The organism is Nonomuraea guangzhouensis (genome assembly GCF_019396345.1).
Classification (GTDB): Bacteria; Actinomycetota; Actinomycetes; order Streptosporangiales; family Streptosporangiaceae; genus Nonomuraea; species Nonomuraea guangzhouensis.
Genome location: NZ_JAHKRM010000018.1, coordinates 169,635 through 227,305 on the forward strand (window position 1 = coordinate 169,635; position 57,671 = coordinate 227,305).

The following is a 57,671-nucleotide window of genomic DNA, read 5'->3' on the forward strand; positions in this document are numbered from 1 at the left end:
CACCGACACGTTGACCCACAGCCCGTGCTCGTTCCCGGGCGCGGCCCCCGGCCGATCGATCTCGATCGCGGCATAGCGGAAGCCGTTCGCCAGGTCACACGGCCCGCACCCGGCCGGGCCTCGGCTCAGCCGACCGCCGCACTCGGGGCAGGTCAGCCGGTCGTAGGCCGCGTCGACCACCCGCCACGGGTGCCTGTCGGGCTCGTCGACCACCATCTCCGCGATGGCCCGCTCGTCGGCCTGCCCGGCCGTACCGAAGTCCCGCTCCAGGAACGCCCGCCAGCCGTCCTCGACGATCGTGTCCACCAGCCGGGCACACCGAACACACTCCGGAGCACCGGCCGGTTCCCAGTGGGAGCATTCCTCGCATCGTCGCACTCCAGCACCATACGGGCGACGGCGAACGGCTTCACCCGATTATCCAGCCATGGCCCGGGAGCCCATCAGAGCGCGAGTAAGCAGACCTCCGACCTGGCGCACAGGTGACTGTGATCACACACGCCTCCGATTTCGACTTAGTAATCGGTACCGTATCGTTTACTAAGTGACTGACACCGTACTCATCGTGGGCGCCGGCCCCACCGGGCTGGCCCTGGCCATCCACCTGGCCCTGCACAAGATCCCCGTCCGCATCATCGACGCCGCCCCCGGCCCCGCCACGACCTCCCGCGCTCTCGGCCTGCAACCACGCGGCGTCGAGGTCCTGGAACGCATCGGCGCGCTCGGCAACCTGCCCCAGCGCTCCCAGTCCTCGCTCAACATGTCCTACAACGAGGGATCGCGCACCGTACTGCGCCTCCACGTCGGGCGAGCCGTCGCCGACCAGCCGAAACAGGCGCTGCTGATCTCACAGGCCGAGGTCGAGGGCACGATGCGGCAGCGCCTGGCCGAATTAGGCGGCCACGTGGAGTGGGGCACGGGGCTGGTCGCGGCTCGACAGGACGACACCAGCGTCATCGCTACCGTCCAGACGGCCGACGGCGCCGAGCACCGCATCGAGACGCACTGGCTGATCGGCTGCGACGGCGCGCACAGCACCGTACGCAAACTCGCCGGCATCGGCTTCCCCGGTCGCAAACTCCTCGAACGTCTGCTCATGGTCGACGTGCGAGCCCAGTGGCCGCTGGACAAGAACGGCAGTACGACCTGGATGGACGCCGGTCACATGCTGTCGGTCACCGCGCTGCCCGACGACACCTGGCGCGTGTTCACCGAACCACCAGCGGATCTGCCGGACCAGTTGTCCGAAAATGAGATCAGCGAGCGGGTGCTGAGCGAGTTCTCCCGCCGCAGCGGTGTCGGCCTCGACACGGTCACCGACATCCGCTGGGCCTCGGAGTTCCGCATCCACCGCCGACTCGCCGACACCTACCGGCGCGGCCGGATCCTGCTGGCCGGCGACGCGGCACACATCCAGAGCCCCACCGGCGGCCAGGGACAGAACACCGGGCTGGGCGACGCCGAAAACCTGGCCTGGAAGCTGGTGCTGGTCGCCCGCGGCCGCGCCCACCAGAAACTCCTCAACACCTACGAGGGCGAACGACGGCCGCTGGCTCGAAACGTCCTGCGAGCCACCAGCACCGCCGTGGACATCATGCTTCCCCATGACCCGTGGAAACGCCTGCTGCGCGACAAGGTCGTCCTGCCGCTCGTCCGCCTGCCCGCAGTGCAACGCCGGCTATGGCTGGCCGCCTCTCAACTCGGCATCAGCTACCGGGGCGGCCCACTGGCCCCCAACTCGCACCGGTGGATGCGCGGTCCGTGTCCCGGCGACAGGATGCCCGACCTCACCTGCCGACGTCTCGACGGTGGCCAGACCACGCTGCACGCCGCGATCTCCGGACGCTGGGTGGTGCTCGCCGGCGATCAGCACGTCGCCGCCCGCCACGCCGAGGCAGCCGCGGCACAACTGAGCGCCGACCTGATCCTCGCGCTCACACCAGTGGAGCCCGGCTCGCCCGACGTGGTGCTGATCCGCCCTGACGGCCACATCGGTTGGCGTGACCATCCGGCACCCGACAAACTGACGGCATGGCTGAACCAGGTGCTGTGTCCGGCGTAGAACGCCACGGCCGCCCACGCGACCCGGAAAACGACGCCGCCATCCTGGACGCGGCGTTGGACCTGCTGATCGAACGCGGCGCGGCGGGCACCAGCATCGAAGCGGTCGCCCAACGCGCCGGCGTGGCGAAACTGACCGTCTACCGGCGCTGGCGAGCCAAAGACGACCTGCTGATGGCCGCGTTGGAGCACGCCCGCACCCCCGACATGGACGCCGCCCCGGCCCGGCAGTCGATCGACGAACTCGTCTCGACCACCGCCGAACTACTCAGCCGACCCCGCTTCCGCGCGCTGATGGCGCGCGTCATCGGCGCCTCGGTCGACTACCCGAAACTGGTGACCGCCTACACGGAGCGCTACCTGCAGCCACGACTGAACGCGCTGGCGCAGATCGCGCAGCAGGCCATCGACGCCGGTCGCCTCCCAGCGGACACTGACCCCAGCGTCATCCACGACATTCTGGCCAGCTCGATCGGGTCCGTCCTGCTCCAGCATGGGGAAGACGTGACCGCGGCACAAGTCGAACGCCGGCTGCGGACTCTGTTGCGCCACATCGGATACCGGGCTTGATTCCTTAGGCAACAACGGCAGGCGATCGGAAGGCCGAAAATTCAGTTGCCGAGGCCAGACCCCGCTCGGCATACTCAGCCAGGTTGAGCGCAACGCGTTACGCAACCGCGTAACCAGTGCAGCCCGTACGTGAAGGGCGAAGGGAGGTTGAGACCGTGATGAAGACGACTGTTCGCGTGCCGTTTTCCGCGTCCTCTGACCTCCCCACCGGGTTCTCGCCAATCTGATCGCTGAGCCGGTGGGCCTCATTCCTGGAGAAATCCCACCGTGCCCAAGCACTCCTCGCCCCGCCGCCGGGGCAAGTACGCCCTCGACGCCGATGATCTCGAATGGCTCGACAGCGCCCCCGTGGACGACGGACCACCTGTGGGTGACCGCTGGTCCACCTGGGACCAGAGCACACCCACTGAGCGCGGCCCGAAACCGCACCCGGACTGGCTCGTCACCGAGCTCGCCGCCGTGGACACCGAACTCGGCATCCTCAAAACCGGCAAGGAAGCCGACGTCCACCTGCTCTCCCGCGGCGTACCGGACACGGAGCGGGTCTGCCTGCTGGCCGCCAAACGCTACCGCTCAGCGGAACACCGCTTGTTCCACCGGGACGCCGGCTACCTGGAAGGCCGCAGCACCCGCGAAAGCCGGATGAACCGCGCCATGGCCAACCGCACCGCCTTCGGCAAGCAACTCATCGCCGGCCAGTGGGCCGCGGCCGAATTCGGCGCCCTGTGTCGCTTGACCGAGCTCGGCCTGCCAGTCCCCTATCCGGTGCAGATCGTCGGCACCGAGATCCTCCAGGAATTCATCGGCACCCCGGACGGCTACGCGGCGCCCCGCCTCGCCAACGTCTCGGATGACCTGGACGACCTCTGGGCGCAACTGGTGGCGGCGCTGGTCGTCCTGGCCAGGGAGGGACTGGCTCATGGCGACCTGTCGGCGTACAACCTGCTGGTCCACGAGGGCAGGCTGGTCATCATCGACCTTCCCCAGATCGTCGATGTGATCTCCCACCCCACGGGGCCGCAGTTCCTCGACCGGGACGCTCGCAACGTGGCCACCTGGTTCGCCGCGAAGGGCGTCGCGTCGGCAGACCCCGACGCCCTTTCCGTCCTGCTCCAGTCAGAAGCCGGGATGCTCTGACACCCACGCGCCGGACCCTCGCCGCACATATGCATCACCGGCCGTACGCGCGAACAGCGTCCGGCCGATGATGCGCGGGCACAGCCAGCGGAGGGCGTTGACGTGAGGGTCGTGGACCACGACCGCCACGACGACGGCCGGCGACGGCGACGGCGATGCCCAGCGGGATCAGGGCGCGCAGTTCCGCCCCGTGCTGGGGCGCATCAAGATCCGCCTGCCCATCGGCCGCCCGCGCGCCCGCCCAGGCGCGGGGGCCGCCGACAAGGCCTACTCCTGCGGCTCCCAAGGCGGCCGGCTTGTTACCGGGGAATTTCATTGGGCTGAGCCCTTGACCTGGGCCCCGGGAGGGGGGAGTTTGGTCGGCATCGGATTTACGAGTCACTTCCGAACCTAGTTCGCAAAGGGGTGTCGTGGCGATTGTGATCGGAGTGGTGACCCACTCGACGCACAGGGAGTTGTTCCGGCAAGCCGCGAACACGCTCGGTGGTGGGGTCGACCTGGAGTGGGTCAGCTACGACCACGAGGACGAGATCCGCGCCAAGGTCGCCGAGTTCCTCAGCACGACGCGACTCGACGGCTTCCTGGCCGGCCCGGTCCCGTACACGGCCAGCCGCGAACTCCTCCCACCCGGCCTCCCGGTCGGTGTGATCCGCTCGTCGGCGCTCGACCTGACCCTCGCGCTCTATCGCGCCCAGGAGCGTGGCTGGGGTCGCACCCCGGTCAGCATCGACACCTTCCCCGCCGAGGCGGTCGAGGCGGTCGCCACCGCGCTCGAACTCGACACCGACGCCATCGACTGCCTGCCGTACGCCCCCACGCAATCCGTGGAGGACATCGTCGAGTTCCACCGTTCCGCGTACCACCGGTTCGGCGACCGCAGCTACGTGATCAGCGTCCGCGCCGACGTCCGCGAGCGACTGTCCGGCGAGATCCGGATCATGAGCGGCATGCCGGTGCCGGCGACGATCCGGACCGAGCTGCACGAGCTCGCGCTCCGGATCGAGTCCGAACGAGCCAGCGCGCAACGCTTCGCCGCCGGAGTCTTCCTGATCTCGCATTCGCAGGACGAGGAACGGGCCCGGATCGGCCTGATGAATCTGTTGCTCAACACCCCCGAGTTCGCCGGCGCGTGGATCGAGGACCGCGGCCGGCGCGGTGTCGTCGTCTTCGCCCACAAGGCCTTGTTCGAGCGCATCACCCGCAACTGGGTCGCCGTACCCGCGCTCGCCGAGGCGGCCACGGCGCTCGGTGCGCAGGTCTCGGCGGGGTTCGGCGTCGGCGCGTCCGCCCGCAACTGTGTGGCCCTGGCCGAACAAGCGGCCGACCGGGCCGAGCAGGAGAGCGAGCCGTGCGCCTACCTGATCGAGGACAGCGGCGTGATCATCGGCCCGATGGGTCCGGTCCGGGCGGCGCTCAGCTACTCCTACCGCGAGCACGGCGACGACGTCGAACGGCTCGCCAAGTCCGTCGGCCTCAGTGCCGCGACCGTCTCCCGGCTGGCGGCGCTGGACCACGAACTGGAAGGTCGCGCGATCTCGCCCGGTGAGCTCGCCGACCATCTCGGCATCACGGATCAGAGCGGGCGCCGACTGATCCGGACACTCGACGCTGGGGGCCTGGTGAGCGTCGAAGGCACTGCTCAGCACCATCCGAAAGGACGCCCGACGCGTCTGTACCGGCTACGCATCGCCCAAGCGCTACTGCGCGCATCCCGTTGAAGGGACCCCCCATGGAGTTCAACCGCCGCCAGATCCTCAAGTACGCAGGCCTCGGCCTGGCCCTGCCCGCCGCATCCCCCCTGCTGTCCGCCTGCTCCAACGACAAGTCCGGAGGCTCCGGCGACGGCAGCGTGAAGTTCGAGGGCTGGGACTACGAGGCCGCACTCGTCCAGCAGAACCTCGACAACTTCACCAAGACCAGCAAGATCAAGGTCAACTACACCCCGATCACGAGCGCGCAGTACGTGCAGAAGGTCGTCGCCGAGTTCACCGGTGGCGGCGGCCCGGACGCCCTCTATGTGTACGACGATTCCCTCGCCTCCTGGGTGGAGGGGGACTACCTGCAGCCACTCGACGGCATGGCCGGCGTCGACGAGGTGTACAACGCGATCTACCCGGGCAACGCGACCGCGATGACGTACCAGGGCAAGCGCTACGGCCTGCCGTACTACACGGACTCCAACTGCCTGACCTACAACGCCGACATCCTGGCCAAGGCCGGAATCACGAAACCCCCTGCCAGCCTGGAGGAGCTGGAAGCGCAGGCGATCAAGATCAAGAAAGCCGGCCTCCTGCAGTATCCCATCGGCGTACCGGCGCAACTGTCCGACACCTGGTGGTCCTGGGTGTGGGCGCTGGTCTTCGGCAGCGGCGGCAACATGTTCGACGACCAGCAGGCGCCGATCATGAACACCACCGACACCGTGGTGAAGGACGTCTTCGCCTGGCTGCAGCAGGCGGCGACCAAGTCGAAGGTGATCGACCCGGCCTGCCTGCAACTGCTGGCGGTCCCGATCGACAACGCGATGAAGGCGAACCGGTACGCGTACACGATCGGCGCGCGGTACGCGAGCCGCGACTACAACGACCCGACCAAGTCCAAGGCCGCGGGCAAGATCCGGATGGCGCTGGTACCGAGCCTCGACGGTCAGGTACACGGAACCGTCAGCAACACCCGGCTCTACGCGCTGGCCAAGGACACCGAGGTCAAGGACAACGCGTTCAAGCTGCTCACCTACCTGGGCGGACTCGACGCGAACAAGCAGCCTTACACCGCGAAGTTCTGGTTCCTGCAGCGTGGTCTCGGGTTCGCCTACAAGTCGATGGCGACCGACCCGGAGATCACCGCATCGCTGAAGAAGTTCGCCGACCCGGAGATCTACGCCCACCTGGGCGAGATCGCCAAGCCGCGCAACGTGCTCGGCGTGCCGTGGTACACCGAGTTCGAAATCGAGATGCACAAGGTCGTGCAGGGCGTGCTGAGCAACCAGACGCAGCCGGCCGCGGCGGTGGCGAGCTTGGCGCAATCCGTTGACACGCTGAAGAAGAAATACAACTGAGGATGGCTGTCCTCACCGAACGCCGGCCGCTGGGCGACAACGCCAAGGCCTGGGCGCTGAACGCGCCGGCCATGATCGTGATCGCCCTGCTGGTCGCCTACCCGATCGCGTACTCGTTCTGGGTCAGCCTGCAACGGAACAACCTGAAGCGCCCGCGAGCGAACAAGTTCATCGGCTTCGACAACTACCAGGCCCTGCTCAGCGATCAGGCCTTCCTGTCCGCGCTGAAGGTGTCGGCCCTGTTCGTCCTCGTGGTGCTTGGGCTGACCGTCGTACTCGCGCTGATCCTGGCGCTGGTGCTGAACGAGCAGTTCCGCGGCCGCGGTCTGCTGCTCAGCCTGGCTCTGTTGCCCTGGGCGATGCCGGGGGTGGTGAACGGCCTGATGTGGCGGACCATCTTCGACGCGAAGACCGGAGCCCTGAACGGTCTGCTGACGCAGCTCGGACTGATCGACGAGTATCACGCCTGGCTGACGTCCGGGACCGGCGCGTTCCTGTTCACCGCGCTGGCCCAGGTGTGGAACACGCTCCCGTTCTCGGTCATCATTCTGCTCGCCGGACTGTCAACCATCCCCTCGGAGTTGTACGACGCCGCCACCGTCGACCGAGCGGGTGCGGTGCAGCGGTTCGTCCAGGTGACGTTGCCGTGGTTGCTGCACCCCCTGCTGATCGTGCTGATTCTCGAGACGATGAACGCCTTCCGCGCCTTCGACACCATCTACGTACTGACCGGTGGCGGACCGGGTGACGCGACCACCACCATCGCCCTGCTCGACGTGCAGACCGTCCTGACCTTCACCGACTTCGGCCTGGGCAGCGCCTACGCCTGGGTGATCACCGCGATCACCCTCCTGATCTCGGTCGGCTACATCGGCCTGCTCTACCGGAAGGGGAACTTCGAGGTATGAGCACCGTGGTCAAGGTCCCCCTGCGCTACCGGATCCCCTGGAAGAAGATCTTCCTGTACGTGCTGGCGGTCGCGTTCGCGCTGTATCTGGTGTTGCCGTTCTACTGGATCGTCGCGATGAGCTTCATGCACGAGGTGGACGCGATCGCCGTTCCGCCGCACTGGATTCCGGTCCACCCGACAGTGGAGAACTATCTCGGTTTCGTTCATCCGAGTGAGGCCCAGCAACTCGTCGGCGGCCGGGCGATCGACGAGACGCCGTACTCCTTGCGCAACAGTCTGATCGTCGCCACCTCGACGGCGATCCTGAATCTCGTGCTGGCCACGTTCGCGGCGTACTCGTTCTCCCGGCTGAAGTTCCGCGGCAGTCAGGTGCTGCTGGTGCTCTACCTGCTCACCCGGATGGTGCCGGGGATCGCGATCATCATCCCGTTCTACCTGCTGATGCGGACGTTCGGGCTGCTGGACAGCTACCTGGCGCTGATCCTTTCGTACACGACGTTCGCGCTGCCGATCACGATCTGGATCCTGAAGGACTTCTTCCGCTCGGTCCCGCGCGAGCTCGAGGAGGCGGCCCGGGTGGATCGGTGCGGCTGGTTCCGGACCATGTGGTCGGTGTTCCTGCCGGTCGCGGCGCCGGGGCTGGTCGCGGCCGCGGTGTTCGCGTTCATGACCGCGTGGAACGAGTTCATGTTCGCCTTGTTCCTGACCAGTACGAAGGCGGCGAAGACGATCCCGGTGGTGGCGGCGAACTTCGCCACCGACTTCAACACCCAATTCACCGTGATGGCCGCGGCCGGCGTGCTCGCGGTCGTCCCACCCCTGGCACTGGCCCTGCTCTTCCAGCGCAAGCTGGTCCAGGGCATGGCCGCCGGATCCGTGAAGGGCTGACAGATGGCAGAGGTTCGACTCGAAGGCATCACCAAGAGGTTCGGCGGCAAGACCGCGGTGAACGACCTGAATCTGACCATCGAGGATCAGGAGTTCCTCACCCTGGTCGGCCCGTCCGGTTGCGGAAAATCGACGACCCTGCGCATGATCTGCGGCCTGGAACGGGCCTCCGAGGGCAACATCTTCTTCGACGGCAAGCCGGTCAGCTGGCTGCCGGCCAACAAGCGCGACGTCGCGATGGTGTTCCAGAGCTACGCGCTCTACCCGCACAAGACGGTCCGGCAGAACATAGGGTTCGCGCTGAAGATGATGCGGGTGCCCAAGGCGACGATCGCCGAGCAGGTGCTGCAGGCGGCCCGGACGCTGGACATCGAGGACCTGCTGGATCGCAAGCCGCGCGAGCTGTCCGGTGGCCAGCGGCAACGAGTCGCGCTCGGTCGCGCGATCGTGCGGGACGCCGGCGCGTACCTGCTCGACGAGCCGCTGTCCAACCTGGACGCGCAGCTCCGGGTGCTGATGCGCGCGGAGATCAAGCGGCTGCACGTGGATGTCGCCCGGACGTTCATCTACGTCACCCACGACCAGGTCGAGGCGATGACGATGTCGGACCGGATCGCGGTGATGCGCGACGGCGTGGTCCAGCAGTGCGCGACGCCGGAGGAGATCTACGAACGCCCGGCGAACCGTTTCGTCGCGTCGTTCATGGGCTCGCCGCCGATGAACTTCCTCACAGGTGAGCTGGCCGACGTCGACGGCGTCCGGACCTTCCGCAGCGGCGCGCTGAGCCAGGAGCTGGGCCGGTACGACGTCTCACCGGACGACCCGGCCGTCGTCCTGGGCGTCCGGCCGGAGGACGTGACGTTGTCGCCGACCCCGGTCGCGGGCTACCAGCCCGGCAAGGTGTTCGTGTCCGAGCCGCTCGGTCCGGATGTGCTGGTCACGGTCCGGATCGACGGCGAGCTGCTGAAGGCCCGCGTCCCGGTGCCGTTCCGGCTGGGTCATGACAGCACGGTGTACGTCGGCTTCAACCAGAACCGCCTGCATGTGTTCAAGGCCTCCGACGGCACCGCGCTGCAAGCACCACAGCGGGTATAGGCACCCGCCCCGCAAGTCCCCCACCGAGAGGAACGCTCTTGAGAGACCCCGAGAACGCGATCGTCGAGGTCGAGCTGCCGGACGACTTCGACGACTTCTGGGCGGCCGGCCTGGCGGACTGCGCGTCGTACCCGCTGGACCCGGTCCTCACAGAAATGCCGTCTCTGTCCACGGACAAGGTGATCGTCTACGATCTGCGCTACACCAGCTATGGCGGTCTGCGGATCGCGGGCTGGTACACCGTCCCGCGCGATGGGCCGGCTCCGTTCCCGGCGTTGGTGACGATCCCCGGCTACATGTCCGAGCCGACGATCCCGAAGGAATGGTCCGAGCTCGGGTACGCCGCGCTCGCGGTGGCGCCGCGCGGAAAGCTGCGGTCGAACGACGTGTTCAACCCGGGCTACCCGGGACTGCTGACGCACAACATCGTCGACCACCACACGTACGGGTATCGCGGGTTCTACCTCGACGTGGTGCGGGCGGTCGAGGTACTGCTCGACCGCCCGGAAGTCGACGATCTGCGGATCGGACTGCAGGGGTCGAGTCAGGGCGGTGGCCTCGGGATCTCGACAGCCGCGCTCATGCCTGACGTGATCCGGTGCGTCGCGGCGGGAGCGCCGTACCTGTGCGGGATCATGACCGCGCCGACACTGACCCGGTCGTATCCGTACGAGGAGATCAACGAGTACTTGCGGCTGCACCCGAAGGACGTCGACCGGGTGCGCGAGACGGTCGCGTACTACGACGGGCTCAACTTCGCGCCGAAGGTGCGGGCGCCGACGCTGCTGTACCTCGGGCTCGAGGACGACGTGTGCCCGCCGGAGACCGGGTTCGCGCTGCGGCGGGTGCTGACGTGTGAGACCACCCTCCACGCCTACCCGCACTGCGCGCACCACGCCGGGCTGCCGGGCGTGCTGCGGATCGTGGAGGACTTCCTTGCCGAACACCTCACCCCGGGACGATGAACCGATGAACTTCGACAGCTACTGGTCCGCCGTCGACGAAGAGCTGGCCGCGATCCCCGCCCGGCCCGTGCTCGACCTGGTGCCGGCGCGGACGACGGACGAGGCGACCAGCTACACCGTGCGGCTCACCAGCATCGGACCGTACCGCGTCTACGGTCATCTCAGCATCCCGGCCGGTGACGGGCCGTTCCCCGCGCTCCTGCAGACGCCGCGCTACGGGAGCGTCAACGAGACGCCGCACCCGAACGATCGGAGCCGGTACGTCGTGTTCGGCCTGGTGCACCGTGGTCAACGGCTGGCCGACGAAGGGTTCTCGGCGGCGTACCCGGGATTGCTGACGATGGGCATCGACGACCCGGCGTCGTACATCTATCGCGGGATCGCGGCGGACTGCCTGCGGGCCGCCGAGTTCCTGATGAGCCTGGACGAGGTCGATCCGGCGCGGGTGGCCGTGCGGGGGAACGACCTGGCGGTGCTGACGGCTGCGCGGCGGTCCGGGTTCAGCGCGGTCCGGGTCTCGGAGTTGCTGTTCTACCGGGCGGCGGAGGCACGGCTGAAGTCGAGCCGCTATCCGCTCGAGGAGCTCAACGATCACCTCCGTGCCGGCTCGTCGGCGCAGGTCGTTGACAACACTCTTGCCTACTTCGATCCGGTCCGGCATGCGTCCGCGGTGACCGCTCGGACGTTGCTCGCCGTCGACGATCCCGACTGGTGTGCCGCACTGATCGAGGCCTTGCCCGCCGCGACTGTCTACCAGCTGACCCGCCTCGATGGCACCGACAACGACTTCCTGGATGCCTGGCTGGCCGAACTCTCCGGCGTACCACCGATGTCGAAGTTCCTCGTATGACCAATCCCTTCGGGGTCCGGCCTGTCATCAACGCCTCCGCGACGCTCACCGCGCTGGGCGGCTCGCTGATGCCGCCTTCGGTGCTGAAGGCGATGACGGAGGGGGCGGCCCACTTCGTCGACCTGCCCGAACTCCACGACCACGTCGGTGAGCGCCTGGCCGCGCTCACCCGCAACGAGGCGGCCTGCGTGACGTCCGGTGCCGCGGCGGCGATCACCCTCACGGTCGCGTCGTGTGTCGGTGAGCCCGCGCAGGCGTTCCCGGCCGATGCCGAGGTCGTCATGTTCACCGGCCAACGCAACGGCTACGACTACGCGGCCCGCCTGACCGGCGCCCGCATCGTAGACGTCGGCCCGTCGATCGAGGAGCTCCGAGCCGCCCTGGTACGACGCCCCGCCTGCGTCCTGTGGTTCGCCGGCGCCCACTACGCGGCGGGTGCGCTGCCGATCGAGGACGTGATCCGGGTCGCCCGGGAGCACGGTCCACCGGCTGTGCCGGTGATCGTGGATGCGGCGGCCCAGATTCCACCCCTCTCCTCGCTGTGGCGATTCACCACGGAGCTCGGTGCGGATGCGGTGATCTTCAGCGGTGGGAAAGGGTTGCGCGGACCGCAGTCCAGTGGGCTGGTGCTGGGGAAGCGGTGGATCGTCGACAGGTGCCGGGCGCACGCGTCGCCGAATCAGCAGATCGGGCGCGGGATGAAGGTCGGGAAGGAAGAGCTGCTCGGGCTGTACGCCGCGGTCGAGTGGACGCTGGAGCAGGACGAGGAGGCACTGCTCGCGAGCTATGAGCAGATGGTCGACCGGTGGGTCGCCGGCTTGCGCGAAGTGCCGGGTGTCGTTGCCGAGCGCGGGTACCCGAGTGAGGCGGGCCAGCCGCACGGGCGAGCGGTTGTCCGACTGTTGACGACCAGCGGCTGGACCCGGGACGGGTTGGTGCGGGCTTTGTGGGACGGGGACCCGCGGATCGCGGTCGGTGTGTCCGGCGTACCCGACGACGCCATCGCGCTGAACCCGCAGACGATCGAGCCGGGCGAAGACCTGGTGGTGCTCGACGCACTGGTTCGGCACCTGAGCTCTGGAGACGGTTCTTAGCGCCTGCTGACAAAGGATTTGGTCGCTGAGGACGGGACAGGGATACGGGTGATGCCGGGAGAGCCGCTACGCTCCCGTGGCCCCATCGATGCGCTCCCGGATCAGGTCGGCGTGCCCGGTGTGCTGCGCGTACTCCTCCAGGAGGTGGATGTAGATCCAGCGGAGGCTGACCTTGCCGGTCGGCGCCCGGGGGTCGTCGGCCAGTTCCTCGAGGTCGATGTCCGCAACCGCGGCGTCGCAGGCAGCCGTCTCCGCGAGGAAGGCGGCGTAGTCCGCCTCGGCGTCGGCGTCGGCCACCAGGTCGAAGTCGCCGTCTTCGTACTCCTCCGTGATGTGCAGCTCGGGCAAGCTTTCGTGCAGGAACTTCTGCCGGAACCACCAGCGCTCGACTTCCGTCATGTGTCGCAGGAGGCCGAGTAGCGTCATGTTGGACGGCTCCACGGAGGCGGTCTTCAGCTGCTCGGAGGTGAGGCCGGCGCATTTGCGCAGCAGGAACACCCGGCGGAGCTTCAACCAGTCATCCAGCATCTCGCGTTCGCCACAGGCCATGTCCGTCCGAGGTCCCCGCTCTACGTCGGGTGCTGTCCACGTCATGCCACCATCATGACGACCTGCGCAACCGATTTTGCGGGGTAGCTCTAAGATCGCGGCCAGGGCGATGACCCGGGCGGCGTGGGTGACGAATCACCCGGCGGACCTGATCAACGTGGCGTTGGAGCGGCTGGCCCAGGCGCGGTTGGAACCGCCGGCGTTCTCCACGTTGGACAGCATGGAGTCAGGGAATCTGCGACACCGAGGCGGCGCTGGAGGGCATCGCCGCCTCGAAGATCGTCGGCTTCGCCGGGGAGGCGGATGCGGCCGACGCTGATCTGGCATGCGGTGGCCGCGCCGCTGACCGCGAGCGACGCTCGCGGTCAGGGTGAACATCGAGGGGCGGGTTGACGCTGGCCGTGGTGCGGCCTCTGCGGGATGTGAGGGCGCCGGCGACAGAGGAGGAGCTCGCCGATTTCGAGTTGGACGTGCTGTCCGAGTTCGTTCTCGCACGACTCTCGGCAGGGCTGGCCGACAGCACGATCCGGGGCGATGTCAGCCACCTCCAGCTAGTCCGGGATTGGTTCGACCGACCGCTGTGGGAGATGGAGCCGAGAGACGCGGACCGGTACTTCGGCACCGTCCTGCGCAACGCGTCGTTGGCGACCCGGGCGGCGCGGGCGCAGGCATTGGTGACCTACTTCGAGTTTCTGGAGCCGCGTCACAAGGTCGAGTTACATGAGCTGACGGGTCGCGTGGCTGACAGCATCCACAACGTCGACCGGGACATCGGCGGCGCCCGGCGTTTCGTTCTGTGAGCCGTGTCGACGTCATGCGAACACTCCGGCTGTCGTTGACAACCCGCAAGGTGTCAGGCGCCAATCGGACTTGTATCGGGCTGCAAAGCTTCGCCAAGGCTTCGCCAAGGCGGGCGGGTAATGCTGCATGGATTCATCCATCAAAACGGAGCGGACCATGACAGGCGACAATGCCCGGCAGCACGTACAAGTCCAGGACCCGCACCAGGACGTGCCGATCCGGCGGTGGCACCTGGAGAAAGTCGGCCAGCCACCCCAACCCTTCGGCGGCCCGATCGCTCAAACGATCGGCGCGATCAGAGTCCTCAACCGCGAGCGCGACCCCCTGGCGGTCCCCTTCGTCCAGGACGTCAACGGGCACCTGTGGGCTGCCTTTCCCAAGGGCGCCGGACTGTGGGAGTGGTCCCACATCACAGGTGGATTCGATCAGCCGGTGGGCGTCGTCGCCGTCGACGACGGCTACAACAACTATCCAGGTACCCGCCCCTACATCTTCGGCCTGCTCCTCAACGGGGAACTGCAGCTGTACTGGTGGAACGGCGTCCGCTATGTGCCGACGACCCTGGAACCGCCGCCCGGCACGACCCTCGACAAGGGCATCGGCGCGGTCTCGCTCGCGCTGTTCCCGGGGACCAGCGCTCAGCCGTTCGTGGTCGTCAGTGGCAAGGACCGCAACCTGTGGGTCGGCTGGTGGGATACCAGCAAGCAGCCCCCGGCTTGGCATTGGGTCAACCTGGGCCGTCCCGAGGGCGTCACCTTCATCTGGAAGATCGGTGTGGTGGGTGTCACCGCCCGCGCGACCGGCCACGGCCTTCTGTACATCTACATGTACTGCGACGACGGGAACGTGTGGCGGTGCGTCTCGGACACGGGCGAGACACAGTGGACCAACCTCCAAAAGCCGCCATTCCCGCCCACCGGAACCGCCGGCGTGACGGCTGTCCAGAACGCCGACGACAAGACCCCGAAGGTCTGCGCCTTCGTCACCGACCACGGGCAGCCGCTGTACGCCCACGTCACCGACAGCGGCGGCACGGGCTGGCACGACGCCGGCACCCCGCCCACGCCGATCAACTTCGGCCTGGGCACCGCACTCATCCAGCCGCGCGCCGGCGGGGATTTCGTTCCCGCTGCCCTCGTGGCCGACACCTCCCCCGCCGTCTGGGCCGATCAAGCCGACCCCGACAACCGCTGGTCCTGGTACCGCGTCGGCGACGCCCCGGAGGAGGGCTTTGGGCCGCAACTCGCTGCGGGCGTCATCGTCGAGGAACCCCCCGGGATCACCTACACCCACGTCTTCCTGCTCGGGCGTAACGGCGACCTCTACGACGCCTGGTACGGATAGTGCCGCAGCAGATCGGGGTTTGCCCTGATTCGTGCGCCACACCGACCGAAATCGCGCCAGGACCACCTCGACGCAACAAGCGCTCAAGGACGGTGGCCTGCTCCATAGCGAAAACGGCGGGAATGCGCGCCAAGGTGCGCCAGCGCTAGGGCGTAGTAACCCGCGCGAGAAGCTCCGCTCGGGTGATTGAGAATGGGGACCACACGGCCAGACAAGGACGCCTGGGAGCGTCTGGGACTGCCTGGCCGTGCGGCGTTCACGCCCCTCGCCATTCGGGCCAGTCATGAACGTAGCTTATGAAGGCGCCGTATATCCTCCGCCATAGGTGGAGGGTCTTCCTCCAAGAGGGGGAATCCTCCTACTCTGATATTGATCTTTCCTCCACGTTCCACTTCGGGCGCCTATCGTCGAGGCTGGACGCCTGGGCAGCGAGACACCCACCCAGTACGAGCGGGGTGGGCGTTTCGTGGCTCTCAGCTCGCCCGGCGATCCTGGACGTCGGCTGGGCCAAGCGCTCGCGGCGCCGCTTCCGCAGGCTGACCACGCCGAGCTTGATCCGCTGCGCCTCCAGCAGTTCGCGGCCCCGATGCGCGTTATCCGGCGCACCCGCGCAAAGAAGGAATCCCACAGGAGCGAGCTACTTCGCGCGGGTACGGTGAGCCGCCCCTACGTCTCGATAGCCGCCACGCTCCCGATGGCAGAAGGAGCCAGGCTCGTGCCCTAGATCTCCGACCGGCCGTGCCTAGGCTGGGGTCAGGGCCATGCGGTAGGAGCGAGCGGCAGGAGTCGGTGCCGGTCTCGATGGTGGTCCCGCCAAGACAGCTCGCTCCGACCAGCCGGCCCGGCGAAGCGTTCAGGAAGGGCGTCCGAGCGCAGCGAGGCGTCGCCTACTTAACCCCCGCCTCCCGCATGTCCCGCAGCTCCCGCTTGAGCTCCTTGATCTCGTCGCGCAACCGAGCGGCCACCTCGAACTGCAGGTCGGCCGCGGCCTGGTGCATCTGCTCGGTCAGCGACTCGATCAACGACTCCATCTGTGCCCGGGGCATCTCGCCCGCGATGGCCTTGGCGTGCTGCCCGGCCTGGCGGGCGGCGAACCCGGGCACGGGGGCCTTGCCGCGCGACTGCTGGCGGCCGCCCCCGAGGAGCCGGTCGGTGTCGGCGTCCTCGCGCTGCAGCGAGTCGAGGATGTCGGCGATCTTCTTGCGGAGCGGCTGCGGGTCGAGGCCGTTGGCCTCGTTGTAGGCGATCTGCTTGGCCCGCCGCCGGTTCGTCTCGTCGATGGCCCGCTCCATCGATGGCGTGACCTTGTCGGCGTACATGTGGACCTGTCCGGAGACGTTACGGGCGGCCCGGCCGATGGTCTGGATCAGGGAGGTCTCCGAGCGGAGGAAGCCTTCCTTGTCGGCGTCGAGGATGGCCACCAGCGACACCTCGGGCAGGTCGAGGCCCTCGCGCAGGAGGTTGATGCCGACCAGCACGTCGAACTCGCCGGAGCGCAGCTCGCGCAGCAGCTCGATGCGGCGCAGCGTGTCGACCTCGCTGTGCAGGTAGCGGACCCGGATGCCCAGCTCGAGCAGGTAGTCGGTGAGGTCTTCCGACATCTTCTTGGTCAGCGTGGTGACCAGGACCCGCTCGTCGCGGTCGGCGCGCTCGCGGATCTCGTGGACCAGGTCGTCGATCTGCCCCTTGGTGGGCTTGACGAGCACTTCGGGGTCGACCAGCCCGGTCGGCCGGATGACCTGCTCGACCACGTCGCCCTTGACCCGGCCCAGCTCGTAGGAGCCGGGCGTGGCCGACAGGTAGACGGTCTGGCCGATGCGCTCCAGGAACTCCTCCCACTTCAGCGGCCGGTTGTCGAGCGCCGACGGCAGGCGGAAGCCGTGGTCGACCAGGGTGCGCTTGCGGGAGGCGTCGCCCTCGTACATGGCGCCGATCTGCGGCACGGTCTGGTGGGACTCGTCGAGGACCAGCAGGAAGTCTTCGGGGAAGTAGTCGAGCAGCGTGTTGGGGGCGCTGCCCGGCTCGCGGCCGTCCATGTGGCGCGAGTAGTTTTCGATGCCGGAGCAGGTGCCGATCTGGCGCATCATCTCGATGTCGTACGTGGTGCGCATGCGCAGCCGCTGCGCCTCCAGCAGCTTGCCCTGCCGCTCCAGCTCGGAGAGCCGCTCGGCCAGCTCCGCCTCGATGCCGTTGACGGCCGCCGCCATCCGCGCCTCGCCGGCGACGTAGTGGGAGGCGGGGAAGATGTAGAGCTCCTCGTCCTCGGTGATGACCTCGCCGGTCAGCGGATGCATGGTGGCGAGCTTCTCGATCTCGTCACCGAACATCTCGATGCGTACGGCCAGTTCCTCGTACTTCGGGATGATCTCGATCGTGTCGCCGCGCACCCGGAAGGTGCCCCGGGTGAAGGCGAGGTCGTTGCGCGTGTACTGCATGTCGACCAGGCGGCGCAGCAGCTGGTCGCGGTCGATGTCCATGCCGACGCGGAGTCTGGCCATGCGGTCGACGTATTCCTGCGGCGTGCCCAGGCCGTAGATGCAGGACACGGAGGCCACCACGATCGTGTCGCGGCGGGTCAGCAGCGAGTTGGTCGCCGAGTGACGCAGCCGCTCGACCTCGTCGTTGATCGAGGAGTCCTTCTCGATGTACGTGTCGCTCTGCGGAACGTATGCCTCGGGCTGGTAGTAATCGTAATAAGAGACGAAATATTCAACAGCGTTGTTGGGCAGCATCTCCCGCAGCTCGTTGGCGAACTGCGCGGCGAGCGTCTTGTTGGGCTGCATGACCAGCGTGGGCCGCTGCAACCGCTCGATCAGCCAGGCGATCGAGGCCGTCTTGCCGGTGCCCGTGGCGCCCAGCAGGACATTGTCCTTCTCCCCGGCCTTGACGCGGCGCTCCAGCTCGGCGATGGCCGTCGGCTGGTCGCCGGAGGGAGTCATCTCGGTGACGACCTCGAAGGGCGCCACCTTCCGCTGCAAATCAGTGACCGGTCGCATGATGCCACTTTAGGCGGCGCCACTGACAGAAACCGTCAACCGGGTGAGGGGGTACGCCCCTCACCCGGCTGTGGCTTCGCTGCGCTGGTCAGAGGCCCGTCGAGGATCGATCTCTTGGTGGCGGTTCGCAGCGCTTCCGGCCACATGACGATGCCTTTGCCGTCGGCGCTGAGTCCAGGTGCTGTCTTACGGATGCAGGATTGGGGGTCTTGGCAGCGCAGCAGACGTCAGTATCGGTGGCGGCGACCACGATGATGTCCTCGATCCGCCATTCGCCGATCACCGGGCCGCGCCTCCCCCCAGAGCGCCTCTTCAGCGGCGAACGAACCGCGTGCCGTCTGGGAGAACTGCTTCATCCAGCCGTAGGGCGATCGCCGGAGACGAGGCCACTGAGCTGTACTACCGTGATCTCGTACTGATCGATGGCACCGACCCAGCCGGCTACCACCGAGCACTCGAACCGCTCCAGCGGGTTGTCGGCGTCGGCGCCCAGATAGCTGAGGTCCGCGATCGGCGAAGGGTCACAGAAGCCGCGCAAGTGCGCGCGGAGGGCCGCATCGCCCACAGCGGCGATCCGTTCTTCTCCTTCCGCGTCGATCTTGTCTTCGTAAGGGACGAGGCTTTCGGGGCCGGCGCCGATGCCGGTCGCCACTCGCAGAGCGTCCAGGAGCGTGCCGTTGGAGGCAATGCGCGCCTGGTACAGGTACCAGACGTCCTCCGGCAGGTCCGGTGCGGTCAGTTCGACGTTGTGTCGTTGCAGCAGCTGCCCCAGATCGGCACCGCGGATGAGGTCGGAGGAGGGCAGGCTCATGGCGTCCACGTCTCGGGCGAAGGCCTCGGGGAGCCCTTGCGGGTCCACTCCGAACCATGACTCCTTTGCGTCGAACCGCAAGGGCGCGTAGTCCATCTCGCCGTTGAGGAGGAGATGCTCCATGACCAGTGTTGTTTCGCCGGCCAGTGCGGCTGGGTCCAGCCATGCGACATCTGTACGCGCATCGGTTTCGTTAATAGGCCGCGTAGGTTTGAAGTGCTCCCCATGACTAAGGTCGGGGGATTTCAGCCGGCTCGGGCTCCGTCTGCGCGGTGGCCTGGGCTGCTGTTGCTTGGCGGTTCGCCTTCCGGCTCACGCGATTGCGTGGTTTGCGCGCCCCAGCCCGCACACCCGTTCTGGGCTGTGCGTGCTCCGCCCTCCCGGCGGTGAGGATGTTCTTGGCGGCGTTCACGTCGGCGTGCTCGGTGTGTCCGCACGAGGTGCACCGGAAGACCGCTTGGCTCTCGCGGGACTTGCGATCCACCACCGTGCACACGTTGCACGTCTGACTCGTGTACGCCGGATTAACCGTGATCACATTGGTGCCCGTGTACCGGGCCTTGCTGCGGGTGGCCAGCTCGATCCGATGCCAGCCCTTGTCCAGAATGCTGCGGTTCAGGCCGGACTTGCCCGCGGCCCCGTTCGGCAGGAACACGCCCGGCCGTTCGGGATCCGGTCTGGGTTCGACACGGGCGGTCATGTTCTTGGTCGCCAGGGCCTCGAACACCACCAGCTCGAAGCTCGTGGCCAGGGCGCAGGCGGTCTTGGCGGCGAAGTCCTCCCGACGCCGGCGGATCTTCCGCGCCAGGTCGGCGGCCCGCGCGGCGGCATCCCTGCGCCGGGCCGATCCCTTGGTGGTCCGGGCGAAGTCGCGCTGGAGCTTCTTGGCGTGCTCGACTTCCCGATCGCGGGCGAACACCTGGTGGTGGAAGCGCCCGTCCGAGCGGGTGGCGACCTTGGCCACGCCCCGGTCGATACCGACCGCACTACCGGGATGGGCATGCCGCTCAGGCTCGATCAGGCCGTCTTCGACGAGGAAGCTGACGTACCAGTGCGTGCCGTCCCGGCTGACGGTGGCGTTCTTGACCTTCCCGCCCAGCGGGCGGGTGATGCGGAAGCGGACCCAGCCGAGCTTGGGGAGTTTCGCCCGCGCCCAGCGCCGGTTCAACCGCTCGATGGCGATCTTGGCGCCCTCCGGAAACCGGAACGACGGCGGATTCCCGGTCTTGGACTTCCAGTGGACCTTCCACGTGCCGTGCCGGGAACACGCCTGGTCCAGGTCGATCAACGTCTGCTGCAGGCAGTGGCCGGGCGCCTCGCTCAGCCATGCGAATTCCTGCTTGGCTTCGGCGAGCTGGCGGGCTTGCTCGTGGTAGCCGATGAACGCGCCCCGTCGCCGGTAGGTGCGGCGCTGCTCCAGCGCGGTGTTCCACACGCTGCGGCAGGCGCCGCCGATCCGCTCGGCGAACTCCGCCTGGCCGGGAGTCAGATCCAGGCGGTACCTACGTCCGGCCAGCATCCGCGATCACCGGTTCTTCTGGTTCTCGACGTACCGCTTGACGACCTCCAGGGGCGCCCCGCCGACGGTGGCCACGAAGTAGGAGTTGGTCCACAGCGTCGGCAGCTTCGACTTCAGGCTCGGGAACTCCTGGCGCAGGACGCGCGAGGAGCGAGCCTTGATGGCCTTGACCAGCTTGTGGATCCCTAACTGCGGATCCACCTCGACCAGCAGATGCACGTGGTCGGGCATGACGTCCAGTTCCACCAGCCACGCCCCTTTCTCCTCGATCACCTCGCGAATGAGCTGCTTGAGTCGTTCCTCGATCCCTCCGCCCAGCACCCGCCTGCGGTACTTGGGGCACCACACCACGTGGAAGGCGCACTGGAAGGCGATGTCGCTGTTCGTGCGCAAGGTCACGGCCACATGGATCAATATACAGCAGCGACCTATCTACCGCTCAAAGATTCGATAGAAGGGCTCACCCCATGGCTAACCCCAGGGGTCCGCGCCCTAGATCACCGATCGGCGGCGGCGTAGTTCGACAACGGACGGCTCAGCAGGACTCCGAAGACCTGTTCCAGTGACGCCTGCCAGTCGTGGGAGATGTTCGCGGCAGTGCGATCATGTGTCGTCATGGCAGCACCGTAGAAAGTCTCGACGATGGTGCCGCTAAAACCTGCCCACCCCAACCAGCCGACCCGGCGAAGCGTTCTTAGGAAGGCGGCCCGAGCGCAGCGAGGCCCTGCAGGGGGCGGGCGTCAGCCCGCCTGGGAGAGCGTCCGGAGCGAAGCGGAGGGCCTTTGTAGACGGGTGGGCATCAAACGGCCAACCACCCAGACGGGTAAGGGGTGGGAAGAAAGAACGTCCGGAGCGAAGCGAAGGCCCATTGAGGAAAGGTCAGGCAGAGCGTTCTCCGATCCGTGGAAAAGGGGTGGTGGAGAAGATGACCTCGACCGGCACCTCGAAGTATTCGGCGATCCGCAGCGCCAGATAGAGGCTCGGGCTGTATTCGCCACGCTCCAGATACCCCACGGTCTGATAATGCACGCCCAGCGCGTCGGCGAGCTGCCTGCGGGTGACACCCCGTTCGGCGCGCAGCAACGCGATGCGGTTGTAAACGATCTCGCTCATCGCCGCCTATCTTCTCAGCCAATCAGCCGATCAGCCGATACGTTGCAGTGCTCGGTCGCGGCGTACCTGCATCAATGAGCCGGCCTCGCGCCGGGCCATCCGGCGCAGAATCGGCGGCGCCAGCAGCAGACCGGCCACGGCCCAGGCGCCGAGCACGCCGACCGTCTCCAGGGTGTGCCACGAGCCGCCGAGCTCCGCGGCCGCGGCGGAGGCGGGCGACAGCGCCGAGCGCATCCCGAGCCCCAGCCAGTACAACGGGAACACGTGCGCCAGTGCCTGCAGCCAGCCCGCCAGCGCCGACAGCGGGTAGAAGATCCCGGAGATGGCGGAGAGACCGCCGACGGCGAGCATCGACAGCCCGGCAGCCGTCTGCGGGCTGTTGGCCAGCGAGCCGATGATCGCGCCCAGCGGCAGCGTGGCCAGCAGCCCGAGCAGGATCACCCAGACCATGGTCAGCCAGCCGCCCGGCCCGGTACGCGTCAGCGCCGGCAGCAGGAACAGCCCGGCCACGAGCACGATCAGCACGCTGATCACGGTGGTGAGCGACACCGACACGATGCGGCCGACCAGGTAGCCGAGCATGCCCTGCGGCAGGGCCTTGGCCCGCAGCAGTGTGCCGTCCTCCCGTTCGACGGCCAGCGAGCCGACCGCGCCGAGCAGGGCGTTGAAGGCGGTCAGCATGCCGAGGACGCTGGGCAGGGTGACCGCGGCCAGCGAGAGGGACGTACCGGGGAGCGTGGCGTCCCGCTGGAAGTACATCACGATGACCAAGGCGATCGAGGTGACGATGGTGAAGCCGATCTCCTGCGGGTTGAGCAGGGCGTTCTTGAACTCCGTCCAGCCTCGGGACACCCCGAGCCGGGCGGCGTGCAGCGTGGGGTTCATCCTTCGTCCCTCCTGACGATCGCCATGTAGGTGTCCTCGAGCGTCGCCCGCCGTACCTCCAGATCGCCGACCTCCTCGCCGTGCTGCGCGAACAGATCGCGGACGAAGCCCGTGGCGTCGTCGGTGGCGTGGACGAAGTGCTCGCCGCCGACGCTCCAGCGCACCTGCGCGTCGCGGGAGACCTGGCGGGCCAGGCGGTCGGCGCTGCCGTCGGCGACGATCTTCCCGCCGGCCAGGATGAGGATCCGGTCGGCGAGCTTCTCGGCCTCGTCCAGGTCGTGGGTGGTGAGCAGGATGGTGGTGTCGTCGAGGTCGGACAGCCGGTGCACGAGGTCGTGGAAGTCGCGGCGGGCCTGCGGGTCGAACCCGGCGGTGGGCTCGTCGAGGAACAGCACGTCAGGACGCCCGACGATGCCGATGGCGACGTCGAGGCGGCGGCGCTGCCCGCCGGAGAGCCGGGCGACCCGCTTGTCGGCGTGTTCGGTGAGGCCGACGGCGGCCATCAGCTCGTCGGTGGGGAGCGGGCGGGTCCTGGCCTCGTCCGAGTACGGCGCGTAGTAGCGGCCGAAGTGGTCGAGCAGGTGGCGGACCCGCCAGCGGCCGTGGTCGCGCCACGACTGCAGCACCACGCCGAGCCGGGCCCGCCACCGCTCGTCGCCGTGGGCCGGGTCGGTGCCGAGCACGCGTGCCTCGCCGCCGGAACGTACCCGGAAGCCCTCGAGGATCTCGATCGTGGTCGTCTTGCCCGCGCCGTTCGGGCCGAGCAGCGCGATCACCTCACCCGCGCGCACGGTGAAGTCGACGCCCTGGAGCACCTCCACCGGCCCGTAGCGCATGCGCAGATCACGGACCTCGATGACGGCGGAATCCGCCGGGTCCGCTAACCCGGAGCCCTCATCCAGCTCCCTCATGACCTTCATCAGATCCCTCCAGATAGTAGTTCTACTACATTGATAGCACACCTGCTATCTATTGCAAGAGATGTGCGATGACCGCTTGCAAGCGAACAGTAAGTGGCACCCGATACGGTCGAATCCGCCCGTAGCGGAAGAGGAAGGTGCAATGTCACGACCCAGAGAGGCATTGATCCAGGCAGGTCAGGGCATAGCCCAAGCGGTCGTTCAAGGTGGTGACATACGTCAAGCGGTCGGTCAGGCCGTGGACCCCTTGGCCCAGGGACAGTGGACCGGTCAGGCTCAGGCCCAGGGCTTCGCGCTCAACCCGTACGACTTCGCGGCCGCCCGTGACGGCGGCGTGTCGGTGGGCACGCTGATCGAGGCCCGGACGGCGTCGCTGAACGAGGCCGGCGAGATCATCAACCGCAGCTTCGCCGAGAACGGCATGCACGTGATCTCACCGGTGGTGATCCCCAAGGGCACCACCGCGAAGGTGGTCGTGCCGCTGGGCATCCTGGTGGTGCTCGGCCTGATCGGCGCGCTCGGCAACGTCATACCCCGGACCGACGTGTTCTTCGGCCCGCACTACTGGGTTGTCCTGATCCTGGCCGCCGCCTTCCTGTGGTGGCGGCGCAGCGTGGTGATGGTGCCCGAGGGCTGCAAGGCGCTGATCACCAAGTTCGGCAAGCTGGTGCAGATCGCCGACCCGGGCCGGGTGACGCTGTTCAACCCGTGGAAGCGGGTCAGCTACATCGTCAACACCACCCGCGAGTACCCGTTCAACGCCCCCATCAGCGAGGCCCCCACCCAGCAGGGCGTCAAGGCGAGCGTCGACCTGTTCCTGCAGTTCAGGATCGAGAACCCGGCGGAGTTCATCTTCGTGCTCGGCTCGGTCAGCGGCTTCCAGTCCAAGCTGCAGAACGCCATCAGCGAGGTCACCCGCTCCCTCATCTACGCCCAGCGGGCCGAGGACATCTACGACCTGGTGGGCGAGAGCACGCTGGGCATGCTGGACAACCTCAACCAGCAGTTCCTGCCCGCCGTACGCCTCACCGACGTGAACATCACACACGCCGAGCCGTCCAGCCAGGAGTACCGGATGGACCTGGCCGCGCCCGAGATGGTGCGCGTCGCCAAGGAGGCCTACACCTACGAGTACGAGCTGCAACTGCGCAAGGAGCAGAACGAGGGCGACCTGATCAAGGAGCTGGCCGGGCTGCAGGAGACGCTGAGCGCGATCCAGGCGGAGATCGCCGGCTACCAGGCGCGCATGGACACGGCCCTGGAGCGGGCATCCCACCAGGCCAAGGCGCAGGCCAGGCAGCGTCTGGTCGAGGCGGAGTCCTCCGCCAACGCCAACTCGGCGCTGCTGGAGGCGCAGGCGCTGGACATCAGGGCGCTCAGCGCGGCCGAGGCGCCGGAGATCCTCGACTACCGCTTCCAGCAGGACCTGCTGGACAAGCTGGAGTCGGTCGCGACCCGGCTGCCGCAGGTGGTGCAGGTGGGCGAGCACTCCGACATCGACTTCCTGGCGCTGGCCCAGCAGCTGGTCGGCGGTAAGGGGGCGGCGCTGTTCTCGGCCGAGGACATGGCCGCGATCCGGGGCCGGCTGGCCGAGATCGGCGAGCGCGTGGCGGGCAGGGAGGCGGAGATCTCCGAACTGCTCAGGAAGGTCGCCGAAGAGGTGACCGAGGCGCCCGAGCCCGCGCTCGCCGGCGCACTGCCGACCATCGAGGGTGAGGTCCGATGAGCCGCGAGTTCTCGAAGATCAAGGAGTCGCTGGCCTCCTGGTCCGACATCCGCCAGCTGCTGCGCGGCGGCGAGCAGGGCCAGCTCGTGCCCGTCGTGATCCCCAAGGACCGGCGCGGCTTCGCCTGGATGGCCCTGGTCTTCATCGCCGTCTACTTCGCCGGGATGGCGGCGCTGGGCAACCTCGTCGTGCCGGCCTCGCTGGGCGCGGTGTTCTTCCTCGCCGTCGCACTGGTCTGGATGTGGCGCCGGGCGATCATCGAGATCGAGGAGGGCACCACCGGCGTACGCAGCCGCTGGGGCGCCATCACCGGCACGCTCCCGCCGGGCCGCCACTACCTGTGGCTGCCGTGGGACCGGGTGGACGCGGTCGTCGACACCTCCACCGAGATCCCGTACTCGGCGCCGATCGTGGCCTGCCCGACGGCCGAGAACGTGCCGCTGAAGTCGATCGAGTTCTTCCTCAAGTTCCGCATCGTGGATCCGGTCGCGTTCGTCCGCACGATCGGCGCGGGCAACTTCGACCTGGTGCTGTCGAGCGCCGTACAGGACGCGATCAGGCAGCGCAGCCGCAAGGTCAACACCGAGCGCGCGTACGACCTGCGCGGCTCCGACGTCGGCGACATGCAGGACGCGCTCAACCGCCAGCTCGGCCGCTACGGTGTGCGCATCACCGGCGCCAACATCCCCGACGTGCAGCTGCCGGACCAGTACCAGCAGCACCTGGCCACCCGCGAGAAGGTGGCCAAGGAGCTGTCGGCCTACGAGCGCGAGTGGGAGCTGACCCGCAAGCGCCGCATCGACACCCTGCTCATGGAGATCGAGCGGTCCAAGAAGACCCGTGACGCCCGCGTGGTCGAGGTCAAGGCCGCGCACAACACCGCGCGCAAGGACGTGGCGCGCATGCTGGAAGAGCAGGAGACGGAGGCGCAGCGGGTGCGCTGGGAGATCGAGGCCCGTGGCCGCGCCGAGCTGACCTCCGCCGAGAACGAGGCCAAGGCCCTGCGCAGGCTGGCCGCCTCCTACCGCGACAACCGGGCCGTGCTGCAGTACGAGTTGGCCCGCCGGCGCCTGGACGTGGGCGCCAAACTGGCGGAGAACGCCCCTCAGCCCCTGGTGGTCCGCACCCAGCAGGGATCCGGCGACTCCGCGCTGTCGACCTTGCTCCTGGCCCAGTTGCTCCCCCGCTTCTCGGGCCATCACAACGGAGAGACCCCCGGGTCATAGGAGAACCCCCATGGTGTTTCGCAAGCTGATGGCCGCGTTCGGCGCGGGCGTCGAAGTAGACACGGTGCTGACCGACAGCGGTGTACGGCCCGGTGGGACGTTACGCGGTGTGGTGCACTTCCGCGGCGGCGGCGCCGACTACAAGGTCGAGGGCATCTACCTCGACCTGACCGCGGTGGTCGAGGTGGAGCGCGGCGACGAGGAGTACAAGACCAGCTACGGCTTCCTGCGCCAGCAGGTCGCCGGGACCTTCCAGCTCGCCGCCGGCGCGCAGCACAGCCAGCCCTTCGAGATCGTCATCCCCTGGGAGACGCCGATCAGCGCCATCGGCGGTCACCCGCTGCACGGCATGCGGCTGGGCGTGCAGACGGAGCTGGCGCTGGCCGGCGCGATGGACAAGGGCGACCTCGACCCGCTGTTCGTCAACCCGCTGCCCGCGCAGGAGCACGTGATCGCCGCGCTCGACCGCCTGGGCTTCGGCTTCAAGAAGGCCGACCTCGAACGCGGCACGCTGCGCGGCTCGACGATGCCGTTCTTCCAGGAGATCGAGTACTACGCGGGCGGGCAGTGGCGGCGGCACTTCAACGAGCTGGAGCTGACCTTCATCGCCGGGCCGCGGCAGATGGACGTCATCCTGGAGGCCGACAAGCGCGGCGGCTTCCTGACCTCCAGCCACGACGCCTACAACCGGTTCACGGTCCGTTATGACGACCATCCGGGCACGGTGGACCAGGCGCTGCAGCACGCCCTGGAGCAGATGGCCCGCCGCCGCGGCTGGCTCTGACCCCCGGCACCCAGCCGCCGGGCGGCGTCGAGTGACCACTCGCGCCGCCCGGCGTCCGCGTCTCGGTGATCTTGTACATGCGCTCGAACCAGGCCCCGTAGTGCCAGCCGGACCTGGCCCGGTAGTCGTGGCTCCGGTAGATGCCGAAGATCTCGCGCTTGAGCTCGCGCATCCGCCGCGGCACGTTCGGCGCCCAGACCGTCATCGGGTAGCCCCGGTAGGCCACCAGGCGCACCTGCTCGCCCTCGGCGGCGGCGGCCGCGAACCGGGCGGAGGCCACGTGGTCGGGGTGGTCGCACATGCGGCAGCGGGGCGGCGGGGCCGGGTCGAGCGTGCGGACCACGTTCGCGTGGTACTTGCGGTAGATGGCCCGCAGCAGCCGCACCACGTCCTCCCGGTGCACGCACGGCCGGTCGGCGCCGCCGAAGAGACGCACGCAGCTCTGGCCCGCCCATAACCGGGTCAGCGCGTCACGGCCGCCGTCGACGCGCGGATCGCCGCCGTCCGGCAGCCCGGCGTAGATCAGCATGACCCGTGGCCGCTCGACCAGGGAGTCCACCTGGACGGACAGCCGCCCGGCCGTCATCATCGTGCTGCGCCACGCGTTGCGCACCCCCGCCAGGTGGGCGTACGCGGCGCGCAGGCCCTCCACGCGGTCCTGCGCGTACACGTACGGATCATGGTGGTCGTCCAGCCCCGCGGTGCCCTCGCCCGCGGTGAGGTAGACGGTGACGCTCGGCCGCTCACCCCGCACCCCGCCGTACAGGTCGGGGCTCATGAACAGCAGGTCGTCGTCCGGATGGGCGACGACCTGGACGAACCGCTCCCCCAGCACCGATTCGTCGGACGGCGCGGCGGCGAGGGCCGGCGGCACCGGGCACACCGTGTACACGACCAACCCCATCGCCAGAGAAACCGCGCGAAAGCTCGATAAGAATCCCCTCATTCCCCACCCCCGTGGGGCAAGCGTAAAGATCTGACGATCTCCGCGCCTTACCTATTAGGGGGAGATGTCAGGTCATCCCAGGGGAGGAGGCACGCTCTATCCGCGCGCTTGTAGCGGTCGTTACCATGATTGCGGAACTGACTGATCGTCGGATGCGGGGCAAGCGATGGCACGGTTCACGGCGGCGCTGAAGCGGATCGCCCCATGGGCGGCCCAGAACGCCGACGGTGCCATCGCGCTCGGTCTGGCCATCGTGGTCGGCGTGCTCGGCATCATGCCCGACAACATCTTCGGCAAGGACGGCGACGCCGTCCAGGATCAGCTCGTCAGCGCCGCGACCCTGGTGATCCTGGCGCTGGTGGCCACCGCGCTGCTCCGCGACCGGGCGCGTCAGGCACCGCTGGAGGAGACCGTCACCTCCGGCGCGCTCGCCCAGTTGCCCGTGCGCCTGGCCCGGCTGGAGGAGATCGAGGGCCTGGTCACCGGCACCCGGCAGGCGCTCGACGCGCTGCAGCTGGTCAGGGTGCTCGGCAGCCGGCAGGAGATCGCCCAGGCGCACGCCGACGCCCGCAAGGACGCCACGAGGTGGAGCTTCAAGGGCGGCACCGGCACCTACCTGCGCGCGGTCACCCTGCCCGAGTGCGTGGCGGCGGCCAGGAAGGTCAAGCGCCACCTCACGGTCAGGATCGAGGTCATCGACCCGTCCAACGTCGAGGTGTGCGAGACCTACGCCCACTACCGCCGCTCCCTGTCCGACGTGCCCGACGGCACCGGCGAGACGTGGACGGCCGACCGGGTCAGGAAGGAGTCGTACGCCACGATCCTGGCCGCCTTCTGGCACCGCCAGCGCTACGGGCTGCTCGACATCGGCATCGGCCTGTCGTCCACGATGACGACGTTCCGCTGGGACCTGTCGACCACCCGCCTGATCATGACGGTCGAGGACCCCAACCGGGCGATGACCGCGCTGGCCGGCACCTTCTACTACGAGAACTGCGACACCGAGCTGCGGCTCAGCTTCGAGCAGGCGCGGCTGGTGCCGCTGGAGATGTACAAGAAGGTGCAACTGAGCGACGAGCCCACCGTCGAGGAGGTGCAGGAGCTGTTCACCCGGATCTCCATCCCGCTGCCCAGGTCCTACGACGACCGCGACGTCGTCGACATCGCCCGCAAGGCGCTACGCGCCAGGAATCCGTACGACGCATGAGTCATCACGGCGTCTACCAGCAGCTCGCCCGGGGACAGGCCCGCCCGTGGGCGCTGGCGGCGCTGTCGGGCACCGGCATCAGGGCCGTGCGCCACCCGCTCGGCTTCGTCTGCCTGCCGCTTGAGCGAGACGGCGGTGACGGGGTATGTCTCCATCTGTGGTCGGCCACGTTCGCGCACGCGGAGAGCACCACGTCGGGCATCCACTGCCACAGCTGGGACCTGTTCAGCCACGTCCTCTACGGCCAGGTACACAACGTGCACGTGGAGGTCACCGACGCGGTGCGCGACGCCACGCACCGGGTGTTCGAGGTGGTCAGCGCCGCCGACGGGGACCACATCACGCCCACCGGCCGGACCGTGCGACAGGAGACGGGGCTGGTGGAGGTGTTCGGCCCCGGCGACACCTACACGCTGCCCGCGGGCCGTTTCCACAGCAGCGTCGTGCCGGAGGGCGGCGAGGCGGCCACGATCGCGCTCGGGCGCGGCCGTCCGGGCAGCCGCGATCTGTCCCTGGGCCCGCTCGGCACCGGCGACCACCACGTGTCCAGGCAGCCGCTGGACGAGGAGGAGACAGCACTCGCCGTCCGTCTGATAGCCGCCCACCTGAGTTGAGGGATGCACGATGGATCTGGATCACGCTCGCGCGGTCGCCGTCGCCGCCGCCGAGGCCGCGGGCGCGCTCCTCGTGGCCGGCACCCGTGGCGCGCTCGGCACCCGGGCCAAGGGCGGCTCGGGTGACGTGGTCACCGAACTCGACCTGGCCTCGGAGAAACTGCTGGTCGAGCGCGTCCTGACCGCCTTCCCCGCGCACTCGGTCATCGCCGAGGAGTCGGGCCTGCTGGGCGCCGCCGGCGGCGAGTGGACCTGGCTGATCGACCCGCTCGACGGCACGAACAACGTGGTGATCGGCCTGCCCGCCTACGTCGTCGGCCTGGCCCTGTGCCGCTCGGGACGCCCCATGCTGGGCGTGGTGCACGACCCGGTCTCGGCCCAGACCTGGTCCGCGATCCGCGACCGCGGCGCGGTCACCTCCTCGGGGGTACGCCTGGCACCGCCGCACAATCCCTCACCGCACGGCCCGCTGCTGGCCTGGACCCAGGGCTACTCCGTCTCCAGGAGCGACACGACCGCACAGGCCATCACGCACGTCTTGGAGCTGCGCGCCCGGCGCGTGCTGCGGCTGTGGGCGCCGCTGCTGTCGTGGGCGATGCTGGCCAGGGGCGACATCGACGGCATCGTCGGCTACCGGGCCGAGGCGATCGACCTGCCCGCGGGCGCGCTCATCGCGCGGGAGGCGGGCATCGAGATCCGGGCGCTCGACGGCGGGCCGTTCGAGGACGGGTTCGACGGCACGCCCGAGGACCGCAGCTTCGTGGCCACCCACCCGAGCGCCATGCCGGGCCTGCTCGACCTGCTGCGCACCCGGGCCGCTATTTGACCTTGTACTTGCACAGGCCCTTGCCGGACACGACCGTCTTCCCGTCCACGACGATGCGGCAGGCGGCGGGCTTGAGCAGACCGCTCGCGTCCTTGACCGAGCCCGACACAACGGAGACCAGGCGGCCCACGCGCTGCTCGGCGCCGGTGAGCTCGATCGTGGCCGTCTTGGACCACGGCAGAGTCGTATCGCTCTCCGAGCCGTCCTCGTCGGCCACGTAGATGATCGGCTGCATGATCTTGCCCTTGCCGAGCACCTCCAGCTTGACCGTACGCGTCGCGGCGGCCTGCGGCTCGGCGGAGGGAGGTGCCGAGGCCGAAGCGGACGCGGCAGGCTGGGCGGCGGGTGCGGGCTCCTTGGCCCCGCAACCGGCGAGCACTACGACAAGACCGAAAAATGCCATCAAACGGTAATTAGCCATGGACCGTATTGTCCCGGATCCTGACGGGTGGTCAGCCAAACGCGACAAGGGCCCAGACGGTGGTGACCATGCCGACGACCGCCAGCCCCGCGCCGGTGGCCAGGAAGCGGCGCATCGGGACCTGTACGTCGTGGCGGCGGCACGACTCGAACCAGAGCAGCGTCGCCAGCGACGCCCACGGCGTGACCACCGGCCCCACATTGGTGCCGACCAGCAGGGACAGCAGCCGATCCTGGTCGCTCGCCGGGATGACGCTCGCGATGGCCTGGAAGGCGGGCAGGTTGTTGATCAGGTTGGACAGCCCAGCGCCCACCGCCGCTGTCCGGTAGGGATCTCCCTCGACGCCGATCATCCAGCGCATCAGGTCGGCCAGGCCGTACCGGCTGAGAGTGGGCACCACCAGGAACAGGCCCGTCGCGAAGATCAGGAGTTGCCAGGGGATCAGGCTCCACGTCAGCCGGGCGCGGTCGCGGACGAAGAAGGCCACCACGACGACCAGCGCTGCCGCCGAGGCCGCCGCGCCGACCTGGACCTTGAGCAGCAGCGCGCCGATGAACAGCAGGCAGCCCGCGCCCGCGGCGGCGAACAGCACGCGGTCGGCCACCGGCTCCAGCACGGGCGGCGTGTAACGCAGGTCGCGCCGCTGGCCCCGGCGCCAGTAGAAGACCCAGAGGAAGGCCATCGTCACGGCGATCGAGACGATCTGCGGCGCCCACATCCGCCCGGCGAACTGCTGCGCGTCGAGAGCGATCTTGTTGATGCCGAGCAGGTTCGTCAGGTTGGAGACCGGGAGCAGCAGGCTGGCGGTGTTGGCCAGCCAGATCGTGGTCATCGCCAGGGGCAGCGCGGCGATGCGCGCCCTGGGCGCCAGCGCCAGCATGACCGGGGTGAGCAGCACCGCAGTCGTATCGAGATTCAGAAATATCGTGATAAATGAGGCGAAGGCTGTACAGAGGAAGAAGAGCGCGACGTAGTTACCCCGCCCCAGCACCGCCATCCGCGCCGCGATGGCGTCGAAGACCTGGGCCTCCTTGGTCAGCTCCGCCAGCACGATGATCCCGACCAGGAAGACGAGCAACGGCCCGATCTCGTCCAGGCTCGCGGTCGCCTCCCGCCACGGAAGCAGCCCGGTCGCCACGAAGACCAGACCGAGCGCGAGCAGCCCGATCCTGATCCAGTCGAGCACACCGAGACGTCGCCACACCCGACGATGATCGCACAACCCTGTTTATGGCCTCACTTCGTGAGGCGGGCTCGGTCGACTCTGCTTATTTGCCGCACTCCGTGCGGCGGGCTCGGTCGCCCAATGCCGCCGTCTTCCCCCGTCGCTCTGGTCGCTTCGCTCCCGGCGCTCCTCCTCCAGACGACGGCGCTCCCTCGCCGGCTCCTCCTCCAGACGACGGCGCTTCCTCGCCTGCAAACGCCGGTCCCACAGGGGATACTGACGGAATGGCACGTGACGGCAGGCCGACAGAGATCTTCGTCAGCTATTCCCCCGCCGACACGGCCTGGGCGACCTGGATCGCCTGGGAGTTGGAGGCGGCGGGCTACAGGACCATGATCCAGGCCTGGGACTTCGTGCCCGGCACGAACTTCATCGACTTCATGGACCGCGGCGTCAGCGAGGCGCAGGTGGTTGTGGCCGTGCTCTCGCGCAACTACCTGACCTCGCGCTACGGCCGCATGGAGTGGCAGGCCGCACTCCGCGCCGACCCCGACAACCCGTCCAACAAACTGGTCACGATCCGGCTCGAAGACGTACGCCTCGAAGGGCTGCTGTCCACGATCACCTGGGTGGACCTGCTCGGCGTCACCGATTCCGGCCAGGCCAGGGCGCTGCTGCTGGGCCGGGTCAGGGAGGCGATGTCGGGCCGGGCCAAGCCGGAGGCGGCGCCCGACTTCCCGACGGGTGCCGGCCTGCCGCTGCCCGCGCCGACGCTGCCGCCGCCCGCCGAGCGCTCGCGGGCCCGGCGCGCCCCGGTGTCGGCGCCGAAGTTCCCGCCGTCGGCCACCGCCGACCGCGGCCGCGAGTCGCTGACCGTGCTGCACATCGGCGGCCCCCGGTTCGGCCGGGCCCTGCCCGATCCGGGCGAGCCGTTCACGCCCGAGGACATGCAGGCGCGGATCTGGGCGGATCTGACATCGATGTACGACCGGGGCATGCCACGCCCCGACCTCATGATGGTCACCGGCGACCTGACCGAGTCGGGCAGCCTCGGGCAGTTCGGGCACGCGACGCGGTTCATCACCGACCTGCGGCTGCTGATCGGCCTGGAGCCGCACCGGCTGGTGATCGTGCCGGGCCCGCGCGACGTCACCAAGGCCGCGGCCAGCGCGTACTTCCTGACCTGCGAGGCCGACGACGTCTCCCCGCAGCCCCCTTACTGGCCCAAGTGGCGGCACTTCGCGGGCCTGTTCGGCGAGGTGTACCAGGGGCTGGACGACCGGGTGTTCGACGGCGGCCAGCCGTGGACGCTGTTCGAGGTGCCCGACCTGCGGGTGGTGGTGGCCGGGCTCAACTCGACGATGGCCATGAGCCATCTCGAACGCGACGCCTATCCCCTGCTCGGCGAGGGGCAGGCGGCCTGGTTCGCCGAGCGGCTGCGCCCCTATGAGGAGGACGCCTGGCTGCGGCTCGGCGCGATCGGGCACCCGCCGTCCACCCTGCGCGACGCGCCGACCTACGACCGGATCCTCTCCCGGCGGCTCAACCTGCTCTTCCACGGCACGGGGGAGGCCGGTGAGGCGGCCGTCGCCGCACCGCGCTCCGGCCATCACCACGTCGTCGAGATCACCAAGAACGGCCTGCGTACCTGGCTGCCCGACACCGACCGCCCCGAACGCGTCTCGCACAGCTGGCGCTCCGCCCAGGCCACCTTCACCGGTGAGGCGCCGGCCGCCCGCGCGCCCGAGCCCGCGCCGGTCGAGCGCGAGCCGGGCCCGGTGGACCTGCTGCTCGACCGGATCACCGAGGTCTGCGAGGCCAGGCACGAGCGGGCCAGGATCCGCCGGTTCACCGCCCACCTGGTCGTCACCCACCCCGAGGACGGGTTCGTCCGGCAGACGATGATCGGCGCGCACGTGGGCGAGCTGACCGCCGCCGAGGCCGACGACTTCGTCCGCCAGGCGCACGCGGCCGACCTCGCGGCCGAGCTGGTCTACCAGGGGTCGCCCCCGGCCAGGACGCTCCGCGACGAGCTCATGCGCAGAGGAGTGCGGCTACGCAGCTTCACCGAGTTCCAGGGCCTGCTCGACCTGTCGGGTTACGTCGCCGAGCAGACGGCCCGGCTCACCACCGACCGCCGCTACCCGCCCAGCCTGTACGTCCCCCAGCGCTACCGCGAACTCGACCGGCCGGGACACCAGGTCAGGCAGGGCCTGACGGACGAGCTGATGCGGCTGCTGTCCGCCGACCACGGCCGGTTCCTGCTGCTGCTCGGCGACTTCGGCCACGGCAAGACCTTCGCGCTGCGCGAGCTGGCCAGGCGCATCCCGGCCGAACTGCCGCACCTGACGCCGATCCTGATCGAGCTGCGGGCACTCGACAAGGCGCACTCGGTCGACGCGCTCGTCGCCGCCCACCTGGCCGGGCACGGCGAGGAGTTCATCGACCTCAAGGCGTTCCGCTACCTGCTGCGGCAGGGGCGGATCGTGCTGCTGTTCGACGGGTTCGACGAGCTGGTGACCCGGCTCACCTACGACCGGGCGGCCGACCACCTGTCGACGTTACTGGCCGCGGCCGAGGACAAGGCCAAGATCGTGGTCGCCAGCCGTACCCAGCACTTCAAGTCGCACAGCCAGGTGCTCACCTCGCTCGGCGAGATGGTCGGCGTGCTGCCGCAGCGGCGGGTGCTCAGCGTCGAGGACTTCACCCACGACCAGATCCGCACCTACCTGGCCAACCGCTTCGACGACGGCGACGCGGCGGCGGCGCGCATGTCGCTGATGGAGAGCATCACGGACCTGCTCGACCTGGCCCAGAACCCGCGGATGCTCAGCTTCATCGCCGACCTCGACGCCGACCGGCTGCGCACGGTGGCCGGCGCCCGCCACACGATCAGCCCGGCGCTGCTGTACGAGGAGATCCTCGGCTCGTGGCTGGCGTTCGAGGAACGGCGGGCCAAGGTGCCGGGGTCGCCGACCCCGCTGACCACCGAGGAGCTGTGGCAGGTCGTGACGGCGCTCGCGCTGCGGCTGTGGGACTCGGGCGAGTCGCTGCTGGGCGTCGACGAGCTGACCGAGCTCGCCGAGACGCTGACCGGCCTGGCCGGCGGGCAGCTGTCCGCCGAGCACACCGCGCACGCGATGGGCTCGGGGAGCCTGCTGGTCCGCACCGAGGAGGGCATGTTCGGGTTCATCCACTCCTCGGTCATGGAGTGGCTGATCGCCCGGCACGTCGCCGCCACGATCGAGGCGCCCCTGGTGCTGTCGCGCCGGCCGCTGTCGGCGCTGACCGTCGAGTTCCTGTGCGATCTGGCCGACATCCGGGCGCTGCGGGCGTGGGTGTCCGACCCGCCCGCCGATGACATCTCGCGGGCGAACGCGGTCAAGATCTCGGCGCGGCTGCGTACCCCCGCCCGGGCCGACCTGCGGGGCGCGAACCTCAAGGGCGAGGACCTGTCGGCCAGGGACCTGCAGGAGGTCGACCTGACCGGCGCCGACCTGACCGACGCCACGCTCGTCGGCACGAACCTGTCCCGGGCCGTCCTGCGCGACGCCAAACTAGCCGGGGCGCGGCTCGACGGCGCCAAGCTGGCGGGCGCCGACCTGACCGGGGCCGACCTGTCGGGCGCGCGGCTGGCCCATACCGACCTGAGCGACGTGTCCGCCGAGGGCGCCCGCTGGCACCGGGCCACGCTGATCAACGTCACGGGCACGCTGCCGCACCTGCCGGGCGCCTCCGTGGTGCCGGGCCAGCCGGTCGAGATCCAGCTCGCGCCCGCGGCGATCGGTGTCCCGTACGGCTATCACTTCCAGACCAGCCGGCTGCCGGAGCCCATCGCGTACAGTCCCGACGGGTCCACCATCGCCGTCGGCAACGAGGACGGCGGCGTGCTGCTGTGCGTCGGCGGCGCGCCCGTGCGGACGCTGCAGGGGCATCGGGGCCGCGTCTACGCGGTCTCGTTCGCCGAGAAGGTGCTGGCCACCGGCGCGAGCGACGGCCTGGTCGTGCTCTGGGACGCCCTGACCGGCGAGCACCTGCGCGAGCTGCGCGGCCACGCCGACGGGGTCTGGCCGCTACGGCTCAGCCCGTCGGGCGAGCTGGTCGCGGCGGGCGGCGGCGACGGCGTCATCCGCGTCTGGGAGACCGCCACCGGCCGGCTCGTCCACGAGCTCGCGGGCCACCAGGCACCCGTCTACACGGTGTCGTTCGGCGACTCGGTGCTGGTCAGCGGCGACTCGGCGGGCGTGGTGCGGATCTGGGACCTGACGTCCGGGCAGGTGGCGGGCACGCTCGACGGCCACCGCGGCTCGGTCTTCCGCGCGGTCCACAGCCCCGACGGGTCGCTGCTGGCCACCGGCGACGAGGCGGGGACGGTACGCCTGTGGGACACGGCCTCCTGGACGCTGCGCCACGAGCTCAAGGGGCACCCCGGCAGCATCTACTGCCTGACCTTCGCGCCCGACGGCTCGCTGCTGGCCAGCGGCGACACGGCCGGGACCGTACGACTGTGGGACCCGGCCGGCCAGGCGCACGGCGTCCACACCAGCCATGCCGGGTCGGTCTACCAGGTCGTCTTCTCCCCCGACGGCCGGACACTGGCCACCGGCGACTCGGGCGGCGTCGTCCGGCTGCAGGAGGTGGGCGGCGGCCGGCGGGTCGAGCTGGCCGGGCACCGCAGCTCGGTCTGGCCGTTCGTGTTCCGCCCCGACGGCGAGCAGCTGGCCACCAGCAGCAACGACGGCACGGTACGCCTCTGGGATCCGGCCAGCGGCCAGTGCCTGCGCGTGCTGCGCGGCCACGGCAGGCGGATCTCCTCGGTCAGGTTCAGCACCGACGGCTCGATGCTGGCCACCAGCGGCAACGACGGCGTCGTACGCATCTGGGAGCCGCGCACGGGGCGCCGCCTGCGCGAGGTCACCGGCACCGCCGACCGGCTCATCTCGGCCCTGTTCTCGCCCGCCGGGCCCGTGCTGGCCACCTCCAGCAACGACGGCGGCGTCCATTTCTGGAACGCCGTCACCGGCGACTACGAACGCGAGCTCAACGCCGAGACCGACCACGTGTGGGCCGAGGCGTTCAGCCCCGACGGCACACTGCTGGCCACGGCGAACGACGACGACAGCGTCCGGATCTGGTACCGGCCGACCAGCCGCCTGGTCAGCAACCTGGCCGACCATCGGGGCCGGGTCCGCTCGATCGCCTTCAGCCCCGACGGCCGCTTCGTGGCGACCGGCTGCGACGACCGGCTGGTACGCCTGTGGCACGTCGAGTCAGGCGGCCGGGTCGCCACTCTGGAGGGCCATACCGACCGGGTCTACTCGGTCGCCTTCTCGCCCACGGGCCGGCACCTGGCGAGCGCCGGCAACGACGGCCGCGCCCTGGTGTGGGAGCTGCGCCCCGGCCAGCCGTGGCAGCCGCTCCTCCAGCACACGCTCGACAAGCACGCCGGACGGTTGTGGAGCGTCGCGTTCGACGCCACGGGCGAGCGGCTGGCGACGGGCGGCGACGACCTCATGGTGCGGGTCTGGGACACCGCGACGGGGCGGGAGCTGCGCACGCTGGCGGGGCACTCGCGGCGGGTGTGGTCGGTGGCGTTCAGCCCCGCGGCTGATCTGCTGGCCAGTGCCGGGGACGACGGGGTGGTGATCCTCTGGGCGGGGGCGGAGCGGCGGGCCACCCTGCTGGGCCTGCCGGAGGGGTGGGCGGCGCTCGCCCCGGACGGGAGGTACAAGATCCAGGGGGAGGTTTCCGGGCAGTTCTGGCACGTCATCGGGATGTCGCGGTTCGAGCTGGGCGAGCTGGATCCGTATCTGTCCGGCGTCCGTCAGGTGCCGCTCGACTCCCCGTTCTGAGCACGCCGCCGGACCGCGTTGTCCATGCGGTCAGCCGCGCCAGGACCGGGTCACCAGGGCGTCCCAGACCTGGCTGACCTTGGCCTCCAGGTCGTCCAGATCGCCCTCGTTGTCGATCACGATGTCGGCGACCGCCAGCCGCTCCTGGCGGGTCGCCTGAGCCGCGATGCGGGCCTTGGCGTCCTGTTCGGGCATGCCGCGGTGCTCGGCCAGGCGGGCGATGCGCACCTCGTCGGCGGCGTCCACGACGATGACCACGTCGTACATCGGCGCCAGCCGGTTCTCCGCGAGCAGCGGCACGTCGTAGACCACGATCGCGTCGGCGTCCGCCTGGCTCTGCAGATCGGCGACCCGCTCCCCCACCAGCGGGTGGACGATGGCGTTGAGCGCCGCCAGCCGGTCAGGGTCGGCGAACACGATGGCGCCGAGCTTCTCCCGGTTGAGCGAGCCGTCGGGATGGAGCACCTCCTCGCCGAAGGTGGCGACCACCCGGGCCAGGCCCGGGGTGCCGGGCTCCACCACCTCACGGGCGATCTTGTCGGCGTCGATCACGACGGCGCCCCTGGCCGCGAGGCGCTTGGACACCTCGCTCTTGCCCGAACCGATGCCGCCGGTGAGCCCGATTTTCAGCACGCGGAAAGCCTATCCGTGATCGGGATCACGGCGCATGTGCACGAGCGTGAGGTGATCGTCCATGCGCTCCCTGCGGGTCTCGCGGTAGCCCAGGCGGCGGTAGAGCCGCAGGTTGGCCTCCGACAGATGGCCGGTGAACAGGTCGAAGGCCGTCGCCTCCGGCGTCTGCTCGTGCAGCGTCTCCAGCAGCGCCCGGCCCACGCCGCGACCCTGCTGGTCCGGCGCCACCACCAGGCGCCCGACCAGGCAGGTCGTGCCGGCCAGCTGGCCGCGTACGGCTCCCACGATCCGGGTGCCGTCGGTGGCCTTGAACGCGATGCCGGTCTCGATGCCCTTGCGGATCTGCTCCACGGACTCCAGGAGCGGCGGCAGGAACGGGTCGCCGTAGAGCTGCGCCTCGGTCGCGTACGCCGCCCGCTGCACGGTGAGGATCTCACCGGCGTCAGCGGCCCGCGCCCGCTCGATCTCCACGCGAGCACCCTACTCCTGCCTCACACCGGCGTCATATGCCGTTGAGCGCCCACCGTCCCTCCTCGATCGCCATTGGTCCTTTGTCAGCACGGGAGACAGTCGTGAGCTGGAGGTCGGCCTGCCCGGGGAAAGGCAGAGAGGAGGAGAGCGATGTCGCCTTCGCTCCGGTATGTCCGGGGATGTGGTGCTCGCAACAAGGGGGGATGACCATGTCGCCGGGGAAGAGGAAGCCGGATCTGCCCAGCCTGATGTTCGCGGAGCAGCCGGACGGCGGTCCGGGCGTGGCGGTCCGGGCGTGGCGGTCCGGGCGTTCAACACCGAGAAGACGTAAGCCGTCATCGGGCGGGTCTTCGCCGGCATCTAGGCGACCGTGTCAGCGACCGCCTCGCTCTGCGCACGCTGGACCGCCTCAACCGCCGAGCGCCGCGCAACGTTACAGGCCGCCTGAAGGCCACGTCCGCAGGCGTGACCTTCAGGGCCAGCAGGTCAGGACGTGAGGGCGGCCGCCGCTTCCCGGTAGATGACGCTCGGGTCCTCGGACAGCCACGCCTTCACCTGGCGGCTCCAGTCGTCGGCGAGCACCTCGGGCCGGTCCGCCTCGATACCGTCCAGGGCCGCCGCGACGATCACCTCGGGCGCGGTCTTGTCGCCGTTGTACCAGGCCATCATGTCGGTGTCCGCGGCGCCCAGGTGCAGGCCCGTCACCAGGGTGCGCTGGCCGGCCAGCTCCAGGCGCACGCTGTTGGTGAGCGCCCATTCAGCGGCCTTCGCCGCATGGTAGGCACCCGCACCGTCGAAGGCGAGCCACGAGAGCGCGGACAGGGCATTGAGGATCGCGCCGTCGGCCAGCTGGGGCGCGAAGGCGCGGATCACGTTGAGGGTGCCGTAGAAGTGGGTGTCCATCTCGCGGCGGATCGTGTCCAGGTCTCCGGTGACCAGGTTCGCCCCGGTCGAGATTCCCGCGTTGTTGATGACGATCTTGACGTCGCTCGCCGCAGCGGCCGCGGCGGCGACCGATGCCGGATCGGTGATGTCGAGGTGCAGCGGGACGACCCCTGGTACGTCGATGAGGTCCGGGCGGCGGGCGGTGGCGTACACCTTGCCGGCGCCACGGTCGAGAAGGGATAGGACGAATTGCCGGCCCAGGCCGCGGTTGGCACCGGTAACCAGCACATGTGCTCCGTTTATCTTCATGCCGGATAGGCTAAAACCTGACGTTGACGTCAGAGGCAAGTCTTGTGTGGGAGGTCACAGTGCGTATCGGCGAGTTGGCGGCGAGGTCGGGCGTCAGTGTGCGGGCCCTGCGCTACTACGAGGAGCAGGGCCTGCTGAACGCGAACCGGAGCGCCTCCGGGCAGCGTCACTACCCGGAGCCGGCGGCCGACCGTGTCCAGCTGATCCAGATGCTCTACTCGGCCGGCCTGTCCAGCCGGACCATCGCCGAACTGCTGCCCTGCGTCGAGGCCAAGGTCAGTACTCCGGAGTCGCGTGCCCCGCTCGCCGCCGAACGCGAGCGCATCGATGCCCAGATCGCCGCGTTGACCCGTACCCGTGACCGCCTGGACACGGTCATCGCGCTCACGGAGATCCCCCACAACGGCTGCACATGGATCGCGGACCTAGACGTCGCCGCAGAGGCGAGTCACTCCATGACGCCCTGATCGCCCTCCCGCAGAACCTCCCCGAGCAGGATCGGCAAGCCCTCACCGCCGCCGCGCCCACCCTGGAAAGGGTCGCGGAAGAGATCGTTCCGCATGTAGCGCAAAAGAAGAACCCCGCACCGGATGGTGCGGGGTTCTTCTTTACTAGCTAGCCAACCAGGTCAGCTCTGGCCGCCCGCGAGCTTCTCGCGCAGAGCCGCGAGAGCCTCGTCGGAGGCGAGGGCGCCGGCCGCCGGAGCGGACGAGCCCGAGCTGCTGGCCGGAGCCGCGGTCTCACCGGTGTAGGACGAGGGAGCGGCTTCGCCCGCCTCGGCCTCCGCCTTGCGAGCCTCTTCGATCTGCTTCTTGTGCGCCTCGAAGCGGGTCTGGGCCTCGGCGTACTGCCGCTCCCACTCCTCGCGCTGCTTGTCGAAGCCCTCGAGCCACTCACCGGTCTCCGAGTCGAAGCCCTCGGGGTAGATGTAGTTGCCCTGGTCGTCGTAGGTCGCCGCCATGCCGTAAAGCGTGGGGTCGAACTCGACCTCGGTGCCGACACCCTCGTTGGCCTGCTTCAGCGAGAGGCTGATGCGACGCCGGTCGAGGTCGATGTCGATGATCTTGACGAAGATCTCGTCGCCGACCTGGACGACCTGCTCCGGGATCTCCACGTGGCGCTCGGCCAGCTCGGAGATGTGGACCAGGCCCTCGATGCCCTCCTCGACCCGGACGAACGCGCCGAACGGCACCAGCTTGGTGACGCGACCCGGCACGACCTGGCCGATCTGGTGGGTGCGGGCGAACTGCTGCCACGGGTCTTCCTGAGTGGCCTTGAGCGACAGGGAGACGCGCTCGCGCTCCATGTCGACGTCGAGGACCTCGACCGTGACCTCCTGGCCGACCTCGACGACCTCGGAGGGGTGGTCGATGTGCTTCCAGGACAGCTCGGACACGTGGACCAGGCCGTCGACGCCGCCGAGATCCACGAACGCACCGAAGTTGACGATCGAGGAGACGACGCCCTTGCGGACCTGCCCCTTCTGGAGGGTGTTGAGGAACGTCTGGCGAACCTCGGACTGCGTCTGCTCAAGCCACGCGCGGCGGGACAGGACCACGTTGTTGCGGTTCTTGTCCAGCTCAATGATCTTCGCCTCGAGCTCGCGGCCGACGTACGGCTGCAGGTCGCGGACACGGCGCATCTCGACCAGGGACGCCGGCAGGAAGCCACGCAGGCCGATGTCGAGGATGAGTCCACCCTTGACGACCTCGATGACGGTGCCGGTGACGATGCCGTCCTCGTCCTTGATCTTCTCGATCGTGCCCCAGGCCCGCTCGTACTGAGCGCGCTTCTTGGACAGGATCAGGCGGCCCTCTTTGTCCTCCTTCTGGAGAACGAGGGCCTCGACGTGTTCGCCGACCTCCACGACGTCAGCAGGGTCGACATCGTGCTTGATCGAAAGCTCACGCGAGGGGATGACACCCTCGGTCTTGTAGCCGATATCGAGAAGGACCTCGTCTCGATCGACCTTGACGACGGTGCCCTCGACGATGTCGCCGTCGTTGAAGTACTTGATGGTCTCGTCGATCGCTGCGAGGAAGGCTTCCTCGGACCCGATGTCGTTGACCGCTACCTGCGGGGTGCTCGAGGTGGCCTCAGTGCTGGACGTCATGTGTGGAATTGCTCCGAACGCGGACAGAAGTCGATGTGGCGGACGCGCGGCAGGCCCTCTTCCGCATCAAGCCGAGGAATGACGACATCGACGTGACCGAGCGCGAGCCCGCTCCGTCTGAGGCGCGCGCGAGCCCACAGCGCAGCGATCAGCATATGAGACCATCAGCGTGGGGTCAATCCGACCGCCCGGCCACCCGTCAATAGATGACGAGCTGGCCTCTCCGCTTTGGCGCAATATTACCCTGAAGGCGCTGCGGGACAGAGATCTTTGTCGGGTCCCCGTCGGACACGTAACGCTCCCCAGGATGCTTGTTCAGCCACCCCAGCCAGTACTGCGAGCACCACTTGCGGCATTCGCCCTTGTTGCCGTTGCTCTGGATGCGCTGGATGGCCACTGGGTCAAATTTTTTCGCGTACGGCGAAAGGGATGGCTCGGCCCCGGCCAGGAAGACCCCGGCGAAGTCGTAGGTGGTGCCGTCCCACTCACCGTGGCGGGCGATCTTCTTGGGGTGCGGCATCGCCCCGAACGGCAGGGCCATGGTGATCGCCGGACCGGCGCCGAGCTTCTTCAGTAACCGTTCGAGCCGGACGATCTGCTCCTTGACCTTCTTCTTCCGCATAGCCGCCAGATTGGGGTGGGACCAGGTGTGGTTGGCCACCTCGAACCCATGACCGACCAACCACCGCACGGCCGCCGCCTGCTCCTCGGGCTTTCGTAACCCGAACGGATCGTGGTTGATCCACAGCGTGGCGACCGGCCGGAACTCGGGATAGCGCCGGGCCACGTCTAAGAGCACGCCGACCGCTGTGTTCGGCACGGGGTTGCCGCTCGCGTCCAGCCTGAAGTGGCTCTCGTGCCCGTCGTCGAAGGTCAGCACGACGGGGAACCTGCCCGCGGGCACCCGGATGTCGCCGGTGGCGAACTCCTTGGCGGTGATCGGCCAGTAGCCCTGCTTGGCCAGCTTCTCCAGCTCCCTGCGTAACTGGTCGGGCGTGCGGTCGATCGAGGCGAACCGCTTCTTGAGTATCCGGTGGTACATCAGCACCGGCACCAGGCCGAGCTCGTTGGCCTTGACCTGCTTGGCGAACTCCGGCGTGGACACCACTCCGGGCGGCTCGGCGACCGTCGGCACGGGCTCGGCGACCGTCGGCACGGGCTGGGCGGGGGTGGGCTGCGCGGACTGCCCGATCCTGGCCGCCGCCGGTGGCCCGGGAACGGCCCGGCCGGAGGGCAACTGCAGCATCAACCCGATGACCGCCACTGCCATCACCCCGATTGCCGCCACCCCGATGTGCGCGATGGCGATGATCCGTGGGTAGGACGCTGACGATCGCACAAGGCTCCCGTGCCAGTCGGTGAAAACTTACCCTCAGGGTAGTCCAGAACCCCGTATCGGCCGGTGTTCCCGACACGCCGGACCGCCCTGTTTCATGGCGCGGGGCCGCCTGCCGCTCGGCGCGGGGCCGCCCCACCGTACGGAGATCGATCTGCCCCGGCGTACGGCGATAAACGTCAGGTGCGGCGGACCAGAAGCACGGCAGGGCGGAACGAGCCGCTCCGTCAGTGGCCCGCGTCCTCCCAGGTGCGGCCGACGCCCACGGAGACCTCCAGCGGGACCCGCAGGTGGTAGGCCGCGTTCATCTGGTCGCACACGAGCCCTCTGAGCCGGTCGAGCTCGCCGGGCGCCACCTCGAACACCAGCTCGTCGTGGACCTGGAGCAGCATCCGGGAGCCCAGACCCTCGGCGCGCATCGCCTGGGAGACGTTGAGCATGGCCACCTTGATGATGTCGGCCGCCGAGCCCTGGATGGGCGCGTTGAGCGCCATGCGCTCGGCCATCTCGCGGCGCTGCCGGTTGTCGCTGGTCAGGTCGGGCAGGTAGCGGCGGCGCCCCATGATGGTCTCGGTGTAACCGTCGGTGCGCGCCTGCTGGACGATGGCGTGCAGGAAGTCACGGACGCCGCCGAACTCCTGGAAGTATTCCTCCTTGAGCGCCCGCGCCTCGGCCACCGGGATGTTGAGCTGCCCGGACAGTCCGAAGTCGGACAGTCCGTAGGCGAGGCCGTAGTTCATCGCCTTGATGCGGGCCCGCAGCTCGCCGTCGATCTGCTCGGGCGGCAGGTCGAACACCCGGGCCGCGGTGGCCTGGTGGAAGTCGTGGCCCGACTCGAAGGACGCGATCAGCGCCTCGTCGCCCGACAGGTGGGCCATGATGCGCAGCTCGATCTGGCTGTAGTCGGCCGTGAGCAGCGTCTCGTAGCCCTCGCCGACCACGAAGCCCTGCCGGATGCGGCGGCCCTCGGAGGTGCGGATCGGGATGTTCTGGAGGTTGGGCTTCTCCGACGACAGGCGGCCCGTGGCCGCGATGATCTGGTTGAACGTGGTGTGGATGCGCCCGTCGTCGGCGATCTCCTTGATCAGGCCCTCGACGGTGGTGCGCAGCTTGGTCTGGTCGCGGTGGCGCAGCATGATGATCGGCAGCTCGTGCTCGGTCTGCGTGGCGAGCCAGGCGAGCTGGTCGGCGTCGGTGCTGTAGCCGGTCTTGATCTTCTTCGTCTTGGGCAGGTTGAGCTTGGTGAACAGGATCTCCTGCAGCTGCTTGGGCGAGCCCAGGTTGAACTGCTCGCCGACCGCCCGGTGCGCCTCCTCGACCGCGTGCTTGACCGCCGCGCCGAACTCGGCCTCCAGAGCGGTGAAGTATGCGCTGTCGACGGCGATGCCCGCCCGCTCGATCTCCGCCAGCACACTCAGCAGCGGGAGCTCCACGTCGGTCATGAGCTGGGTGCCGCCGCGGCCCGTCAGGAAGGTCTCCAGCGCCTCGGCCAGCTCGCGCACGGCATGGGCGCGCAGCGCCAGGTCCTTGGCGGGGGCGTCCTCGTCGTCGCCGAACAGCGCGGCCTGCCCGCTGGACTCCTCCTCGGCCCGCAGGTCACGGTTGAGGTAGCGCCGGGCCAGGTCTTCGAGGGCGAACGTGCGCTGGCCGGGCATCGCCAGGTAGGCCGCCAGAGCCGTGTCACAGGTCAGGCCCTTGAGACTCATGCCCTGCGCCCAGAGCGCGAGGATCGGGCCCTTGGCGTCGTGGACGGCCTTGGGCCTGTCGGCGTCGCCCAGCCAGGCCCGCAGCGCGCCCTCGTCGGACTCGGTGAGCTTGACCGGGTCGATGTGGGCGGCCGTGCCGTCGGGCGAGGCGATCGCGATGCCGTCGATGCGCCCGGTGCCGCTGCCGTAGGCGCCCTTGAAGGCGAGGCCCGCCCGGCCGGCGGGCAGCGCGGCCAGCCAGCCCGCGACGCGGTCGGGGCCGAGGATGATGGTCTCGACCTCGAAGCCCTGGTCGGGCTCCTCCTCGCCGGTGCCGAGCACCTTGAAGACACGCTCGCGCAGCTCGCCGCGGATCTGCAGCGTGTCGAAGAGCTTGTTGACCTCTTCGCGCTCCCAGACGCCTTGCTTGAGGTCGCCCAGCTCGACCTCGATCGGGACCTCGCGCAGCAGCTCGGTGAGCCGGCGGTTCATCAGCACCTGGGCGACGTGCTCGCGCAGCTTGTCGCCGACCTTGCCCTTGACCTCGTCGACCCGGTCGACCAGCGCGGTCAGCGAGCCGAACTCGCGCACCCACTTGGCGGCGGTCTTCTCGCCGACGCTGGGAATGCTGAGCAGGTTGTCGCTGGGGTCGCCGCGGAGCGCCGCGAAGTCGGGGTATTGGATCGGGGTCAGGCCGTACTTCTCCTCGACGGCCTCGGGCGTGAACCTGGTCATGTCGCTGATGCCGCGGCGCGTCATCAGGACCGTGACGTGCTCGTCGACCAGCTGGAGCGCGTCGCGGTCGCCGGTGACGATCAGCACGTTCATGTCCTGGGCGCTGGCGCGGGTGGCGAGCGTGGCGATGAGGTCGTCGGCCTCGAACCCGGCCTTGGACAGGTGCGGGATGCGCAGCGTGTCGAGGAGCTCGTAGATGAGCTGCATCTGGCCCCGGAAGTCCTCGGGGGTCTCGCTCCTGTTGGCCTTGTATTCGGCGTATTCCTCGTGGCGGAACGTCGGCTCCGACCGGTCGAACGCCACGGCCACATGCGACGGCTGCTCGTCGCGCAGGATGTTGGTCAGCATCGAGGTGAACCCGTAGACCGCCTCGGTGTGCTGACCGTCGGAGGTCATGAGGTTGGCGTCCTTGAGCGCGTAGAACGCGCGATAGGCCAGGGAATGCCCGTCGAGCAGCAACAGGCACGGGCGGCTAGGGGTCACTTCACTCTTCGGCACACCAGCAGCCTAGTCTCCATCTCCGACAGAAAACCTGAGCTCGAAAGACTGGAGGACTCCCCTTGACGCGGATCGACCCCGCCGATTTCCCGGCGTTGAACGCCGTATACGAAGGCACGCTCCCCGACCGGATGGGCATCGAGTTCGTCGAGGTCAGCGCGGAGCGGGTGGTCGCCCGGATGCCGGTCGCGGGCAACACCCAGCCGTACGGCCTGCTGCACGGCGGTGCCTCGGCGGTGCTCGCCGAGACGCTGGGCTCGACCGGCGCGGCCGTGCACGCGGGCGCGGACCGCATAGCGGTCGGCATCGAGATCAACGCCACCCATCACCGCTCGGCCACCTCCGGCTTCGTCACCGGCGTGGCCACCCAGCTGCACGGGGGGCGCTCGATCGCCACGTACGAGATCGAGATCACCGACGAGCAGGGGCGGCGCGTGTGCACCTCCCGGCTGACCTGCATGCTGCGCGATCGCTGAACGCCACGCGACTTTGCGGCTCTCTTTGCACACGAGCCCCGTGGGTCGCTACGGTGGTCCAAGCGGAGCCCGCGGGGGAGGCCGAGTAGATAACGTGTAAGGCCGGGGAAGCCCTACATGGTCCCAAAGGTCCCCTTCCGCGGGCTCGTTCACGTTCTGCAGCGATCGTTACGCATTCGCGCCCGGAACCGCCAGGCGTCTAGTGGGATTTAGCCCCTGACCTGGCGTCTTGTTTCCTCACATCAGCGACACGCACGTGTCACTAATTGGTGACGAACGACCCTGAACCGGGCGCGACCAGAATAAGCTCCCGCCATTGCATGCCTGTTGTTGTGCCTGCGATGCCCACGTGTCGAGATGGAGGGGCACAACCCCGCCTTGACCTATTTTGAGGGAGCACCATTGCGCAGAGCCGTGATCGCGTTCACGGCCTTCCTGGGTGGACTCATCTTCCTGCTCGCGGTCCCCGCCCAGGCGGCGGCCCCCGATCAGGGTCTGAGAGGGACACTCAAACTCCAAGGCCAACCAGTGAACGGCGTGAAAATCGTCGTGACCACCGAAGGCGGACAACCCGTCAAGGAGGTTACAAGCGACGCCCAGGGTGCGTGGGTAGTCCCGATTGACAAACCGGGAAAATACAAGGTCACACTGGACGTCAAGACACTCCCGCAGAACGCGATGGTCCGCGGCGGCAACGCCGTCCGCACCCCGACCGTCTTCTCCGGCAACATGTCCACCGTCCTGTTCGCCCTGCAGCCCAAGGGCGCCGCGGGCCAACCGGCGGATGAGGGCGCCGAGACCAGCCCCTTCTTGGACCAGGCGGCGCAGCTCACCTTCGAAGGCCTGAACCTCGGCCTGATCATCGCGCTGGCCGCGCTCGGCCTCTCGCTGATCTACGGCACCACCGGCCTGACCAACTTCGCCCACGGCGAGCTGGTCACGTTGGGCGCGCTGCTCGCCTACCTGTTCAACGTGACCTTCGGCCTGCATCTGATCCCGGCCGCCGTGATCGCGGTGATCGCCGGAGGCGCGCTCGGCTACCTGCAGGACCGGTTCTTCTGGGGGCAGCTGCGTAAGCGCGGCACCGGCACCATCGCCATGATGATCATTTCGATCGGTGTGGCGCTCTTCCTGCGCTACGTCTTCCTGATCCTGTTCGGCGGCCAGAACGAGTCGTTCGCCCAGTACACCGCGCAGCCGGGCATCGAGATCGGCCCGATCTCCGCGGCGCCCAAGAACTTCGTCGCGATGGGCATCGAGCTGCTGGTCCTCATCATCGTCGGCCTCGCGCTGATGCGCACCCGCACCGGCAAGGCGGCCCGCGCGGTCGCCGACAACCCGGCGCTGGCCGCCTCATCCGGCATCAACGTCGACCGGGTCATCCGCATCATCTGGACCACCGGCGGCGCCATCGCCGCGCTGGCCGGCATCATGCTCGGCCTGTCTCAAAACCTGAAATACACCATGGGCCAGGACATCCTGCTGCTCATCTTCGCCGGTGTGACGCTCGGCGGGCTCGGCACGGCGTTCGGCGCCCTGGTGGGCTCACTCGTGGTCGGCCTGTTCATCCAGGTCTCCACGCTCTGGGTGCCGCCAGAGCTCAAGAGCGTCGGGGCACTGGCCGTACTCATCATCGTGCTCCTCTTCCGGCCACAGGGCATCCTGGGCCGCCGAGAGCGGATCGGCTGACGGGGGGAGTCACATGGACTGGATCACGATCATCAGCACCACCGTCAAGTCCGCCATCGGCGTCGAGACGGTGCTCTACGCGCTCGCCGCGATCGGCATCAACATCCACTTCGGCTACACGGGCCTGCTCAACTTCGGGCAGGCGGCGTTCATGGGCGTCGCGGGCTACGGCCTGGCCGTCACGGTCTCCGTCCTGGGCCTGCCCTTCTGGCTCGGCATCGCGGTCGGCATCGTCGGCGCGGTGCTCCTGGCCCTGCTCCTGGGCGCGCCGACGCTCCGCCTGCGCGCCGACTACCTGGCCATCGTCACCATCGCGGCGGCCGAGATCGTCCGGCTCGTCTTCCGTTCGGTGAAGTTCAGGGACGTCTTCGGCGGTTCTGACGGACTGCGCGGCTTCTCCGATGGCTTCTACGCGCTCAACCCCTTCCCGGAGGGCGAGTACGGCATCGGCTGGTTCACCTTCAACCACCGGCTGCTGTGGATCATGCTCGTCGGGTGGGTGCTGGTCGGCCTCTCGTGCGGCATCGTCTACCTGCTCATGAGCAGCCCGTGGGGCCGCGTGCTCAAGGCCATCCGCGAGGACGAGGACGCCGTGCGCAGCCTCGGCAAGAACGTCTTCTCCTACAAGATGCAGTCGCTCATCCTGGGCGGCGTCATCGGCAGCCTCGGCGGCTTCATCTACGGGCTGGCGTACGCGTCGGTGCAGCCCGACGTCTTCGGCACCGAGACCACCTTCTTCGCCTACACCATCGTGATCCTGGGTGGCGCGGCCCGCGTGCTCGGCCCCGTCATCGGATCGATGATCTTCTGGGTGCTGCTGGTCCTGGTCAACGGTGTGCTCAGTGAAGCGGTTCAGGCGGGGTACATCCCGTTCATGACCTCCATCCAGGTCGGGCCGGTCCGCTACATCCTGGTGGGTCTCGGGCTGATCCTGTTGCTCATCTTCCGGCCACAGGGCATCTTCGGTGACAAGAGGGAGATTGCTTTCGATGTCCGCTGAAACGTCCGCTGAGACCACAATGTCCGACCGCAAGGCCGCGGCCCTCGCGGCCTTCAAGGACCTCGCCCGCGACCCTGGTGTGCCGAAGCCCGACCCGATCCTCGTGGTCGACGGCGTCACGCGCCGATTCGGCGGCCTGACCGCCGTCGAGGTGGCGCACGTCGAGATCCAGCGCGGCTCCATCACCGCGCTGATCGGCCCCAACGGGGCCGGCAAGACCACGTTCTTCAACCAGCTCACCGGTTTCGACACCGCTGACGCCGGCAAGTGGACGTTCAACGGCCAGAGCATGAGCGGCGTGCCCGCCCACCGGGTGGCCCGCGCCGGCATGGTCCGTACCTTCCAGCTCACCAAGGCGCTGTCCAGGCTGACGGTGCTGGAGAACATGCGGCTCGGCGCGCAGCACCAGCGCGGCGAGAACTTCTGGCGGGCACTCGTGCCCGGCGCCTGGCGCGCCCAGGAGGAAGCGATCACCGAGCAGGCCGAGGAGCTGCTGACCAGGTTCAAGCTCGACGCCAAGCGCGCCGACTTCGCCGGCTCGCTGTCCGGCGGCCAGCGCAAGTTGCTGGAGATGGCCCGCGCGCTCATGGTCAAGCCCGAGCTGGTCATGCTCGACGAGCCGATGGCGGGCGTCAACCCGGCGCTCACCCAGTCCCTGCTCGGCCACGTCAAGAACCTGCGCGATGAGGGCATGACCGTGCTGTTCGTCGAGCACGACATGGACATGGTCCGCGACATCAGCGACTGGGTCATCGTCATGGCCCAGGGCGCCGTCATCTCCGAGGGACCACCGGACACGATCATGTCCGACCCCCGCGTCATCGACGCCTACCTGGGCGCCCACCACGACGCACCGCTGTCGGAGAGCGAGCTCCAGGAGCAGTTGCACGAGGCGGAGGCGGCGCTGGAGGCCGAGATCGAAGAGGAGACGCAGAAGTGAACGCCGTCCCCGAGTCCGCGCCCGAGTCGAAGGCGGCGATCACCGACCGCTCCGCCCACCTGGCGGGCGCCGAGAACGCCGTGCTGCGGTGCGACGAGCTCATCGCCGGCTACCTGCCGGGCGTCAACATCCTCAACGGCTCCGACCTCTACGTCGGCGAGGGTGAGCTGATCGGCATCATCGGCCCCAACGGCGCCGGCAAGTCGACGCTGCTCAAGGCCATGTTCGGGCTGGTCAACATCCGCAGCGGCACGGTGCTGCTGAAGGGTGAGGACATCACGAACATGAAGGCGCACTCGCTGGTCTCCCGCGGCGTCGGCTACGTCCCGCAGACCAACAACGTCTTCCCCAGCCTCACCATCGAGGAGAACCTTGAGATGGGCGCCTTCCAGGTGCCCGGCAAGTTCAAGGAGCGCTTCGAGTTCGTCGCCGAGCTGTTCCCGGCGCTCAAGGAGCGGCGCAAGCAGCGGGCCGGCTCGCTGTCGGGCGGCGAGCGGCAGATGGTGGCGATGGCCAGGGCGCTCATGACCGAGCCGTCGGTGCTGCTGCTGGACGAGCCGTCGGCGGGCCTGTCGCCCATGCTGCAGGACCTGGTGTTCATCCAGGCCCAGCAGATCAACAAGGCGGGCGTCACCGTCATCATGGTCGAGCAGAACGCCAGGCGCTGCCTGCAGATCTGCCACCGAGGCTACGTACTCGACCAGGGCCGCAACGCCTACACCGGCACCGGCCGCCAACTGGCCAACGACCCCAAGGTGATCGAGCTCTATCTCGGCACCCTGGCGAAGGCCTAGAAAGATTCCAAACGGCGAAGGGGCTCCCCAGGAGCCCCTTCGCCGTTTTTTAATGAGCGCTGTGAGACGTTTAGCGACAATCGCGCTCCTGCTGCCCATTCTCGTCGGCTGCCAGCACACCGCCGCCTCGGCCGGTAGATACAGCACCGGTGGGGACCCCACGGACGACCCCTGCGCGCGCGTGGTCTCCGCGATCGGCTACGCGGGCCTCATGCTGAAGCCGAAGGGGCAGGAGGACAGCCAGAACTTCGAGGACGCGGTGCTCGGCCGCCTCGCGGAAGCACGCGGCATCACGCTCCAGTTCGGCGAGCGCCTGCCCCAGTCACTGGCTGCGGCCGTGCGCACGGTGGAGACCACCACCGCAGGCCTGTCCAGGGCCGATGTCCCGCGCGAACGCCAGGTGAAGCTGCTGAAGGAGTACCGGGTCGCCGCGGACGAGATCACGGCGGGCTGTAAATAAGCCGAAGGGCCCGATCCAGCGGACCGGGCCCCTCAGGTGTGTCTGTGTATCCGTGTGTCCTGCGGACTAGCCGGCGATGTTGCCGGTGCGGTACTCGAGCGCCTTGGTCGGGTACTTGTTGTCGTCGCCGTACTGGTAGATGCCGATGGTGGCCACGGCCGGGTCACCGGCGTCGTTGAACTCGACCTGACCGCTCACGCCGTCGTAGTCGATGTCCTTGCCGGCCTTGAGCAGGTCGACGCACGACTTGAAGTTGTTGCACTTCTCGCCGCCCTTGCTGACCTCGGCCAGCTTGGCGCCGATGTCCACGCCCGCGTCGCTCTTGGCGGCCTCGGCGGCCAGCGCGATGAGGTTCATGGCGTCGTAGGACTCAGGCGCGTAGCTGAAGTCCTCCAGCTTGGGGTTGACCGCCGTGAGCTTGCCCTTGAAGTCATCCGGAGCGGCGGCACCGGGGGTGGTGCCCTTGACGCCCTTCAGAGTGCCCTTGGGCATCTTCACGTAGTTGGTGTTGGACAGGTTGCCGTCGACCATGTACCACTTGTGCTTGCTGGCCGGCAGACCCTGCTTGATCAGCTCCTGGATGACCTTGGCGGTCTCCTCGAAGCCGATGAGCACGATGGCCTTCGGGTTCTTCGCCTTGATCTTCGCGACGTCGGCGGAGAAGTCGGCGGCCTTCGGGTCGTAGTCCACGCGCTCGACGACCTCGGCGCCACCGTCGGTGACGGTCTTGGCCACCTGGTCGGCCAGGCCGGTGCCGTAGGAGTCCTGCATGGCCAGGATGCCCACCGTGTCACTGCCGTCGGCGACGATCAGGTCGCCCAGCACGCGGCCCTGGAGCTTGTCCGGCGGAGCCGTACGGAAGTACAGGCCGTTGTCCTTGATCGTGGTGAACTTGTCGGAGGTGTTGGCCGGCGAGAACTGAACCACACCGGCGCTGGTGATCTTGTCGATCACCGACTCCGACACCGACGAGGACGCGGCGCCGATGATGGCGTCGGCCTTCTGCGCGAGCAGTTTGTCCACCGACTGCGAAGCGATGTTCGTGGTGGTGTCACCGGAGTCGGTGTCATATTTGGTGACCGGCTTGCCAAGCACGCCGCCGGCTTCGTTGATTTCCTTGATCGCGGCGTCGACACCGGCGAACTCGGGCGGGCCGAGGAAGGCGAGCGAACCGGTCTGCGGCAGCAGCGTGCCGACGGTCAAGGTGCCGTCGCCTTTCGCCGCGGGAGCCGCACTCGATGGCGCAGCCGAAGAGGAGGCTGGCTTAGCGGTGTCGCCGCCACCACCGCAGGCTGTCAGGGCCAGGCTCGTGGCAGCCACGACAGCCAGCACCCGTCCTGCGGGAGCAATGCGGATCATGGAGTGTCTCCTTCATCTCCAGGCCGGGTCAGGTCAGCACCGCCGACGTTCCCGAACGAATGACGGAAAGCTACAGAACAAAAGGCCAGTTCAACAGACGCAACGGAGAACTGTCGGCACTTGGATGCGGAGTCGTAATCACTCCTCAACTTACGAGAGACGGAGGATCACGCCTAATGTTCAACGAGTGAAGCGCATCGCGGCCTTCCTGCTCGTGGCGGTCTGCTCAACTGGCCTTCTCACGGCCTGTGGGGCCTCTGAGGCGCCCGCCGAGCCGCCACCGGACCCTCCTGCCGGGGTGTCCGTCTCACTGGCCCAGTGGCGCTCAGACGAACCCGTGCACGCTATCGAGGTGGCCGTGCGCAACGCCAACGACACGCCGGTCTATTTCGCCGACGTCCAGCTGGTCACGCCGTCCTTCCAGACGCTCGCGCCCAAGCGGGCCGACGCGCTGCTCAAGCGCACCCCTCGCACCGACCTCCAGATCCCCTACGGCGCGGCCAACTGCTCCCCCAAGGGTCTGCCGACGCTGCAGCCGGCCACGGTCGTGGCCCACCTGCGCACCGGGTCCGAGCCGCTGCGCAGGGTGGTCTTCAAGGTGCCGCACCCGGACCCGCTGCTGACCAGGCTGCTGCGCGACGAGTGCTCCGCGTTCCTGATCAAGGAAGCGGCCGGCATCGAGTTCGGCACCGACTGGACACAGGTCGGCGAGGTGATGCGCGGCAGCCTCGTCCTGACCCGGCACGGCACCGGCGTGGTGGCCGTTCAGGCCGTGGGCGGCACCACCCACTACATCGCCACGCCTGTCAAGAAGAGCAAGCCGCTGGCGACCCTGGAGGCCGGGGCGCAGAAGGCCGAAGTGGCGCTCGAGCTCACCCCCGGCCGCTGCGACCCGCACGCGTTCGCCGAGGGCAAGAAGGCGTTCCTGTTCCCCGTGCGGGCCACCATCGACGGCGGCGACGAGCGCGTGGTCATCGTCGTGCCGCCCAAGCCGCTGCAGGAGCGGCTGACCGCCTACGCCCTCAAGACGTGCGGTATAGGCGGCTGAGCCTCAGCCCTCGATCTTGCCGGTGCGGTACTCGATCGCCTTCGTGGCGTTGTACTTGTTGTCGTCGCCGTACTGGTAGATGCCGATGGTGGCGACCGACGGGTCTCCGGCGGCGTTGAACTCGACCGGACCGCTCACGCCGTCGTAGTCGATGTCCTTGCCGGCCTTGAGCAGCTTGACGCAGGTCTCGAAGCTCTTGCACTTCTCCCCGCCCCCGCTCACATCGGGCAGCTTGGCCGCGATCGACCGGCCGCTGTCGTTCTTGGCCGCCTCGGCGGCCAGCGCGATCAGGATCACCGCGTCGTAGGACTCGGCGGCGTAGGTGTAGTTGGTCAGCTTGGGATCGATCGCCAGCAGCTTCTTCCGGAAGTCGTCGGGCGCCGCGGCGCCGGGAATGGTGCCCTTGACGCCCTTCAGCGTGCCCTTGGGCATCCTCAGGTAGTTGCTGTTGGACATGTTGCCGTCGACCATGTACCACTTGTACTTGTCGCTCGTGAGTCCCTGTTTGACCAGCTCGGCGATGACTTTGGCGCCTTCCTCGAAGCCGATCAGCACGATCGCCTTCGGGTTCGCCGCCTTGATCTTGGCCACGTCGGCGGAGAAGTCCGCGGCCTTCGGGTCGTAGTCCACCCGGGCCACCACCGAGGCGCCGGCCTCCTCCACGGTCTTGGTGACCTGGTCGGCCAGGCCCGAACCGTAGGAGTCCTGCATGGCCAGGATGCCGACCGTGTCGTTGCCGTCGGCGGCGATCAGATCACCGAGCACCCGGCCCTGCAGCTTGTCCGGCGGAGCAGTACGGAAGTACAGCCCGTTGTCCTTGATCGTGGTGAACGCGTCCGAGGTGTTGGCCGGCGAGAACTGGACCACCCCGGCACCCGTGATCTTGTCGATCACCGACTCCGACACCGAGGACGACGCCGCGCCGATGATGGCGTCCACGTGCTGCGCGAGCAGCTTGTCCACCGACTGCGAGGCGATGTTCGTGGTGGTGTCGCCCGAGTCCGTGTCGATCTTCTTCACCGGCTTGCCGAGCACCCCGCCGGCGTCGTTGATCTCCTTCACGGCCAGGTCGACCCCCGCGAAGTCGGGCGGTCCGAGGAAGGCCAGCGACCCCGTCTGCGGCAGCAGCGTGCCGATGGTCAGCGTGCCGTCGCCCTTGGCCGCCGGCGCGGTCGGCACGGCCGACGTGGTCCCCTTGGCCCCCGTGCCACCGCCGCCACCGCAAGCGGCCGTCAAGGCCAGGCTGGAGGCGGCCGCCATCGCCAGCAGGCGTGTGCGCATCATGAGACTCCCCCTTACCGGGGAGGAGATTGTGGAGTTCTTACAATCCTTTTCTACCCATCTGTAATGCCCCAATCGCCGACGGCCCCCGATACTCAGATCGGGGGCCGTCACTGCGGAGGCGTCATCCGGAGATGTCGCCCTTGCGATATTCGAGGGCCTTGGCGGCGTTGTACTTGTTGTCGGCGCCGTACTGGTAGACGCCGATCGTCGCGACCGACGGGTCACCGGCGTCGTTGAAGTCGACCGGGCCGCTCACGCCGTCGTAGTCGATGTCCTTGCCGGCCTTGAGCAGCTCGTCGCAGGCCTTGAAGTCCTTGCACTTCTCGCCGCCCTTGCTGACGTCCACGAGCTTGGCCCCGATCGCCGTGCCCGCGTCGTCCTTGGCCGCCTCGGCGGCCAGCGCGATCAGGGTCGCCGCGTCGTACGACTCCGCGGCGTAGGTGTAGTTGGTCAGCTTCGGGTTGACGGCCAGGAGCCGCTTCTGGAACGCCTCGGGCGCCGCCGCTCCGGGGATGGTGCCCTTGACGCCCTTCAGCGTGCCCTTGGGCATCTTCAGGAAGTTGGTGTTCGACATGTTGCCGTCGACCATGTACCACTTGTACTTGTCCGCTGTCAGGCCCTGCTTGACAAGCTCCGCCACGACCTTGGCGGTCTCGTCGAAGCCGATCAGCACGATGCCCTTCGGGTTCGCCGCCTTGATCTTGGCCACGTCGGCGGAGAAGTCGGCCGCCTTCGGGTCGTAGTCCACGCGCTCGACCACCTTGGCGCCACCCGCCTCGGCGGTCTGGGTGACCTGGTCGGCCAGACCGGTGCCGTAGGAGTCCTGCATGGCCAGGATGCCGACGGTGTCGTCGCCGTCGGCCACCACCAGGTCACCCAGGACCCGCCCCTGTAGCTTGTCCGGCGGGGCCGTACGGAAATAGAGCCCGTCGTCCTTGATCGTGGTGAACTTGTCGGAGGTGTTGGCCGGCGAGAACTGCACGACGCCCGCCCGCGTGATCTTGTCGATGATCGACTCCGACACCGAGCTCGACGCGGCGCCGATGATGGCGTCGGCCTTCTGCGCGAGCAGCTTGTCCACCGACTGCGAGGCGATGTTGGTCGTCGTGTCGCCCGAGTCGGTGTGGATCTTGGCGACCTGTTTGCCCAGCACCCCTCCGGCGTCGTTGATCTCCTTGACGGCCAGGTCGACGCCGGCGTACTCGGGCGGGCCGAGATAGGCCAGGCTGCCCGTCTGCGGCAGCACCGTGCCGATGGTCAGCGTGCCGTCACCCTTGGCGGTCTGCCCTGTGGGTTGACCGGTGGCCGTCCCCGCGGAGGTCGGCGCGGCGGTGGTGCCCCCGCTGGAACAGGCCGCCAGCGCCAGGCCCACCGCGGTGGCGGCGGCCAGCGCCCGGGAAATACGGATCATCGAAGCGTCTCCGTCCAGATGAGCGGATCTTCTGTCCGCCCATCAGCATGCGACCGGGACGCCTCGATCGAAGGAGACCGAGGCCGGTTGGATGCCCACTCGTAATCGCGCCACAACCCACGGGGACAAATCCGGTGATATGCCGCCCCTCAGCCACGCTCCGCCGCGTCGTCTATAACGATCTGGGCAACCTCGCGCATGCTCAACCGGCG

The 57,671-nt window shown here is 68.6% G+C and carries 50 protein-coding genes (2 of these 50 cut by a window edge); 28 read left to right on the plus strand and 22 right to left on the minus strand.

Translation table 11 applies throughout. The annotated features are described in order from the left end of the window. Positions 1-306 carry the 5' portion of a hypothetical protein gene (locus tag KME78_RS34265; protein WP_219533565.1) on the minus strand. The gene continues 192 nt to the left of window position 1, outside the view, so only the first 306 of its 498 coding nucleotides appear in the window; the start codon lies at positions 304-306; its stop codon lies off the left edge, out of view. A 238-nt stretch (positions 307-544) separates the two neighbouring features. Here KME78_RS34265 and KME78_RS34270 point away from each other — a divergent pair, with 238 nt between their 5' ends. The 11 genes from KME78_RS34270 (at position 545) to KME78_RS34320 (ending at position 12,628) form a co-directional block, all read left to right on the plus strand. Then, a complete protein-coding gene (locus KME78_RS34270; protein ID WP_219533566.1) occupies positions 545-2,062 on the plus strand; it encodes an FAD-dependent monooxygenase in 1,518 nt (505 codons plus the stop codon). Then, complete coding sequence (locus tag KME78_RS34275; RefSeq protein ID WP_219533567.1) at positions 2,032-2,631, plus strand: TetR/AcrR family transcriptional regulator; 600 nt, start codon at positions 2,032-2,034, stop codon at positions 2,629-2,631. Before KME78_RS34270 ends, KME78_RS34275 begins: the two co-directional genes overlap by 31 nt. Before the next feature lie 267 nt (positions 2,632-2,898). Further along, on the plus strand, positions 2,899-3,768 hold the full coding sequence (locus tag KME78_RS67410) for a serine protein kinase RIO (RefSeq protein ID WP_219533568.1): 870 nt from the start codon (positions 2,899-2,901) through the stop codon (positions 3,766-3,768). A 410-nt stretch (positions 3,769-4,178) separates the two neighbouring features. Further along, on the plus strand, positions 4,179-5,486 hold the full coding sequence (locus KME78_RS34285) for a helix-turn-helix domain-containing protein (protein ID WP_219533569.1): 1,308 nt from the start codon (positions 4,179-4,181) through the stop codon (positions 5,484-5,486). 11 nt (positions 5,487-5,497) lie between these two features. Then, entirely contained in the window at positions 5,498-6,826 is a 1,329-nt protein-coding gene (locus KME78_RS34290) for an extracellular solute-binding protein (protein ID WP_219533570.1), read from the plus strand. A 2-nt stretch (positions 6,827-6,828) separates the two neighbouring features. Next, positions 6,829-7,734 (plus strand): carbohydrate ABC transporter permease, encoded by a 906-nt coding sequence (locus KME78_RS34295; protein WP_219533571.1) that lies wholly within the window; start codon positions 6,829-6,831, stop codon positions 7,732-7,734. Then, positions 7,731-8,624: a carbohydrate ABC transporter permease gene (locus tag KME78_RS34300; protein WP_219533572.1), complete on the plus strand. Its 894-nt coding sequence runs from the start codon at positions 7,731-7,733 to the stop codon at positions 8,622-8,624. The genes KME78_RS34295 and KME78_RS34300 overlap by 4 nt, the downstream gene beginning before the upstream one ends. Before the next feature lie 3 nt (positions 8,625-8,627). Next, positions 8,628-9,719 (plus strand): ABC transporter ATP-binding protein, encoded by a 1,092-nt coding sequence (locus tag KME78_RS34305; RefSeq protein WP_219533573.1) that lies wholly within the window; start codon positions 8,628-8,630, stop codon positions 9,717-9,719. 38 nt (positions 9,720-9,757) lie between these two features. Further along, positions 9,758-10,684 carry an acetylxylan esterase gene (locus KME78_RS34310; RefSeq protein ID WP_219533574.1) on the plus strand — a complete coding sequence of 309 codons (927 nt, stop codon included), beginning with the start codon at positions 9,758-9,760 and terminating at the stop codon, positions 10,682-10,684. A gap of 4 nt (positions 10,685-10,688) precedes the next feature. After that, a complete protein-coding gene (locus KME78_RS34315) occupies positions 10,689-11,534 on the plus strand; it encodes an acetylxylan esterase (protein ID WP_219533575.1) in 846 nt (281 codons plus the stop codon). Further along, complete coding sequence (locus KME78_RS34320; RefSeq protein WP_219533576.1) at positions 11,531-12,628, plus strand: aminotransferase class V-fold PLP-dependent enzyme; 1,098 nt, start codon at positions 11,531-11,533, stop codon at positions 12,626-12,628. The genes KME78_RS34315 and KME78_RS34320 overlap by 4 nt, the downstream gene beginning before the upstream one ends. A 66-nt stretch (positions 12,629-12,694) precedes the next feature. Here KME78_RS34320 and KME78_RS34325 read toward each other — a convergent pair whose 3' ends face one another. Continuing rightward, complete coding sequence (locus tag KME78_RS34325) at positions 12,695-13,222, minus strand: DinB family protein (RefSeq protein ID WP_219533577.1); 528 nt, start codon at positions 13,220-13,222, stop codon at positions 12,695-12,697. Between the two features lie 344 nt (positions 13,223-13,566). Here KME78_RS34325 and KME78_RS34330 point away from each other — a divergent pair, with 344 nt between their 5' ends. Beyond that, the gene (locus KME78_RS34330) at positions 13,567-13,977 is read left to right on the plus strand and encodes a hypothetical protein (protein WP_219533578.1); all 411 of its coding nucleotides are present in this window, start codon (positions 13,567-13,569) and stop codon (positions 13,975-13,977) included. 157 nt (positions 13,978-14,134) lie between these two features. Then, entirely contained in the window at positions 14,135-15,322 is a 1,188-nt protein-coding gene (locus KME78_RS34335) for a hypothetical protein (protein WP_219533579.1), read from the plus strand. Positions 15,323-16,209: 887 nt separating this feature from the next. On the opposite strand, the gene uvrB is transcribed toward KME78_RS34335, so the two are convergent. From uvrB to KME78_RS34370, 7 genes are all read right to left on the minus strand, one after another. Beyond that, positions 16,210-18,318: an excinuclease ABC subunit UvrB gene (uvrB, locus tag KME78_RS34340; RefSeq protein ID WP_219533580.1), complete on the minus strand. Its 2,109-nt coding sequence runs from the start codon at positions 18,316-18,318 to the stop codon at positions 16,210-16,212. Between the two features lie 352 nt (positions 18,319-18,670). Beyond that, complete coding sequence (locus KME78_RS34345; protein ID WP_219533581.1) at positions 18,671-19,252, minus strand: hypothetical protein; 582 nt, start codon at positions 19,250-19,252, stop codon at positions 18,671-18,673. Between the two features lie 106 nt (positions 19,253-19,358). Then, the gene (locus KME78_RS34350) at positions 19,359-20,648 is read right to left on the minus strand and encodes an RNA-guided endonuclease InsQ/TnpB family protein (RefSeq protein ID WP_219533582.1); all 1,290 of its coding nucleotides are present in this window, start codon (positions 20,646-20,648) and stop codon (positions 19,359-19,361) included. A 6-nt stretch (positions 20,649-20,654) separates the two neighbouring features. Next, positions 20,655-21,053 (minus strand): IS200/IS605 family transposase, encoded by a 399-nt coding sequence (tnpA, locus tag KME78_RS34355; RefSeq protein WP_219533583.1) that lies wholly within the window; start codon positions 21,051-21,053, stop codon positions 20,655-20,657. A gap of 474 nt (positions 21,054-21,527) precedes the next feature. Beyond that, on the minus strand, positions 21,528-21,761 hold the full coding sequence (locus KME78_RS34360) for a helix-turn-helix transcriptional regulator (RefSeq protein WP_219533584.1): 234 nt from the start codon (positions 21,759-21,761) through the stop codon (positions 21,528-21,530). Between the two features lie 30 nt (positions 21,762-21,791). Further along, positions 21,792-22,646, minus strand: a complete 855-nt coding sequence (locus KME78_RS34365) for an ABC transporter permease (RefSeq protein WP_219533585.1) — start codon at positions 22,644-22,646, stop codon at positions 21,792-21,794. After that, entirely contained in the window at positions 22,643-23,566 is a 924-nt protein-coding gene (locus KME78_RS34370; RefSeq protein ID WP_219533586.1) for an ABC transporter ATP-binding protein, read from the minus strand. Before KME78_RS34370 ends, KME78_RS34365 begins: the two co-directional genes overlap by 4 nt. 142 nt (positions 23,567-23,708) lie before the next feature. Between KME78_RS34370 and KME78_RS34375 the strand changes: the two genes are divergently transcribed. Genes KME78_RS34375 through KME78_RS34385 form a run of 3 tightly spaced genes read left to right on the plus strand, consistent with a single transcriptional unit; the run spans position 23,709 to position 27,302 of the window. Continuing rightward, positions 23,709-25,292, plus strand: coding sequence for an SPFH domain-containing protein (locus KME78_RS34375; RefSeq protein WP_219533587.1), 1,584 nt, complete (start codon positions 23,709-23,711; stop codon positions 25,290-25,292). Next, complete coding sequence (locus KME78_RS34380) at positions 25,289-26,518, plus strand: SPFH domain-containing protein (protein WP_219533588.1); 1,230 nt, start codon at positions 25,289-25,291, stop codon at positions 26,516-26,518. The genes KME78_RS34375 and KME78_RS34380 overlap by 4 nt, the downstream gene beginning before the upstream one ends. Before the next feature lie 10 nt (positions 26,519-26,528). Then, on the plus strand, positions 26,529-27,302 hold the full coding sequence (locus tag KME78_RS34385) for a sporulation protein (RefSeq protein ID WP_219533589.1): 774 nt from the start codon (positions 26,529-26,531) through the stop codon (positions 27,300-27,302). Here KME78_RS34385 and KME78_RS34390 read toward each other — a convergent pair. Further along, positions 27,211-28,206: a PIG-L family deacetylase gene (locus tag KME78_RS34390; RefSeq protein WP_219533590.1), complete on the minus strand. Its 996-nt coding sequence runs from the start codon at positions 28,204-28,206 to the stop codon at positions 27,211-27,213. The genes KME78_RS34385 and KME78_RS34390 overlap by 92 nt on opposite strands. A 208-nt stretch (positions 28,207-28,414) precedes the next feature. Between KME78_RS34390 and KME78_RS34395 the strand changes: the two genes are divergently transcribed. The 3 genes from KME78_RS34395 to KME78_RS34405 are packed head-to-tail and all read left to right on the plus strand — an operon-like array spanning position 28,415 to position 30,895. Next, the gene (locus KME78_RS34395; protein WP_246652566.1) at positions 28,415-29,455 is read left to right on the plus strand and encodes a hypothetical protein; all 1,041 of its coding nucleotides are present in this window, start codon (positions 28,415-28,417) and stop codon (positions 29,453-29,455) included. Next, positions 29,452-30,069 (plus strand): hypothetical protein, encoded by a 618-nt coding sequence (locus KME78_RS34400; protein WP_219533591.1) that lies wholly within the window; start codon positions 29,452-29,454, stop codon positions 30,067-30,069. Before KME78_RS34395 ends, KME78_RS34400 begins: the two co-directional genes overlap by 4 nt. A gap of 10 nt (positions 30,070-30,079) precedes the next feature. Next, positions 30,080-30,895 (plus strand): inositol monophosphatase family protein, encoded by an 816-nt coding sequence (locus KME78_RS34405; protein ID WP_219533592.1) that lies wholly within the window; start codon positions 30,080-30,082, stop codon positions 30,893-30,895. On the opposite strand, the gene KME78_RS34410 is transcribed toward KME78_RS34405, so the two are convergent. Next, positions 30,888-31,316: a hypothetical protein gene (locus tag KME78_RS34410; protein WP_219533593.1), complete on the minus strand. Its 429-nt coding sequence runs from the start codon at positions 31,314-31,316 to the stop codon at positions 30,888-30,890. The genes KME78_RS34405 and KME78_RS34410 overlap by 8 nt on opposite strands. Positions 31,317-31,347: 31 nt before the next feature. Then, positions 31,348-32,520 (minus strand): ArsB/NhaD family transporter, encoded by a 1,173-nt coding sequence (locus tag KME78_RS34415; protein ID WP_219533594.1) that lies wholly within the window; start codon positions 32,518-32,520, stop codon positions 31,348-31,350. Positions 32,521-32,765: 245 nt separating this feature from the next. On the opposite strand from KME78_RS34415, the gene KME78_RS34420 reads away from it, so the two are divergent. Continuing rightward, positions 32,766-38,333 (plus strand): WD40 domain-containing protein, encoded by a 5,568-nt coding sequence (locus KME78_RS34420; RefSeq protein WP_219533595.1) that lies wholly within the window; start codon positions 32,766-32,768, stop codon positions 38,331-38,333. A 30-nt stretch (positions 38,334-38,363) separates the two neighbouring features. Here KME78_RS34420 and coaE read toward each other — a convergent pair whose 3' ends face one another. From coaE to KME78_RS34435, 3 genes are all read right to left on the minus strand, one after another. Next, the gene (gene coaE, locus KME78_RS34425) at positions 38,364-38,966 is read right to left on the minus strand and encodes a dephospho-CoA kinase (protein ID WP_219533596.1); all 603 of its coding nucleotides are present in this window, start codon (positions 38,964-38,966) and stop codon (positions 38,364-38,366) included. Between the two features lie 9 nt (positions 38,967-38,975). Next, a complete protein-coding gene (locus KME78_RS34430) occupies positions 38,976-39,437 on the minus strand; it encodes a GNAT family N-acetyltransferase (protein WP_219533597.1) in 462 nt (153 codons plus the stop codon). A gap of 486 nt (positions 39,438-39,923) precedes the next feature. After that, positions 39,924-40,631 (minus strand): SDR family oxidoreductase, encoded by a 708-nt coding sequence (locus tag KME78_RS34435; protein ID WP_219533598.1) that lies wholly within the window; start codon positions 40,629-40,631, stop codon positions 39,924-39,926. Positions 40,632-40,690: 59 nt separating this feature from the next. Between KME78_RS34435 and KME78_RS34440 the strand changes: the two genes are divergently transcribed. Then, positions 40,691-41,098, plus strand: a complete 408-nt coding sequence (locus KME78_RS34440; protein WP_219533599.1) for a MerR family transcriptional regulator — start codon at positions 40,691-40,693, stop codon at positions 41,096-41,098. Between the two features lie 161 nt (positions 41,099-41,259). On the opposite strand, the gene rpsA is transcribed toward KME78_RS34440, so the two are convergent. From rpsA to polA, 3 genes are all read right to left on the minus strand, one after another. Next, positions 41,260-42,744 (minus strand): 30S ribosomal protein S1, encoded by a 1,485-nt coding sequence (gene rpsA, locus KME78_RS34445; RefSeq protein ID WP_214637589.1) that lies wholly within the window; start codon positions 42,742-42,744, stop codon positions 41,260-41,262. Between the two features lie 199 nt (positions 42,745-42,943). Then, positions 42,944-44,083 (minus strand): polysaccharide deacetylase family protein, encoded by a 1,140-nt coding sequence (locus KME78_RS34450; RefSeq protein WP_308127242.1) that lies wholly within the window; start codon positions 44,081-44,083, stop codon positions 42,944-42,946. Between the two features lie 224 nt (positions 44,084-44,307). Continuing rightward, positions 44,308-46,998: a DNA polymerase I gene (gene polA / locus KME78_RS34455; RefSeq protein ID WP_219533600.1), complete on the minus strand. Its 2,691-nt coding sequence runs from the start codon at positions 46,996-46,998 to the stop codon at positions 44,308-44,310. A 131-nt stretch (positions 46,999-47,129) separates the two neighbouring features. On the opposite strand from polA, the gene KME78_RS34460 reads away from it, so the two are divergent. The 6 genes from KME78_RS34460 to KME78_RS34485 all read left to right on the plus strand — a co-directional run bounded on the left by KME78_RS34460 (position 47,130) and on the right by KME78_RS34485 (position 52,357). After that, positions 47,130-47,474, plus strand: a complete 345-nt coding sequence (locus KME78_RS34460; protein WP_219533665.1) for a PaaI family thioesterase — start codon at positions 47,130-47,132, stop codon at positions 47,472-47,474. A 402-nt stretch (positions 47,475-47,876) separates the two neighbouring features. After that, complete coding sequence (locus KME78_RS34465; protein ID WP_246652568.1) at positions 47,877-49,163, plus strand: branched-chain amino acid ABC transporter permease; 1,287 nt, start codon at positions 47,877-47,879, stop codon at positions 49,161-49,163. A 13-nt stretch (positions 49,164-49,176) separates the two neighbouring features. Further along, positions 49,177-50,163 (plus strand): branched-chain amino acid ABC transporter permease, encoded by a 987-nt coding sequence (locus KME78_RS34470; protein WP_219533601.1) that lies wholly within the window; start codon positions 49,177-49,179, stop codon positions 50,161-50,163. A 19-nt stretch (positions 50,164-50,182) separates the two neighbouring features. Then, a complete protein-coding gene (locus tag KME78_RS34475; protein ID WP_246652608.1) occupies positions 50,183-51,103 on the plus strand; it encodes an ABC transporter ATP-binding protein in 921 nt (306 codons plus the stop codon). After that, a complete protein-coding gene (locus KME78_RS34480) occupies positions 51,100-51,897 on the plus strand; it encodes an ABC transporter ATP-binding protein (protein WP_219533603.1) in 798 nt (265 codons plus the stop codon). Before KME78_RS34475 ends, KME78_RS34480 begins: the two co-directional genes overlap by 4 nt. Positions 51,898-51,958: 61 nt before the next feature. After that, on the plus strand, positions 51,959-52,357 hold the full coding sequence (locus tag KME78_RS34485; RefSeq protein ID WP_219533604.1) for a hypothetical protein: 399 nt from the start codon (positions 51,959-51,961) through the stop codon (positions 52,355-52,357). Between the two features lie 66 nt (positions 52,358-52,423). On the opposite strand, the gene KME78_RS34490 is transcribed toward KME78_RS34485, so the two are convergent. Next, positions 52,424-53,716 carry an ABC transporter substrate-binding protein gene (locus tag KME78_RS34490; RefSeq protein WP_219533605.1) on the minus strand — a complete coding sequence of 431 codons (1,293 nt, stop codon included), beginning with the start codon at positions 53,714-53,716 and terminating at the stop codon, positions 52,424-52,426. A gap of 187 nt (positions 53,717-53,903) precedes the next feature. Between KME78_RS34490 and KME78_RS34495 the strand changes: the two genes are divergently transcribed. Then, positions 53,904-54,764, plus strand: coding sequence for a hypothetical protein (locus tag KME78_RS34495; RefSeq protein WP_219533606.1), 861 nt, complete (start codon positions 53,904-53,906; stop codon positions 54,762-54,764). A gap of 3 nt (positions 54,765-54,767) precedes the next feature. On the opposite strand, the gene KME78_RS34500 is transcribed toward KME78_RS34495, so the two are convergent. The 3 genes from KME78_RS34500 to KME78_RS34510 all read right to left on the minus strand — a co-directional run. Next, a complete protein-coding gene (locus tag KME78_RS34500) occupies positions 54,768-56,048 on the minus strand; it encodes an ABC transporter substrate-binding protein (protein WP_219533607.1) in 1,281 nt (426 codons plus the stop codon). A 121-nt stretch (positions 56,049-56,169) separates the two neighbouring features. Beyond that, a complete protein-coding gene (locus tag KME78_RS34505) occupies positions 56,170-57,459 on the minus strand; it encodes an ABC transporter substrate-binding protein (protein WP_219533608.1) in 1,290 nt (429 codons plus the stop codon). 149 nt (positions 57,460-57,608) lie between these two features. Then, a protein-coding gene (locus KME78_RS34510; protein WP_219533667.1) for an ANTAR domain-containing response regulator crosses the window boundary here: on the minus strand, positions 57,609-57,671 show its final stretch. 504 nt of this gene lie beyond the right edge of the window; only the last 63 of its 567 coding nucleotides appear in the window; the start codon falls outside the window, past its right edge; it ends in the stop codon at positions 57,609-57,611.

Coding starts and splice junctions, on each gene's coding strand:
- KME78_RS34275 (WP_219533567.1), top strand. CDS start 2,032: ATGGCTGAACCAGGTGCTGTGTCCGGCGTAGAACGCCACGGCCGCCCA.
- KME78_RS34290 (WP_219533570.1), top strand. CDS start 5,498: ATGGAGTTCAACCGCCGCCAGATCCTCAAGTACGCAGGCCTCGGCCTG.
- KME78_RS34295 (WP_219533571.1), top strand. CDS start 6,829: ATGGCTGTCCTCACCGAACGCCGGCCGCTGGGCGACAACGCCAAGGCC.
- KME78_RS34300 (WP_219533572.1), top strand. CDS start 7,731: ATGAGCACCGTGGTCAAGGTCCCCCTGCGCTACCGGATCCCCTGGAAG.
- KME78_RS34305 (WP_219533573.1), top strand. CDS start 8,628: ATGGCAGAGGTTCGACTCGAAGGCATCACCAAGAGGTTCGGCGGCAAG.
- KME78_RS34315 (WP_219533575.1), top strand. CDS start 10,689: ATGAACTTCGACAGCTACTGGTCCGCCGTCGACGAAGAGCTGGCCGCG.
- KME78_RS34320 (WP_219533576.1), top strand. CDS start 11,531: ATGACCAATCCCTTCGGGGTCCGGCCTGTCATCAACGCCTCCGCGACG.
- KME78_RS34325 (WP_219533577.1), bottom strand. CDS start 13,222: ATGACGTGGACAGCACCCGACGTAGAGCGGGGACCTCGGACGGACATG.
- KME78_RS34335 (WP_219533579.1), top strand. CDS start 14,135: ATGACAGGCGACAATGCCCGGCAGCACGTACAAGTCCAGGACCCGCAC.
- uvrB (WP_219533580.1), bottom strand. CDS start 18,318: ATGCGACCGGTCACTGATTTGCAGCGGAAGGTGGCGCCCTTCGAGGTC.
- KME78_RS34345 (WP_219533581.1), bottom strand. CDS start 19,252: ATGGAGCATCTCCTCCTCAACGGCGAGATGGACTACGCGCCCTTGCGG.
- KME78_RS34350 (WP_219533582.1), bottom strand. CDS start 20,648: ATGCTGGCCGGACGTAGGTACCGCCTGGATCTGACTCCCGGCCAGGCG.
- KME78_RS34360 (WP_219533584.1), bottom strand. CDS start 21,761: ATGAGCGAGATCGTTTACAACCGCATCGCGTTGCTGCGCGCCGAACGG.
- KME78_RS34365 (WP_219533585.1), bottom strand. CDS start 22,646: ATGAACCCCACGCTGCACGCCGCCCGGCTCGGGGTGTCCCGAGGCTGG.
- KME78_RS34370 (WP_219533586.1), bottom strand. CDS start 23,566: ATGAAGGTCATGAGGGAGCTGGATGAGGGCTCCGGGTTAGCGGACCCG.
- KME78_RS34375 (WP_219533587.1), top strand. CDS start 23,709: ATGTCACGACCCAGAGAGGCATTGATCCAGGCAGGTCAGGGCATAGCC.
- KME78_RS34380 (WP_219533588.1), top strand. CDS start 25,289: ATGAGCCGCGAGTTCTCGAAGATCAAGGAGTCGCTGGCCTCCTGGTCC.
- KME78_RS34385 (WP_219533589.1), top strand. CDS start 26,529: ATGGTGTTTCGCAAGCTGATGGCCGCGTTCGGCGCGGGCGTCGAAGTA.
- KME78_RS34390 (WP_219533590.1), bottom strand. CDS start 28,206: ATGGGGTTGGTCGTGTACACGGTGTGCCCGGTGCCGCCGGCCCTCGCC.
- KME78_RS34395 (WP_246652566.1), top strand. CDS start 28,415: ATGGCACGGTTCACGGCGGCGCTGAAGCGGATCGCCCCATGGGCGGCC.
- KME78_RS34400 (WP_219533591.1), top strand. CDS start 29,452: ATGAGTCATCACGGCGTCTACCAGCAGCTCGCCCGGGGACAGGCCCGC.
- KME78_RS34405 (WP_219533592.1), top strand. CDS start 30,080: ATGGATCTGGATCACGCTCGCGCGGTCGCCGTCGCCGCCGCCGAGGCC.
- KME78_RS34410 (WP_219533593.1), bottom strand. CDS start 31,316: ATGGCTAATTACCGTTTGATGGCATTTTTCGGTCTTGTCGTAGTGCTC.
- KME78_RS34420 (WP_219533595.1), top strand. CDS start 32,766: ATGGCACGTGACGGCAGGCCGACAGAGATCTTCGTCAGCTATTCCCCC.
- KME78_RS34435 (WP_219533598.1), bottom strand. CDS start 40,631: ATGAAGATAAACGGAGCACATGTGCTGGTTACCGGTGCCAACCGCGGC.
- rpsA (WP_214637589.1), bottom strand. CDS start 42,744: ATGACGTCCAGCACTGAGGCCACCTCGAGCACCCCGCAGGTAGCGGTC.
- KME78_RS34460 (WP_219533665.1), top strand. CDS start 47,130: ATGGGCATCGAGTTCGTCGAGGTCAGCGCGGAGCGGGTGGTCGCCCGG.
- KME78_RS34470 (WP_219533601.1), top strand. CDS start 49,177: ATGGACTGGATCACGATCATCAGCACCACCGTCAAGTCCGCCATCGGC.
- KME78_RS34475 (WP_246652608.1), top strand. CDS start 50,183: ATGTCCGACCGCAAGGCCGCGGCCCTCGCGGCCTTCAAGGACCTCGCC.
- KME78_RS34490 (WP_219533605.1), bottom strand. CDS start 53,716: ATGATCCGCATTGCTCCCGCAGGACGGGTGCTGGCTGTCGTGGCTGCC.
- KME78_RS34500 (WP_219533607.1), bottom strand. CDS start 56,048: ATGATGCGCACACGCCTGCTGGCGATGGCGGCCGCCTCCAGCCTGGCC.
- KME78_RS34505 (WP_219533608.1), bottom strand. CDS start 57,459: ATGATCCGTATTTCCCGGGCGCTGGCCGCCGCCACCGCGGTGGGCCTG.